52 protein-coding genes (1 of these 52 cut by a window edge) are annotated in these 57,214 nt (G+C 64.0%); 41 read left to right on the top strand and 11 right to left on the bottom strand.

Annotated features, from left to right (window positions below):
• The 8 genes from BG60_RS27865 to BG60_RS27830 all read left to right on the top strand — a co-directional run.
• Positions 1 to 758: the 3' portion of a carbon-phosphorus lyase complex subunit gene (locus BG60_RS27865; RefSeq protein ID WP_008354383.1), read on the top strand. Its footprint begins 343 nt before the window's first position; 758 of the gene's 1,101 nt are visible here — the last part of the coding sequence; its start codon lies off the left edge, out of view; its stop codon occupies positions 756 to 758.
• Positions 755 to 1,609 (top strand): alpha-D-ribose 1-methylphosphonate 5-phosphate C-P-lyase PhnJ, encoded by an 855-nt coding sequence (locus BG60_RS27860; protein WP_008354384.1) that lies wholly within the window; start codon positions 755 to 757, stop codon positions 1,607 to 1,609. The genes BG60_RS27865 and BG60_RS27860 overlap by 4 nt, the downstream gene beginning before the upstream one ends.
• Complete coding sequence (gene phnK, locus BG60_RS27855; RefSeq protein ID WP_008354386.1) at positions 1,606 to 2,376, top strand: phosphonate C-P lyase system protein PhnK; 771 nt, start codon at positions 1,606 to 1,608, stop codon at positions 2,374 to 2,376. Before BG60_RS27860 ends, phnK begins: the two co-directional genes overlap by 4 nt.
• Positions 2,377 to 2,386: 10 nt before the next feature.
• Positions 2,387 to 3,154: a phosphonate C-P lyase system protein PhnL gene (gene phnL, locus BG60_RS27850; RefSeq protein WP_008354388.1), complete on the top strand. Its 768-nt coding sequence runs from the start codon at positions 2,387 to 2,389 to the stop codon at positions 3,152 to 3,154.
• Complete coding sequence (locus tag BG60_RS27845) at positions 3,148 to 4,281, top strand: alpha-D-ribose 1-methylphosphonate 5-triphosphate diphosphatase (protein WP_008354389.1); 1,134 nt, start codon at positions 3,148 to 3,150, stop codon at positions 4,279 to 4,281. The genes phnL and BG60_RS27845 overlap by 7 nt, the downstream gene beginning before the upstream one ends.
• 275 nt (positions 4,282 to 4,556) lie before the next feature.
• Positions 4,557 to 5,921 carry an MFS transporter gene (locus tag BG60_RS27840; RefSeq protein ID WP_008354390.1) on the top strand — a complete coding sequence of 455 codons (1,365 nt, stop codon included), beginning with the start codon at positions 4,557 to 4,559 and terminating at the stop codon, positions 5,919 to 5,921.
• A gap of 226 nt (positions 5,922 to 6,147) precedes the next feature.
• Positions 6,148 to 7,686: a methyl-accepting chemotaxis protein gene (locus BG60_RS39985; protein WP_008354391.1), complete on the top strand. Its 1,539-nt coding sequence runs from the start codon at positions 6,148 to 6,150 to the stop codon at positions 7,684 to 7,686.
• 155 nt (positions 7,687 to 7,841) lie between these two features.
• Positions 7,842 to 8,126: a hypothetical protein gene (locus BG60_RS27830; RefSeq protein ID WP_008354392.1), complete on the top strand. Its 285-nt coding sequence runs from the start codon at positions 7,842 to 7,844 to the stop codon at positions 8,124 to 8,126.
• A gap of 45 nt (positions 8,127 to 8,171) precedes the next feature.
• Here the strand turns inward: BG60_RS27830 and BG60_RS27825 are convergent, their stop codons facing one another.
• Positions 8,172 to 8,606, bottom strand: a complete 435-nt coding sequence (locus tag BG60_RS27825) for a VOC family protein (protein WP_034473490.1) — start codon at positions 8,604 to 8,606, stop codon at positions 8,172 to 8,174.
• A gap of 117 nt (positions 8,607 to 8,723) precedes the next feature.
• Between BG60_RS27825 and BG60_RS27820 the strand changes: the two genes are divergently transcribed.
• The gene (locus BG60_RS27820; protein ID WP_008354394.1) at positions 8,724 to 9,650 is read left to right on the top strand and encodes a LysR family transcriptional regulator; all 927 of its coding nucleotides are present in this window, start codon (positions 8,724 to 8,726) and stop codon (positions 9,648 to 9,650) included.
• A 35-nt stretch (positions 9,651 to 9,685) separates the two neighbouring features.
• Positions 9,686 to 10,816 carry an FUSC family protein gene (locus BG60_RS27815; protein ID WP_008354395.1) on the top strand — a complete coding sequence of 377 codons (1,131 nt, stop codon included), beginning with the start codon at positions 9,686 to 9,688 and terminating at the stop codon, positions 10,814 to 10,816.
• 6 nt (positions 10,817 to 10,822) lie between these two features.
• Here the strand turns inward: BG60_RS27815 and BG60_RS27810 are convergent, their stop codons facing one another.
• Positions 10,823 to 12,706, bottom strand: a complete 1,884-nt coding sequence (locus tag BG60_RS27810; protein ID WP_008354396.1) for a PAS domain-containing hybrid sensor histidine kinase/response regulator — start codon at positions 12,704 to 12,706, stop codon at positions 10,823 to 10,825.
• A gap of 357 nt (positions 12,707 to 13,063) precedes the next feature.
• Here BG60_RS27810 and BG60_RS27805 point away from each other — a divergent pair, with 357 nt between their 5' ends.
• The gene (locus BG60_RS27805; protein WP_008354398.1) at positions 13,064 to 13,291 is read left to right on the top strand and encodes a hypothetical protein; all 228 of its coding nucleotides are present in this window, start codon (positions 13,064 to 13,066) and stop codon (positions 13,289 to 13,291) included.
• Positions 13,292 to 13,346: 55 nt separating this feature from the next.
• Here the strand turns inward: BG60_RS27805 and BG60_RS27800 are convergent, their stop codons facing one another.
• Positions 13,347 to 14,864 (bottom strand): MDR family MFS transporter, encoded by a 1,518-nt coding sequence (locus tag BG60_RS27800; protein WP_008354399.1) that lies wholly within the window; start codon positions 14,862 to 14,864, stop codon positions 13,347 to 13,349.
• Positions 14,865 to 15,319: 455 nt separating this feature from the next.
• Between BG60_RS27800 and BG60_RS27795 the strand changes: the two genes are divergently transcribed.
• Positions 15,320 to 16,669 (top strand): sensor histidine kinase, encoded by a 1,350-nt coding sequence (locus BG60_RS27795; protein WP_008354400.1) that lies wholly within the window; start codon positions 15,320 to 15,322, stop codon positions 16,667 to 16,669.
• 177 nt (positions 16,670 to 16,846) lie between these two features.
• On the top strand, positions 16,847 to 17,530 hold the full coding sequence (locus tag BG60_RS27790; protein WP_033536934.1) for a response regulator transcription factor: 684 nt from the start codon (positions 16,847 to 16,849) through the stop codon (positions 17,528 to 17,530).
• 24 nt (positions 17,531 to 17,554) lie between these two features.
• On the opposite strand, the gene BG60_RS27785 is transcribed toward BG60_RS27790, so the two are convergent.
• Positions 17,555 to 17,749 (bottom strand): DUF3563 family protein, encoded by a 195-nt coding sequence (locus BG60_RS27785; protein WP_008354402.1) that lies wholly within the window; start codon positions 17,747 to 17,749, stop codon positions 17,555 to 17,557.
• Positions 17,750 to 18,028: 279 nt separating this feature from the next.
• Here BG60_RS27785 and BG60_RS27780 point away from each other — a divergent pair, with 279 nt between their 5' ends.
• From BG60_RS27780 to BG60_RS27755, 6 genes are all read left to right on the top strand, one after another.
• Complete coding sequence (locus BG60_RS27780; RefSeq protein ID WP_008354403.1) at positions 18,029 to 18,394, top strand: hypothetical protein; 366 nt, start codon at positions 18,029 to 18,031, stop codon at positions 18,392 to 18,394.
• 82 nt (positions 18,395 to 18,476) lie between these two features.
• On the top strand, positions 18,477 to 19,655 hold the full coding sequence (dinB, locus tag BG60_RS27775) for a DNA polymerase IV (protein ID WP_008354404.1): 1,179 nt from the start codon (positions 18,477 to 18,479) through the stop codon (positions 19,653 to 19,655).
• A gap of 113 nt (positions 19,656 to 19,768) precedes the next feature.
• Positions 19,769 to 20,665 (top strand): TauD/TfdA dioxygenase family protein, encoded by an 897-nt coding sequence (locus BG60_RS27770; protein ID WP_008354406.1) that lies wholly within the window; start codon positions 19,769 to 19,771, stop codon positions 20,663 to 20,665.
• A gap of 29 nt (positions 20,666 to 20,694) precedes the next feature.
• Positions 20,695 to 21,717 carry an ABC transporter substrate-binding protein gene (locus BG60_RS27765; protein ID WP_008354407.1) on the top strand — a complete coding sequence of 341 codons (1,023 nt, stop codon included), beginning with the start codon at positions 20,695 to 20,697 and terminating at the stop codon, positions 21,715 to 21,717.
• A gap of 99 nt (positions 21,718 to 21,816) precedes the next feature.
• Entirely contained in the window at positions 21,817 to 22,641 is an 825-nt protein-coding gene (locus BG60_RS27760; RefSeq protein WP_008354408.1) for an ABC transporter ATP-binding protein, read from the top strand.
• Complete coding sequence (locus tag BG60_RS27755; protein WP_008354409.1) at positions 22,638 to 23,516, top strand: ABC transporter permease; 879 nt, start codon at positions 22,638 to 22,640, stop codon at positions 23,514 to 23,516. The genes BG60_RS27760 and BG60_RS27755 overlap by 4 nt, the downstream gene beginning before the upstream one ends.
• 6 nt (positions 23,517 to 23,522) lie before the next feature.
• Here the strand turns inward: BG60_RS27755 and BG60_RS27750 are convergent, their stop codons facing one another.
• Entirely contained in the window at positions 23,523 to 24,416 is an 894-nt protein-coding gene (locus BG60_RS27750; RefSeq protein ID WP_008354410.1) for a LysR family transcriptional regulator, read from the bottom strand.
• Positions 24,417 to 24,524: 108 nt separating this feature from the next.
• On the opposite strand from BG60_RS27750, the gene BG60_RS27745 reads away from it, so the two are divergent.
• Positions 24,525 to 25,529 (top strand): aldo/keto reductase, encoded by a 1,005-nt coding sequence (locus BG60_RS27745; protein ID WP_008354411.1) that lies wholly within the window; start codon positions 24,525 to 24,527, stop codon positions 25,527 to 25,529.
• Positions 25,530 to 25,597: 68 nt separating this feature from the next.
• Entirely contained in the window at positions 25,598 to 26,410 is an 813-nt protein-coding gene (locus tag BG60_RS27740; protein ID WP_033536902.1) for an exodeoxyribonuclease III, read from the top strand.
• Here the strand turns inward: BG60_RS27740 and BG60_RS27735 are convergent.
• Together BG60_RS27735 and BG60_RS27725 are read right to left on the bottom strand one after the other, a co-directional pair.
• Complete coding sequence (locus tag BG60_RS27735) at positions 26,407 to 27,231, bottom strand: alpha/beta hydrolase (protein WP_008354414.1); 825 nt, start codon at positions 27,229 to 27,231, stop codon at positions 26,407 to 26,409. The two genes, BG60_RS27740 and BG60_RS27735, sit on opposite strands and share 4 nt — an antisense overlap.
• Before the next feature lie 538 nt (positions 27,232 to 27,769).
• Positions 27,770 to 29,140 carry a nucleobase:cation symporter-2 family protein gene (locus tag BG60_RS27725; protein ID WP_008354415.1) on the bottom strand — a complete coding sequence of 457 codons (1,371 nt, stop codon included), beginning with the start codon at positions 29,138 to 29,140 and terminating at the stop codon, positions 27,770 to 27,772.
• A 383-nt stretch (positions 29,141 to 29,523) separates the two neighbouring features.
• Here BG60_RS27725 and BG60_RS27720 point away from each other — a divergent pair, with 383 nt between their 5' ends.
• The 17 genes from BG60_RS27720 to BG60_RS27640 all read left to right on the top strand — a co-directional run bounded on the left by BG60_RS27720 (position 29,524) and on the right by BG60_RS27640 (position 48,824).
• A complete protein-coding gene (locus BG60_RS27720) occupies positions 29,524 to 30,441 on the top strand; it encodes an STAS domain-containing protein (RefSeq protein ID WP_008354416.1) in 918 nt (305 codons plus the stop codon).
• A gap of 62 nt (positions 30,442 to 30,503) precedes the next feature.
• On the top strand, positions 30,504 to 30,863 hold the full coding sequence (locus BG60_RS27715; protein WP_008354417.1) for an STAS domain-containing protein: 360 nt from the start codon (positions 30,504 to 30,506) through the stop codon (positions 30,861 to 30,863).
• 21 nt (positions 30,864 to 30,884) lie between these two features.
• Positions 30,885 to 31,325 (top strand): anti-sigma regulatory factor, encoded by a 441-nt coding sequence (locus BG60_RS27710; protein ID WP_008354418.1) that lies wholly within the window; start codon positions 30,885 to 30,887, stop codon positions 31,323 to 31,325.
• A complete protein-coding gene (locus BG60_RS27705; RefSeq protein WP_008354419.1) occupies positions 31,310 to 32,377 on the top strand; it encodes an ATP-binding SpoIIE family protein phosphatase in 1,068 nt (355 codons plus the stop codon). Before BG60_RS27710 ends, BG60_RS27705 begins: the two co-directional genes overlap by 16 nt.
• The gene (locus tag BG60_RS27700) at positions 32,374 to 34,098 is read left to right on the top strand and encodes an ATP-binding response regulator (protein WP_008354420.1); all 1,725 of its coding nucleotides are present in this window, start codon (positions 32,374 to 32,376) and stop codon (positions 34,096 to 34,098) included. The genes BG60_RS27705 and BG60_RS27700 overlap by 4 nt, the downstream gene beginning before the upstream one ends.
• Positions 34,095 to 36,014 (top strand): hybrid sensor histidine kinase/response regulator, encoded by a 1,920-nt coding sequence (locus tag BG60_RS27695; RefSeq protein ID WP_008354421.1) that lies wholly within the window; start codon positions 34,095 to 34,097, stop codon positions 36,012 to 36,014. Before BG60_RS27700 ends, BG60_RS27695 begins: the two co-directional genes overlap by 4 nt.
• Before the next feature lie 101 nt (positions 36,015 to 36,115).
• The gene (locus tag BG60_RS27690; RefSeq protein WP_008354422.1) at positions 36,116 to 37,132 is read left to right on the top strand and encodes a glycosyltransferase family 2 protein; all 1,017 of its coding nucleotides are present in this window, start codon (positions 36,116 to 36,118) and stop codon (positions 37,130 to 37,132) included.
• 198 nt (positions 37,133 to 37,330) lie between these two features.
• A complete protein-coding gene (locus BG60_RS27685; RefSeq protein ID WP_008354423.1) occupies positions 37,331 to 37,984 on the top strand; it encodes a GntR family transcriptional regulator in 654 nt (217 codons plus the stop codon).
• Positions 37,985 to 38,010: 26 nt separating this feature from the next.
• The gene (locus BG60_RS27680) at positions 38,011 to 38,817 is read left to right on the top strand and encodes an SDR family oxidoreductase (protein ID WP_008354424.1); all 807 of its coding nucleotides are present in this window, start codon (positions 38,011 to 38,013) and stop codon (positions 38,815 to 38,817) included.
• A gap of 15 nt (positions 38,818 to 38,832) precedes the next feature.
• The gene (gene kce, locus BG60_RS27675; protein ID WP_008354425.1) at positions 38,833 to 39,765 is read left to right on the top strand and encodes a 3,5-dioxohexanoate:acetyl-CoA acetone transferase; all 933 of its coding nucleotides are present in this window, start codon (positions 38,833 to 38,835) and stop codon (positions 39,763 to 39,765) included.
• Between the two features lie 14 nt (positions 39,766 to 39,779).
• Positions 39,780 to 40,553, top strand: coding sequence for an N-acyl homoserine lactonase family protein (locus tag BG60_RS27670; protein ID WP_008354426.1), 774 nt, complete (start codon positions 39,780 to 39,782; stop codon positions 40,551 to 40,553).
• Between the two features lie 40 nt (positions 40,554 to 40,593).
• Positions 40,594 to 41,721: a sugar ABC transporter substrate-binding protein gene (locus BG60_RS27665; protein WP_034473488.1), complete on the top strand. Its 1,128-nt coding sequence runs from the start codon at positions 40,594 to 40,596 to the stop codon at positions 41,719 to 41,721.
• 9 nt (positions 41,722 to 41,730) lie between these two features.
• Positions 41,731 to 43,242, top strand: coding sequence for a sugar ABC transporter ATP-binding protein (locus tag BG60_RS27660; RefSeq protein ID WP_008354429.1), 1,512 nt, complete (start codon positions 41,731 to 41,733; stop codon positions 43,240 to 43,242).
• 10 nt (positions 43,243 to 43,252) lie between these two features.
• Positions 43,253 to 45,352, top strand: coding sequence for an ABC transporter permease subunit (locus tag BG60_RS27655; RefSeq protein ID WP_008354431.1), 2,100 nt, complete (start codon positions 43,253 to 43,255; stop codon positions 45,350 to 45,352).
• A gap of 27 nt (positions 45,353 to 45,379) precedes the next feature.
• A complete protein-coding gene (locus BG60_RS27650; RefSeq protein ID WP_033536935.1) occupies positions 45,380 to 46,324 on the top strand; it encodes a 3-hydroxyacyl-CoA dehydrogenase in 945 nt (314 codons plus the stop codon).
• A gap of 15 nt (positions 46,325 to 46,339) precedes the next feature.
• Positions 46,340 to 47,242 (top strand): SMP-30/gluconolactonase/LRE family protein, encoded by a 903-nt coding sequence (locus BG60_RS27645; RefSeq protein ID WP_008354435.1) that lies wholly within the window; start codon positions 46,340 to 46,342, stop codon positions 47,240 to 47,242.
• Positions 47,243 to 47,294: 52 nt separating this feature from the next.
• Positions 47,295 to 48,824: a class I adenylate-forming enzyme family protein gene (locus tag BG60_RS27640; protein WP_008354437.1), complete on the top strand. Its 1,530-nt coding sequence runs from the start codon at positions 47,295 to 47,297 to the stop codon at positions 48,822 to 48,824.
• Here the strand turns inward: BG60_RS27640 and BG60_RS27635 are convergent.
• From BG60_RS27635 to BG60_RS27620, 4 genes are read right to left on the bottom strand one after another with little or no spacing between them, the layout of a single operon-like run.
• Positions 48,817 to 50,256 (bottom strand): efflux transporter outer membrane subunit, encoded by a 1,440-nt coding sequence (locus BG60_RS27635; RefSeq protein WP_008354439.1) that lies wholly within the window; start codon positions 50,254 to 50,256, stop codon positions 48,817 to 48,819. The two genes, BG60_RS27640 and BG60_RS27635, sit on opposite strands and share 8 nt — an antisense overlap.
• Positions 50,257 to 50,266: 10 nt before the next feature.
• A complete protein-coding gene (locus tag BG60_RS27630) occupies positions 50,267 to 51,427 on the bottom strand; it encodes an ABC transporter permease (RefSeq protein ID WP_008354441.1) in 1,161 nt (386 codons plus the stop codon).
• Positions 51,424 to 52,377 (bottom strand): ABC transporter ATP-binding protein, encoded by a 954-nt coding sequence (locus BG60_RS27625; protein WP_404989950.1) that lies wholly within the window; start codon positions 52,375 to 52,377, stop codon positions 51,424 to 51,426. The genes BG60_RS27630 and BG60_RS27625 overlap by 4 nt, the downstream gene beginning before the upstream one ends.
• Positions 52,374 to 53,330, bottom strand: coding sequence for an HlyD family secretion protein (locus BG60_RS27620; protein WP_008354444.1), 957 nt, complete (start codon positions 53,328 to 53,330; stop codon positions 52,374 to 52,376). Before BG60_RS27620 ends, BG60_RS27625 begins: the two co-directional genes overlap by 4 nt.
• Before the next feature lie 248 nt (positions 53,331 to 53,578).
• Between BG60_RS27620 and BG60_RS39115 the strand changes: the two genes are divergently transcribed.
• The 3 genes from BG60_RS39115 (at position 53,579) to BG60_RS27610 (ending at position 57,032) form a co-directional block, all read left to right on the top strand.
• Positions 53,579 to 53,749 carry a hypothetical protein gene (locus tag BG60_RS39115; RefSeq protein WP_008354446.1) on the top strand — a complete coding sequence of 57 codons (171 nt, stop codon included), beginning with the start codon at positions 53,579 to 53,581 and terminating at the stop codon, positions 53,747 to 53,749.
• 169 nt (positions 53,750 to 53,918) lie between these two features.
• Positions 53,919 to 56,342, top strand: a complete 2,424-nt coding sequence (locus BG60_RS27615) for a penicillin acylase family protein (protein ID WP_034473487.1) — start codon at positions 53,919 to 53,921, stop codon at positions 56,340 to 56,342.
• Between the two features lie 309 nt (positions 56,343 to 56,651).
• Positions 56,652 to 57,032: a DUF4148 domain-containing protein gene (locus tag BG60_RS27610; RefSeq protein ID WP_051996662.1), complete on the top strand. Its 381-nt coding sequence runs from the start codon at positions 56,652 to 56,654 to the stop codon at positions 57,030 to 57,032.
• Positions 57,033 to 57,214: the final 182 nt, after the last annotated feature.

The following is a 57,214-nucleotide window of genomic DNA, read 5'->3' as shown; positions in this document are numbered from 1 at the left end:
GACAGATGCTGGGCGGCACGTACGACTACACGCAACGCCTGCTCGATTTCACTTTGCTCGCCGAAGGCCAACAAGTTGCGAATGCAACTATCTCGGCGAAAGAGACGGACGCGAGCGCGATGCCGCGCGTGTTGTCGATGCTGGACAAGGAAGGCCTGATCGAGCAGGAACGCGCGCACGAGAACGCGCCCGAGCCGGGCGATCTTTCGCGCGAACCGCTGTCGTTTCCCGCCGATCGCTCGACGCGCCTGCAGAACCTCGCACGCGGCGACGAAGGCTTTCTGCTCGCGGTCGGCTATGCGACGCAGCGCGGCTACGCGCACAGCCATCCGTTTGCGGGCGAGATCCGTCATGGCGAAGTCGCGGTGGAAATGATGGTCGATGAACTGGGCTTTGCGGTCGAGATCGGCGATATCGACATCACCGAATGTCAGATGATCAATCAGTTCGCGGGCAGCGGCGATGTGCCGCCGACGTTCACGCAAGGCTATGGTCTCGCGTTTGGCCACTCCGAGCGCAAGGCGATGGCGATGGCGCTCGTGGATCGCGCGTTGCGTGCCGAAGAACTCGGCGAATCCGTCGGTTCACCGACGCAGGATCCCGAGTTCGTGCTGTATCACAGCGATAACGTGGAAGCATCCGGTTTCGTGCAGCATCTGAAGTTGCCGCACTACGTCGATTTTCAATCCGAGCTCGAACTGCTGCGCCGTTTGCGCGCCGCGCACGGTTCGGACGACAACGAGGAGGATGCGGCATGAACGCACTCACCGAAGGCTATAACTTCGCGTACCTCGACGAGCAGACCAAGCGCATGATTCGCCGCGCGTTGCTCAAGGCGGTCGCGGTGCCGGGTTATCAGGTGCCGTTCGCATCGCGCGAAATGCCGCTGCCGTATGGATGGGGCACGGGCGGCCTGCAGGTCACGTCCGCGATCATCGGTGCAAGCGATACGCTGAAGGTCATCGATCAAGGCTCCGACGAAACGACGAACGCGGTGAACATTCGCCGCTTCTTCGCGCGCACCGCGGGCGTCGCGACCACCACGCGCACCGCCGATGCGAGCATCGTGCAGACGCGTCACCGCATTCCCGAGACGCCGCTCACGGACAAGCAGATCATCGTGTATCAGGTGCCGATGCCCGAGCCGCTGTTCCGCCTCGAACCGCGCGTGACCGAGTGCAAGAAGCTGCACGCGCTCGCGGACTATGGCCTCATCAACGTCAAATACTATGAGGATATCGTGCAGCACGGCAGCATCGCGACGACCTACGATTACCCGGTGCTCGTGAACGGCCGCTATCTGACGTCGCCTTCGCCGATCCCGAAGTTCGACAATCCGAAGATGCACATGAATCCCGCATTGCAGCTTTTCGGCGCGGGCCGCGAGCGGCGGATCTACGCCATTCCGCCATATACGAAAGTGAAGAGCCTCGATTTCGAGGATCATCCGTTCACCGTGCAGAAGTGGGAGCACGCGTGCGCGCTGTGCGGCTCGCGCGATAGCTTTCTCGACGAGATGATCGTCGACGATCAGGGCACGCGCATGTTCGTCTGCTCCGACAGCGATTACTGCCATAGCCGTCGCGACGACGAAGAGGTGACGCGATGAACGCACTCCTGAAAGCGACGCGCCTCACGAAGCGTTATGAAGGACGCGGCGGGTGCGTCGATGTCGATCTCGATGTTCATCCGGGCGAAGTGCTGTGCATCGTCGGCGAATCGGGATCGGGCAAATCGACGTTGCTGAATGCGCTCGCGTTGCGCAGCGACATCGACGGCGGTGCGCTCACCTACACGACGCGCGAAGGCGAAGCGCTCGATCTGCTGACGCTCGCCGAGCCGCGCAAGCGTCTTTTGTCGCGCACCGAATGGGGCTTCGTGCATCAGAACGCGCGCGACGGATTGCGTCGCAACGTATCGGCGGGCGCGAACATCGGCGAGCCGCTGATGGCGATCGGCGCGCGTCACTATGGCCGTCTGCGCGAGACGGCCGCCGACTGGATGAGCCGTGTCGAACTCGATGCCGCGCGCATCGACGAATTGCCTTCGGCATTTTCGGGCGGCATGCAACAACGTCTGCAGATCGCGCGTAATCTGGTGACGGGACCGCGCCTCGTGTTCATGGACGAACCCACCGCCGGCCTCGACGTATCGGTGCAGGCGCGTCTGCTCGACTTGCTGCGCACGCTCACGAGCAAGCTGCATCTCGCGGCCGTGATCGTCACGCACGATATCGGCGTTGCGCGTCTGCTCGCGCATCGGCTGATGGTGATGAAGGACGGGCGCGTCGTCGAAAGCGGGCTGACGGATCAGGTGCTCGACGATCCGCAACATCCTTATACGCAGACGCTCGTCGCGTCCGTGCTGCCTGTTTGAGGTTCGACCGATGACACACGATTCCTTCATCACCAACGACAAGCTGATGCTGCGCGCAATCGGCATCGAAAAGACTTTCACACTGCATCAGCAGGGCGGCGCGCGTATCGCCGCGCTGTCGGGCGTATCGCTCGATGTGGAACGCGGCGAATGCGTCGTGCTCGCGGGCGCGTCGGGCGCGGGCAAGAGCACGTTCCTGCGCTGCATGTACGGCAACTATCTCGCGACGCGCGGCACGATCGCGATTCGCGACGACAGCAAGCCCTCGCGTCATACGATGCTGACCGACGCCGCGCCGCACGAGATCATCCGGCTGCGCAACACGACGATGGGTTACGTGAGCCAGTTCCTGCGCGCGATTCCGCGTGTGTCGTCGCTCGATCTCGTCGCGGAGCCGCTCGTGTCGCGCGGCGTCGATGAAGACGAAGCACGTAAGCGTGCGAGCGCGTTGCTCGAACGCCTCAACGTGCCGCGCCGTTTGTGGACGCTCGCGCCCGCGACGTTCTCGGGCGGCGAGCAGCAGCGCGTGAACATCGCGCGCGGACTGATCGCGGCGCATCCGCTGCTGTTGCTCGATGAACCCACTGCGTCGCTCGATGCCGAAAACCGCGACGTGGTCGCCAATCTGATCGTCGAGGCGCGCGAGCAGGGCGCGGCGATCGTCGGCATCTTTCACGACGAAGACACGCGCGAGCGCGTCGCGACCCGCATCGTGCGGCTCGCATCGAGCGCGGCCATCGCTCATCAAACCGATTCCGGAGTGTTGCAGACATGCTGATAACAAATGCGCGCATCGTGACGCGCGACGAGGATTTCGTGGGCACCTTGCGCGTCGAGGACGGATGCATCGCCGACATTGCGCCGGGCAATACGGCGGCGCGCGAGGCGCACGACTGGGACGGGGATTATCTGTTGCCCGGCTTCGTCGAGCTGCATACGGACAACATCGAGAAGCATCTCGCGCCGCGCCCCGGCGTGCTGTGGAATCACGAAGCGGCGATCATCGTGCATGACGCGCAAGTGGCGTCGGCGGGCATCACGACCGTGTTCGATGCGCTCGGCGTCGGTTCGCGTCCCGAAGACGGCGTGCGCGGCCGCGAGCTTCAGGTGCAATGCGCGAAGTCGATCGGCAAGTTCGTCGCGCGCGATCTCTTGCGCGCCGATCACTTCCTGCATCTGCGATGCGAAGTCGGCACGACGGATGTCGTCGAAGTGTTCGACCTGCTTTCGTCCGATCCGCTTTTCCGGCTTGCATCCGTGATGGATCACACGCCCGGCCAGCGTCAGTGGCAGGATCACGAGAAGTGGCGCAAGTATCAGGAACGTCATGGCAAATGGAGCGACGAGCACGCGAAGAAAATCCTCGCCGAACTCGCGGATCATCAGGCGCGTTACGCGGCGAAACATCGCGCGGAAATCGTCGCGCGCTGCAAGAGCCTGAACATCTCGCTTGCGAGCCACGACGACACGCTCGTCGAGCATGTCGAGGAAGCGGCGCGCGACGGCATCGCGCTCGCCGAATTCCCGACGACGCTCGAAGCCGCGCGCGCCGCGCGCGAACACGGCATCGCGACGATCATGGGCGCGCCGAACGTCGTGCGCGGCGGCTCGCATTCGGGCAACGTGTCGGCGCTCGAACTGGCGCACGAAGGGCTGCTCGATATCCTGTCGTCGGATTACGTGCCGTCGAGTCTGCTGATCGCGGTGTTCGATCTCGTCGCCAAGGCGGGCTGGTCGCTGCCGCGCGCCGTCGCGACCGTTTCGTGGGCGCCCGCGCACGCGGCGGGTCTCGCGGACCGCGGCGCGATCGCCACGGGCCTGCGCGCGGACTTCGTGCGCGTCGCCTCGGTGGACGGCCTGCAGGTGCCGCGCGAAACGTATCGCGCGGGGCGGCGCGTCTCCTGACTGTCCGCAGATTCGCTGCCTTTTGACAGCCACACGTCAGCGCTTCGTCATACGCGGGAAAGCCCGCGTTGACGAAGCGCAAACTTCTTCAGTACCCTCACTCGCGAGTTCGCTATGTGAATCGGTGTTCGTCTAACGAACTTTTCTCCGATTTCCATGCGGTTTGACCGGGGTTCGCTGCTCGCACGACAACAACAAGAACGGCGGCGGGAAGCGGTTTCAGTTCCGGGACGCGGCCTTGCGAGGCGCGCGCCCATCACCGAAAAGGGAATGAAGTGAGTAGAAGTCCTGCCGTGAACGTACAGACGTTCATCAACGAGCATCCGTTCTCGCCGTTTCAGTGGCTCATCTTCGTGATGTGCTTCGTGATCGTGCTGCTGGACGGTTTCGATACCGCCGCGATCGGCTTTATCGCGCCGTCGCTCGTCGCCGAATGGCATATCAGCCGTCCGGCGCTCGCGCCCGTCTTGAGCGCCGCGCTGTTCGGCCTCGCCGCGGGCGCGCTGTTGTCCGGGCCGCTGTCCGACAAGCTCGGCCGCCGCGCGATGTTGCTTTCGTCGGTGCTGATCTTCGGCGTCGCGTGTCTCGCGTCGGCGTTCTCGGCCGACCTCACGCAATTGACGACGCTGCGCTTCATCACCGGCCTGGGGCTGGGCGCCGCGATGCCGAACGCCGTCACGATGATGAGCGAGTTCTGTCCGGACAGCCGCCGCGCGACGCTCATCAATCTGATGTTCTGCGGCTTTCCGCTCGGCGCGGCGTTCGGCGGCTTTCTCGCCGCGTGGATGATTCCGCAGTTCGGCTGGCGCAGCGTGCTGATGCTCGGCGGCATCGCGCCGCTCGTGCTGTCGGTGCTGTTGATCGTCACGTTGCCGGAATCGGTGCGCTACATGGTGGCGAAGTCGAAGCCCGTCGAGAAGATTCGCGCGACGCTCGCCCGCATTTCGTCCGACGCGATGAACGCCGGCTCGTTCTTCATGACCGAGGCCGCGCCCGCCGCGACGGGACAGAGCGGCATCAGCGTGGTGCTGTCGCGCTCGTATCTCGTCGGCTCGATCATGCTGTGGCTCACGTATTTCATGGGCCTCGTGATCTTCTACGCGTCGATCAACTGGATGCCGATTCTGCTGAAGGAGTCGGGCCTGCCGCCGCAAAAGGCGACGCTCATTTCCGCATTGTTCCCGCTCGGCGGCGTCGGCGCGGTGCTGTGCGGCGTGCTGATGGACAAGTTCAACGCGAACCGCATCATCGCGGCGTGCTACGCGCTGACCGCCGTGAGCGTGTATCTGATCGGCCAGGCGGCGGGCAATGTCGGCATGCTCGTGCTCGTCGTGTTTGTCGCGGGCGTGCTGATGAACACCGCGCAATCGTCGATGCCCGCGCTCGCCGCGGCGTTCTATCCGACGCAAGGGCGCGGAACGGGCGTCGCGTGGATGCTCGGCATCGGGCGCTTCGGCGGCATCGCGGGATCGTTCCTCGTCGCCGAGCTGACGCGTCTGCATTTCACGTTCGGCGGCATCTTCGCGACGATCGCGGTGGCGGGCATCGTTTCGGCGGTCGCGCTGCTCATCAAGCAGGCCGCGCATCCGCAAACGGCGATGGCGAGCGACCTGAAATCGACAGGGCCGGTCGGGCACTGAAGCAGCATGGACCGACGCCCCGCATGACTTCGGTCATGCGGGGCGTTTTGCTTTGTGCGCCGCGTTCCGCGCCTCAAGATTCGACGCGCCTTGCCGTTAAATTGCACGCAGCTTTCGATAACGACGCGGCGTCGCACCCGCTTACGCAAACGTAAAATCGCCCGCGATCGGAAGCCGCAAAGCGAGCGCCTGCCCCGGCGCGTCCATCGGCTATTACAACCAGATCGTGAAAAAACTTTCTTTCAAGACCAAGCTCATGAGCATCGTGGGCTTCGTATGGCTCAGTCTGATTCTTCTGTGCGCGCTCAACGCGATCTCCACGAAACATTCGCTGATGAACAACCGCGAAGGCGCGCTCGCCGAACAGGTTCAGTCGGCGGCGAGCGTCGTCAGGTTCTATGTGAAGCAGGCGCAAAGCGGCGCGCTGCCCGAAGACGAAGCGAAGAAACGCGCGATCGCGAGCGTGCGCGCGATCCGCTACGGCACGAGCGGCTATGTCGGCATCATCGATTCGAAGATGTGGCAGGTGCTCGATCCGCCGCGTCCGCACTCCGAGGGCAAGATCAACGATTTCGTCGATAGCACGGGCAAGCACTTCACCGCTGAGATCGTCAAGCACGGTCTCGACGGCTCGCATATCACGACGTATTCGTATCCGAAACCGGGCGAGCAGGAACCGCTGCCCAAGGTCACGTACGGTGATTACGTGCAGGAATGGGACTGGCACGTCTACACGGGCGCGTGGATCGACGACATCGATCGCGCCTTCCATGCCATCGTGCTCAAGTCGCTCCTGCTGATCGGCGTGATCGGCGTGGCGCTGACGTTCGCGATGACGCTCATCATCCGCGGCGTGCTGAAGAGCATCGGCGGCGACCCGCGCGATGCGGCCGTCGTCTGCCAGCGCATCGCGGCCGGCGATCTCGCGCAGACCGTGCAAGTGCAGCGCGGCGACGATTCGAGCCTCATGCATTCGATGCACACGATGCAATCGCGCCTCACGCAGACGATCGCGCAGATCAAGCTCGTCGCGGACGGCATCACGGCGGCGTCGCGCGAAATCGCGGACGGCCATCACGATCTTTCGTCGCGCACGGAAGAGCAGGCCGCGTCGCTCGCGCAAACGGCGTCGAGCATGGAAGAGCTCACGTCGACCGTGCGTCTGAACTCCGATAACGCCGGCGAAGCGTGCCAGCTCGCGGCGAGCGCATCGTCGACGGTGGAAAGCGGCAGCGGCGTCGTGCTCGGCGTCGTCGCGACGATGGACAAGATCGCGGGCAGCTCGGAGAAGATCGTCGACATCATCGGCGTGATCGAAGGCATCGCGTTTCAGACCAACATCCTCGCGTTGAACGCGGCCGTCGAAGCGGCGCGTGCGGGCGAGCACGGGCGCGGCTTCGCGGTGGTCGCATCGGAAGTGCGGGCGCTCGCGCAGCGCTGCGCGGCGGCCGCGAAGGATGTGAAGACGCTCATCGACGAATCGGTGACGAACGTCACGGCGGGGCAAGACCTCGCGCAGCAATCCGGCGACACGATGAAGCAGATTCTCACGTCCGTTTCGCGCGTGACCGACATCATGAACGAGATCTCGTCGGCGTCGACGCAGCAGACGCAGGGCATCGAGCAGGTCGGCGTCGCGATCGTGCAGATGGACGCGGTCACGCAGCAGAACGCCGCGCTCGTCGAACAGGCGACGGCCGCCGCCGCCGCGCTCGCGACGCAGGCCGAAGAGCTGAAGCGCGCCATCGCGGTCTTCAAAACCTGACACGAAGACGCGAAGACGTTGGCGAATCGTCAGACCGTGGCATGTCGCGTGCTGACTCCTGACGTGCGAACGGCCGCTCGCGTGAAGCGCGGCGGCCAGCAGGCAGAACAAGCCGTGAGCATCGCATTTCGCAACCGCCAACAGGAGTCTTCGATATGAAACGTTTCGCCCTTTCCGCCGCTGCCGGCGCTTTCGCGCTGGTGTGCGCGTCCGCTTTCGCGCAGGACAATCCGCCGAGCTCGAACACGGGCCTGCAGGCCGGCGACAACGCGCAGACCACGACGCAGCCCGCGCAGCCGAACGCGCACGCGCACAAATCGACGCATTCGAAGAAGACGCACAAGAGCACGATGAACTCGGGTCCGTCCACGCAACCGGGCGGCACCGCGACGCCGAGCGGTCCGGGCGCGCCGGTCAGCGCGAGCGGCTCCGGCCAGTAAAGCGCGCTGCAATGACGAACGGGACGCCGCGCGGCGTCCCGTTTTTTATTTCGCGAAGAGCGACGACATATCGGCGAACGCTTTGATCTCGACGGCATTGCCCGACGGATCGAGGAAGAACATCGTCGCCTGTTCGCCGACTTCGCCCTTGAAGCGCACATGCGGCTCGATGATGAAGCGCGTGCCCGCCGCGCGCAGCTTGTCGGCGAGCTCGTTCCACTGCGGTATGGGCAGCACCACGCCGAAGTGGCGCACCGGCACGGCGTCGCCATCGACCGCGCTCGTCGTGCGATGTCCGCATTCCTCCGGCGCGAGATGCGCGACGATCTGATGGCCGTAGAAATCGAAATCCACCCATGCGTCGGAGCTGCGGCCTTCCGGGCAGCCGAGCAGTTCGCCGTAGAACTCGCGCGCGGCCGCGAGGCTATGAACGGGAAACGCGAGATGGAACGGCGGCATGGCGTGCTGGGTCGTGCTCATGGAGTTGAGTCCTTCAATCGACGTTCATGGGAACTGGAACCAAAGTTTATTAATAAATATTTGTGTTGAAAAACGATATATTTCTGGAGTCAGCCCAAATATTTTCGATGAATCGACATGCTGCGCGAACTCCGGACTTTCATCGCGGTGGCGCGCCACGGCACTTTCGCGGGCGCAGGCGCGCAGATCGGCCTCACGCAATCGGCCGTGAGCGCGCAGATGCAGCGCCTCGAAGCGCATCTCGGCGCGAAGCTGTTCGACAGGACGGGCCGCTCCGCGACGCTCAACAAGGCCGGCAAGCGCACGCTCGAACTCGCCGATGAACTGATCGCGCTGTACGCGCGCCTCGCTGAGCCGGAAGGCGAGGACGGGCGCGGCGGCTCGCTTTCGGTGGGCGCGATCGCGTCGGCGCATGCGGCGCTTTTGCCCGATGCCATCGGCGCGTTCCGGCGCATGCTGCCGGCGTGGCGCATCCGGCTCGTGCCGGGCGTGTCGCTCAATCTGCTCGCAAGCGTCGATGCAGGCGAGATGGACATGGCCGTGATGATCCGCCCGCCGTTTTCGCTGCCCGCGGAACTGCAATGGCGCACGCTCGCCGTCGAGCCGTTCGTGCTGCTCGTGCCTGCCGCGAAGAAGGGCGCCGACTGGCGCGCGCTGATCGAATCGGAGCCGTTCATCCGATACGACCGGCGCTCGTTCGGCGGCCGGCAAGTCGACATGTTTCTGACGAAGCGCCGCATCGCCGTGCGCGATTCGATCGAGGTCGACGAGCTGCCGGGCATCGCGCAACTGGTGGCGCGCGGGCTGGGCGTGGCGCTCGTGCCGGTATCGGACGGCATCGGCGCGTGGCCGCGCGGCGCGGTCGCGCTCGATCTCGGCGGCGACACGTTTCATCGCGAGATCGGGCTTGTGGAGCGCGCGCGGCGCGTGCGCGCGGACGAGCCGGATGCGGCGGCGCGCCTCGCGGGCTGCATCGTCGAAGCGGCGCAGCGCGGCGGGCCGATTGCGGCCGTCAAACGCGCGCGCAGGCGCAACGCGTCCTAGAATGCGTGGCAGGTGCGTTACCTGTGGGGAAGCCAATGGATGACGAGCAGCCCATCGGCGACGCGAAAGCGCGTCTCGCGGATTCGTCGCTGACGATCGTGCAAGCGCTCGTGCAGCGCGTGCAGGCCGTGCTCGCGTGGCTCGATCGCGTCGATCCGGGCACGCATCGGCGCATCAAGGGATTGCGGCTCGTGACCGCGTACGGGCTGGCGGCGGCGCTCGGCGCGCTGCAGGACGTGACGCAAAGCGTGCCGGCGGGTGTGTCGGTGGGCGCGCTCGCGGGCGGCTTCGCGCTGTGGGCGAGCGTGTCCGAGGCGCGCACGACGCGTTTCGAGTCGAGCCGCGATCTCGTCACTCTGTGCGTCGCGGCTGCGTTCGGCGCGTTCACCTTCACGTTTTTTGCGCCGATGCTTCGTGAAACCGGACGCGGCGGCGCCGAGCTGATTCTCGTGACGGGCGCGTTCCTCGCGGGCTATCTGAAGCGCTTCGGGATGACGGGCGCGGGCGTCGGCTCGCAGCTCTATATCGGCCAGCTCCTCGCTTACGGGATGGATCTGCGCCCCGGCGATTCCTGGGCGATCCTGCTCGCGTTACTGATCGGCATGCTCGCGGCGATCGTGCCGCGCGTGCTGAGCGGACCGGCCGAGCATCCGGTCGTGCTGCCCGCGCTGGCGTCGGAGCCCGCTTACGGCCGGGACGCGATCTCGCCCGCCTTCGCGATGGGTCTGCAGGCGGCGTGCGGCGCGCTCGTCGTCGTGGCGTTGAATCGCCTGTTCGGGCTCGCGGAATCGGCGTGGGCGATCACGGCTTGCGTGTATGTCGTCGCGACGTCGGCGGTCGGGACGGCGGAGCGCGTACGGCGGCGCATCTACGGGACGCTTGTCGGCGTGCCGATCGGCATCGTGTGTCTGCCGCTCGCGGAACATTGGCCGCTCGTCGTGTGGATTCTGTCCGCGTTCGCGATGATCGCCTATGCGATGGCGCTGCCGGAGCGATACGACATCGCGTGCGGCGCGTTCGCGTTCGTGCTCATCGTGACGCTCGCGGCGAGCGGCGTGCATTCGCTCGAACTGCTGACGGCGCGCGCGTGGGAAACGCTGCTCGGCGGCGCGCTGGGGCTGATCGCGTCGCGGGTGATTTTTCCGTTGCGGGTGGTGAGGGCGTGATCGCCCTCACCGCTTCGCCACCTCCTCCAGCAACCGGTCCAGCACGTCGAAATCCACCGGCTTCACCAGATGCGCGTCGAAGCCCGCCTGCGCGGAGCGTTCCTTGTCGCTGTCCTGTCCGAAGCCCGTCATCGCGACCACCGTCGCACGCCCGATGAGCCGCTGCGAGCGCAGCGCGCGCAGCACCGCGTGACCGTCCATGTCGGGCAAGGCGAGATCGAGCAGAATCAGTTGCGGCGGGAAATGGCGGATCACGTCGAGTCCTTCCTTGCCGTGATACGCGGTACGCACGTCGTGGCCTTTCATCTGCAAGAGCAGCGCGAGGCTGTCGGCGGAATCCTGGTTGTCGTCGATCACGACGATGCGCAGGCCGCCGCCCGTGCCTAGCGTCGCAGTCTGCGCGAGCACGCGATGCGGCCGCGGCGCATCGTGGTCGGACGCGTAAGGCAGGCGCACGACGAACGTGCTGCCCTGATTCGGTCCGGCGCTCGCCGCGCTGATCGACCCCCCGTGCATCTCGACGATCGACCGGCACAGCGTCAGCCCGATGCCGAGGCCCGCCTCGCCGGGATTGAGATAGTGATCCTCCTGCACGAACAGATCGAAGATGGACGTGAGACCCTTCTGCGAGATGCCGCGCCCCTTGTCGATCACTTTCAGCAGCAGCGCTGTCGCCTCGCGCTCGACTTCGACGCGGATCGTGCTGGCGCGCGGCGAGAACTTCGACGCGTTGTTCAACAGGTTCTGCACGACCTGCACGAGCCGCGTGATGTCGCCCATCACATGAACGGGCTCGGACGGCAGCTTGGTGACGACGTTCTGCGCGCGTTCGTCGGTGAACGGATGCACGAGCTCGATGCTGCGCGCGACGATCTCGCTCACGTCCACGCGCGTCATGCGCAGATCGATCTTGCCGGTCGTGATGCGGCCCATGTCGAGCAGATCGTCGACGAGCCGGCCGAGATGCGAAGTCTGTCTGTCGATGATGTCGCGGCATGCGGCGATGCGTTCCGGCACGTCGCTTTCCATCTGCATCACGCCGATCGCATTGCGCACCGGCGCGAGCGGATTGCGCAACTCGTGCGCGAGCGTTGCGAGAAACTCGCTGATGCGCCGCGACGACACTTCGAGCTGATCGAGGCGCTTTCTGTCGCTCATGTCGCGCGTGACCTTCGCGAAGCCGCGCAGCACGCGATGCTCGTCGTACACCGCGTTGATCACCACGTTCGCCCAGAAGAGCGAGCCGTCCTTGCGCACGCGCCAGCCTTCGCTCTCCACGCGGCCCGTGCGGATCGCGGTCTGCAGTTCGATCTCGGGGAGGTTGGCTTCGAGATCCTCGGGGCAATAGAACATCGAAAAGTGCTTGCCCAGGATCTCCGACGGCTGATAACCCTTGATTCGCATCGCGCCCGTATTCCAGCTTGCGATATGGCCGGCCGGATCGAGCATGAAGATCGCGTAATCGCTGACGCTTTCCACGAGCAGACGAAAGCGCTCTTCCGAGAGCCGCAGCTTCTCTTCCTCGGCGCGCTTCGCGGTGAGATCGCGCGTGTACTTCGCGTAGCCGATGATCTCGCCCTGCGTATTGCGCGCCGCCGTGATGACGACATTGGCCCAGAACAGCGTGCCGTCCTTGCGCACGCGCCAGCCTTCGTCCTCGAAGCGCCCGGTCGCGTAGGCCTGCTTCAGCTCGTACTCGGGCCAGCCGCGCGCCACCGATTCCGCCGTGTAAAAGCGCGACAGATGCTGTCCGATGATTTCGTGCGCCTCATAGCCCTTGATCTTGCGCGCGCCCTTGTTCCAGCTCGTGATGCGGCCGCTCAGGTCGAGCATGAAGATCGCGCAGTCTTCGATCGCATCGACGAGCGCGTGATACTGCGGCTCGCTCATGGCGGGCTCGGATGGCGCGTGGCGGGCGAGGTCGAGGGGCGAGTCGGCTTTAGGTCTGGTCATGGTTCGGGTGGTCGGCGCAGCGGCGGACGTTTCCTGGACAAAAGGTCCGCCGACGCCACAGTCTACCCGGAGCCCCGGCATCGCTGCCATGCCTTTAGTGAGCGTAGCTATCGGCGTGCCGGGCCGCGAAACGGCGCGCGGCGATCGCACCACCCGCTTTCAGCCGTGCTTCTGGAGGGATTTCAACGCCGATGCGCGCACGTAGACTGCGTTCACATTTCAGAAGGTCGGTGCTGGGCAGGCAGTGCGACGAGGCCGATGAAGTGGATTCGTGAAACCCTCAGGAGCACTACCATGACCGGCAATCTCAAAGGCATCATCTTCGTCGCGGCGCTCGCATGCGCTTCCTACGCGCTCGCAAGCGGATACGGCCCCGCGCCGCACTATTCGCCGATGGAAGGCGCGCCCGTCTCGCAGCAAGGCATGAACATGCAGACGATCGCGCAGGACGCTCAGCCAGGCAACGATGCAGGCGCCGGGAAGGCGAAGCAGGACAGCCCGCTCATTCAGGCGCAGGATTGAGCGCTTTTTGCATGAGACCGCGTTCCGCCGGTCGTCTCGGCGGGACGCGGCGCGTTCAATGAAACGCCTGATTTGCGGCGTTTTTCGCATCGGCCGCGCCGACCGTCTCGACCGTGCCCTTCGCGCGCCCGATGTCGATCTTCGGCATGAACAGCATCGAAATCACGGTGCCTAGCGCGATCACGAACATCGCCGTGAAGGTCAGATGCAGCGAATGGTGCAGCACGAGGCGAATCTCGTTGTTCATCGCGAAGTCGCCGGGCACGGACGACAGCAGTTGCTTCAGCTGATCCGCATGAACGGGCGGCAGGCCGGCCGTGTGCGTGAGGCCGTAGTTCTGCACCGCGCCGAACACGGCTGCACCGAGCGTATTGCCGAGGTTGCGCGAAAAGAGGTTCGATGCCGTCGCGCTGCCGCGTTCCATCGGCTGCACGATTTCCTGTATCAGGATGAGGCAGGACACGCTTGTGATGCCCATGCCAAAGCCCAGCACCGCCGAACCGACGCCCGCCCAGACCGGGCTCGATTGCGGACCGAGCAGCACGAACGGCAACGCGCCCAGCGGAATGAAGACCGGGCCGATCATCAACAGACGCCTCAGGCCGATGCGGCTGAACGCGCGCGACGTGAAAGTGGCGCCGCTCGGCCAGCCGATCATCATCATCGTGAGCGCGAGGCCCGCTTCCACCGGCGTGCGATGCATCACGCCCTGCACGTACATCGGCAGGAAAGTGGTGAGGCCCATCATCGCCATGCCGGCGAGGACCGTCGCGACGTTGCTCGCGGCAATCGGCCGATGCGACCACAGCCTGAACGAGATCATCGGATCGGCGGCGCGGCGCTCCTGAATCACGAAGCACACGATCGCGAGCACGAACACGCCGATCTCCACGCCGACGCGCGCATTGCTCGCGTGGCCGGCGTCGGTGAGCGCCATCATCAGCGCGGCGACGGCGGCGGTGAAGAAGAACGCGCCCGCGAGATCGATCGCCGGACGGTCGTGGCGCTTTTCCTCGTGCAGAAAGAGCGTGAAAAGCAGCGCGGCCAGTATGCCGATCGGCACGTTGATCCAGAAGATCCACGCCCACGAGAACTGGCGAATCAGCAGGCCGCCCACCATCGGCCCGAGCACGGCGGACACGGCCCACACGCTCGCGAGATAGCCCTGCACCTTGCCGCGCTCGCGCGCCGGATAGAGATCGCCGACGACCGTCAGCGCGACCGGCAGGATCGCGCCCGCGCCGACGCCCTGAATCAGCCGGAAGACGATCATCGCGGGCATCGACCACGCGAAGCCCGCGAGCACCGAGCCGATCAGAAAGATCGCGATGCCCGCGAGGATCGCCGGCTTGCGGCCGTAGAGATCGGCGAGCTTGCCGAACACGACCGTGAGCGCCGTCTGCGTGAGCAGGAACGACGAGAACACCCAGCTATACAGATTGAGGCCCCCGAGCTGCGTCGCGATTTGCGGCATCGCGGTGGAGACGATGGTGGCTTCGATCGCGACCATGGCCATCGAGGCCATCACCGCGCCGATGACGAGGGGACGGACGGTTTTGCTGTTCTGTGACATGCGGGCAGGAAGGCATATCGCCCGCCGCGCGTACGAGACAACCATGCGCGCGAACGGGCCATGCTCGAAAAATGAAGATGCGGCGGCGACGCCCCGGCTTGCGGATTCCTTGCAGCCGAAGCAATGTCGCCGATGAGAAAGCGCCGGATGCAATGTTATCCCGCCGCGCGAATCGCTGCTCGATGCGCATTTGCGCGCTCATTCAACGCTAATTCTTCGGGCCTACCTTCTGTACGTGGACGGGCAGCATGCTTCCCCGAGCAATCCGGCGGCCCGTTTCACGTATTCTCCTCAGCCCTTGGCGCCGGCCGTGATTCGGACCGGCGCATTTTTTTCCGCGCTTACGCGCATCTGCCACGCACATGTCGTCTTTCAGACCTAAATCCCCGGGAATGTCGCCTAAAATCGAACGGGCTGCAGCTTTGCCCCGTTCCCTTCCGAAGCGGCGGACTCGCATGATCAAATCACTGAAGAATCAGCTGGTGCTCGCGCTCGGGCTGCTCGTCAGCGTGATCGGCGTCGTGCAGGGCGTGAGTTCGTATCAGTTGAGCAAGACCGGCATGAGCGCGCTGCTCGACATGCGGCTCGAACAAGTGGCGGCGCGTCTGCGCGACGGACTCGCCGACAGCCTGCCGAAAAATCCCGCACGCGGCACCCAGGACGAGCGCGACGTCGTCGCCGTGGTGTGGAAGCCGGGCGAGGCGCTGCCTTTCCGCACGACCGACCCGTCGCTGCACTTTCCGCGCGACGCGCAGCCGGGTTTTTCCGGCGTCGACGTCAACGGCGAGCATTGGCGCATGTTCACGCGCCAGGAGCCGACGATGACGATCCAGGTCGCGCAGCGCTCGTCGATCCGGCGCGAAATCACGCAGGAAGCCGCGACGCAAACGCTCTGGCCGATCGCGGTGCTTTTGCCGCTCGTGTGGATCGCGGTCGCGCTCGTCGTGCGGCGCTCGCTGCGTCAGTTGAACGAGCTGGGCGAGGAAGTCCGCGCCATCGACATGGGTCATCTGCAGCCGCTGCCGACCGTCGGCGTGCCCACGGAAATCGCGCCCTTCATCCATTCGATCAACACGATGATCGAGCGCCTCGCGACATCGATCGAGAAGGAGCGCAAGTTCATCGCCGATGCCGCGCACGAATTGCGCACGCCGCTCACCGCGCTGCAGCTTCAGGCCGACAATCTCGCGCCGCATATCTATCCCGGCAATCAGGAGCGCTTTCAGGAGTTGCGCAAGGGCATCGCGCGCAGCGGCAAGCTGATTACGCAACTCTTGCGGATGGCGCGCGCCGATGCGCCGATGAACGGCGCGCCGCTCGCGCGCGTGAACATCGCGGACGTGGTGACGGCCGCCGTCGCCGACGTGCTGCCGATCGCCTTGTCGCGCGGCATGGATATCGGCGCGGAGGAAATGGTGAACGCGCACGTGCGCGCGGTGGAAACCGACATCGGCATGGCGGTGAAGAATCTCGTGTCGAACGCGGTGCGCTATACGCCCGATGGCGGCACCATCGACCTGCGCACGCGGCGCGATGGCGACATGGTCTGGATCGATGTCGTCGACACGGGGCCGGGCATCGACGAAGCGTTGCTGCCGCGCGTGTTCGACCGCTTTTTCCGCGCGAATCCGGACATCGAGGGCAGCGGGCTGGGGCTGTCGATCGTGAAGGCGATTGCCGCGCGTTACGGCGGCGACGTGACGCTCAAAAATCGCAGCGACGGGCGCTCGGGCATCGTCGCTTCGATCGGTTTTCCGGTCGAGGAGGCGAGCGAAAGCGTGCCATCGCCCGCGTTGAACCTTTAGTGTTTTGCGCGCTGTTTTCCGCCGATTACAATGCATTCGCTGCGTGGCGCGAAGCGATCGTCGCCGGTCAGTAGAACACTCAAAATGACCGGTCGTGCGTTTTCCGTTTTCCCAGATCCTTCGGGCCGCATTCCGGGCGCGTGGCGCGCGCCATTCTCGCGGGACGCGGGGTGGAACATGCGAATTCTTCTGATCGAAGACGACGTGCAGATCGGCACGAGCCTGATGCGTGCGCTCAAGGACGCCGATTACGCCGTCGACTGGGTCCGCGACGGCAACGCGGGCCGCGAGGCGATCAACGCGGCCGAGTACACCGTCGTGCTGCTCGATCTCGGCTTGCCGGGCATGACGGGCATCGAACTCTTGCGGCAGGCGCGCACGTCCGGCAACGCGACGCCGGTGCTGATCCTCACCGCGCGCGACGATCTCGACACACGCGTCCAGGGCCTCGATCTCGGCGCCGACGACTATCTGCTCAAGCCCTTCGACATGCCCGAACTGCTGGCGCGCATCCGCGCGGTGCTGCGCCGCAAGGCGGGCTACGCGGTCTCGCGCCTCGGCGACGATTCGCTCTGCCTCAATCTCGATCAGCGTACGCTTACGTGCGGAGAGACGTCGGGCGTGCTGTCCGCGCGTGAATTCGCGCTGATGCACGCGCTGCTCGAACGTCCCGGCACGATCTTCTCGCGCGATCAACTCGAAGACCGTCTCTACGGCTGGGGCAAGGAAGTGGAGAGCAACGCGGTCGACGTGCTGATCCATTCGGTGCGCAAGAAATTCGGCGCGGGCGTGATCCGCAACGTGCGCGGCCTCGGCTGGACGGTGATGCTCGGCCAGGCCGGCCGCGAGGAAACGAAATAGCGCGCGCGACATCGGCGGCGCGGGTCAATGCTCGTCGTATCGACGGCCGAGCGCGCCGCAAAAATACATGCTGTAGTCGTGATCCTGCGTTTCGATCTGACGCATGCGCCGTTCGAGATCCGCGAGATCGCTCGACGATGCGAGATAGTCGTCGCGGGCTTCCTGCGCGGTGCGGATCGAAAAGAGATGGTCGATGGAGTGAGTGAGACGTTCAAACATGATGTGCTCCCGTCGTTGAATGCAGGCCGATGAGTGGGGCCGACGAAAGCAGGTTATGCGCGCTGAATTAGCAGCGAATGAGAGCGCGAAGCAGCGACTCGCGGCATGCGCGATGCTGCTCTTCGCATGACGAAGCGTTCGCCAACGCACCGTGACGCGGATCACGCTGCGGGAAGGCACTGCCGCGCCGCACCATCCCGTGCTATCTTGTTTTAATAGGGGTTTCATACGGAACTGTGCGCTGTTCGCATTCGTCGATCGTCTCTCGTGAAGGCCGCCATGAACGATGTGTCTCGTACCCTCAGTGCCCGCGACCGCGTCGAGTTGCTGTGCTGGCTCACATGCGGCAGTCTCGGCGCGTATTACCTCAATGGCGACTGGCCGGCGGCCTCGTTTCACGTACAGGCCGCGCACAAGTGGCTCGACCGTCATCAGCGGCTCGCGGACTGGCTGACGGTCGCGAAGCTCGCGGCCATCGCCCGCGACATCGCCACGCAGCATTGCGCGATGCTCGAAGCCGACTGGGCCCGCGACGCCGTCGAGGAAATTCTCGATAGCGAAGACCTCAACTATCAATCGGATGTCGTGCGGCAGGTTTTCGACGATTGCCGCCGCGCACTCGCGGAAAAGCGCACGCCGGAATGAGCCGGCCATCGCGACGGGCGGCCTCTAGCGCGAACACCTGTATGGATGTACAGTAAGCCATTTTTCTGCTCTCGTCGCCGCGATGGACGCGCTGTCCTCCACATCCGCACCGCGCCGCATCGCGCATCTCGACATGGACGCCTTCTTCGCGTCGGTCGAACTTCTGCGTTATCCGGAATTGCGCGGCATGCCCGTCGTGGTCGGCGGCGGGCGCAGCGCCACGCCTGAAACGTTGCCCGACGGCACGCGCCGCTTCAAGCGTCTGCGCGATTACGCGGGTCGCGGCGTCGTCACCACGTCTACCTACGAGGCGCGCAAGTTCGGCGTCTTTTCCGCGATGGGCATGATGAAAGCCGCCCAGCTCGCGCCCGACGCAATTCTTCTGCCGACCGATTTCGAGTCCTATCGCCATTATTCGCGGCTTTTCAAGGCGGCCGTCGCGACGTTCACCACGCAGATCGAGAATCGCGGCATCGACGAAATTTATATCGATGTCAGCGATCTACCCGGCGAATCCGCGGAGATCGGCCAGCGCATGAAGGACGCCGTGCACGACGCGACGGGCCTCACCTGCTCGATCTGCATCGCGCCGAACAAGCTGCTCGCGAAGATCGGCTCCGAGCTCGACAAGCCCGACGGTCTCACCATCCTCACGATGGACGATCTGCCAACGCGCATCTGGCCGCTCGCCGCGCGCAAGGTGAACGGCATCGGACCGAAGGCGAACGAGAAGCTCGCGGCGCTCGGCATCGTGACCGTGGGCGATATCGCCGCCGCCGATCCCGGTTTCCTGCAGACGCATTTCGGCCACACGTACGCCGCGTGGCTCGCGCGCATCGCGCAGGGGCAGGACGAGCGGCCTGTCGTCGTCACTTCGACGCCCAAGTCGATGAGCCGCGAGACGACCTTCGAGCGGGACTTTCATCCGAAGCAGGATCGCGCGACGCTTTCCGCCGAGTTCACGGGGCTGTGCACGCGCGTCGCCGAAGACTTGCAGCGCAAGGGCTACGTCGGGCGCACGGTCGGCATCAAGCTGCGCTTCGACGACTTCCGCACCGTGACGCGCGATCTGACCGTGCCCGTCGCGACCGCCGATCCCGTCGAGATTCGCCGCGCCGCGACCGAATGCCTGAAGCGCATCGTGCTCGATCGCCGCATCCGTCTGCTCGGCGTACGCGTCAGCGCGCTCGCCGGGCGCGACGAAAGCGGCTTCGTCGAGCCGGTGCAGGTCGAATTGCCGTTCGATATCGCCGGCGACTGAAGCGCGCCTTATTTCATAGGCGCATAACGTAATCGCAGATGCTTCGTTGCCGCGCGAATCGCCGCGCGTTAGATTGATCGCTTCCCCAAGCTATCGATTGCCATTAGTCCGACGTGACGATTCTCACTGCCTCCATTGCCGAGCACGCTGCCGCCGATCAATCCATCGAGATTCGCCCGTTCGATGCGCCGCTCGGCGCGGAAGTCATCGGGCTCGATCTGTCGAAGCCATTGTCACAAGCCGATTTCGCGCGCATCCATCGCGCGCATCTGGATCATCACGTTCTCGTGTTTCGCGATCAGCGCATCACGCCCGACGAACAGGTCGCGTTCAGCAAGCGCTTCGGTCCGCTGCAGATTCACGTGCTGCATCAGTTCGGGCTCGGGGGGCATCCGGAAGTGCTGATCGTGTCGAACATCGTCGAGAACGGCAAGCCGATCGGTCTCGGCGATGCGGGTCATTTCTGGCATTCCGATCTTTCGTACAAGGACAAGCCGAGTCTCGGCTCGATGCTGCACGCGCAGGAATTGCCCGCGACCGGCGGCGACACGCTGTTCGCGAATCAGCATCTCGCGTGGGACACGCTGCCCGCGCATCTGCGCGATGCAGTCGAAGGCCGCGTCGCCGAACACACCTATCTCGCCAAATACGGCGAGCTGCAAAAGCGCAGTCCGTGGCGTCCGAATCTGTCGGCGGAGCAGATCGCGCAAGTCAAGCCGGTGACGCATCCGATCGTGCGGACGCATCCGGAAACCAAGCGTCGCGCGCTCTTCGTGAGCGAGCATTTCACGACGCGCATCATCGGTCTGCCGGAAGACGAAAGCCGCGCCTTGCTCGCGGAACTCTTCGCGCATAGCACGCAAAGCGAGTTCGTCTATCGCCATCAATGGCGCGAACGCGACATGGTCTTCTGGGACAACCGCTCGGTGATGCATCTCGCCGCCGGCACGCCCGACGATCAGCGCCGCAAGCTCTATCGCACGACCATCGAAGGCGACGCGCCTTTCTAAAAAGCCACTATTTTTACGGGGTTTCATCGATGCATTCTCGAACCGGGAAGGGCGGCGCACGCGCGCTCGTCGCGGCGCTTTCGCTCGCGATCGGCGTCACGTCGGCGAGCGCGCATGCCGAAGGCACGTTGCGCATCGCCGAGCAATTCGGCGTCGTGTATCTGCTGCTCAATGTCGCGCGCGATCAGAAGTTCATCGAGCAGGAAGGCAAGAAGGAAGGGCTCGATATCAAGGTCGACTGGGCGAAGCTGTCGGGCGGATCGAGCGTCAACGATGCGCTGTTGTCCGGCTCGGTCGATATCGCCGCGGCGGGCGTCGGCCCGTTGCTGACGATCTGGGACCGCACGCACGGACGGCAAAACGTGAAGGGCGTCGCGTCGCTCGGCAACTTCCCGTATTACCTCGTATCGAACGATCCGCGCGTAAAAACCATCGCCGATTTCACCGACAAGGATCGCATCGCGGTGCCGGCAGTCGGCGTGTCGGTGCAATCGCGCGTCCTGCAATACGCGGCGGCGAAGCAATGGGGCGACAAGGAATACAACCGCCTCGACAAGCTCACGCAAGCGGTGCCGCATCCGGACGCAGCCGCGGCGCTCATCGCGGGCGGCACGGAGATCAACGCGCACTTCGGCAATCCGCCGTTCCAGCAGCAGGAACTCGCGGGCAATCCAAAAGCGCATATCGTGCTCAATTCATACGATGTGCTCGGCGGCCCCAGTTCCGCGACGGTGCTCTACGCGACCGAGAAATTCCGCAACGAGAATCCGAAGACGTATCGCGCGTTTGTCGCCGGTCTTGCCGATGCCGCGCGCTATATCACGCAACATCCGGAACAAGCCGCCGATATTTATCTGCGCGTGAACAACGCGAAGATCGACCGCGATTTGCTTATCAAGGTGATCAAGGATCCGTCGGTGCAATTCAAGGTCGCGCCGCAAAACACGTTCGGGCTCGCGCAGTTCATGCATCGCGTCGGCGTCATCAAGAACGAGCCGAAGTCGTGGCAGGATTACTTCTTTACCGATCCCGCGACGAAAGACGGAAGCTGACGCCGCTTATCGGCGATTGCGGATTCGATATGCGCAATGATTGGTTCGCTCGAGCGCAGCGCGCCGGTATCGTGATCGTTTGCAATCGGGCAGATGAACATGGCCGCCAATCCCCAAGCGCTTTATTCGCACGAAGCCGATCGTGAGGCTGCGACGAGCGGCAAGCTTCTCAGCGCGAAGAACGTCACGCTCGAATACCGCACGCCGGAGCGGCTCGTTCGCGCGACGCACGATGTCAGCTTCGATGTCTACGGCGCCGACCGCTTCGTGCTGCTCGGGCCTTCGGGCTGCGGCAAGTCGACCTTGCTCAAGGCCGTTGCGGGCTTCATCGAGCCGGTTGGAGGCAGCATCGAAATCGGCGGTGAACGTGTGCGCGGGCCGGGCGCGGATCGCATCGTCGTGTTTCAGGAGTTCGATCAGTTGCCGCCGTGGAAGACCGTCGTGCAGAACGTCGCCTTTCCGCTGCGCGTCGCGCGCAAGCTCGGCCGCGCCGAAGCTCGCGAACGCGCGCTGCATTATCTCGACAAGGTCGGTCTCGCCAAATTCGCCGATGCGTATCCGCATACGCTGTCGGGCGGCATGAAGCAGCGCGTCGCCATTGCACGCGCCCTCGCGATGCAGCCGCGCGTGCTGCTGATGGACGAGCCCTTCGCCGCACTCGATGCGCTCACGCGACGCCGCATGCAGGAAGAGCTCTTGCGCCTCTGGAGCGACGAGCGATTCACGCTGTTGTTCGTCACGCACTCGATCGAGGAAGCGCTGATCGTCGGCAATCGCATTCTGCTGCTGACGCCGCATCCGGGACGCGTGCGCGCCGAGCTCAACAGTCATCAATACACGCAGGACAGCCTGGGTCGCGGCGAGTTTCAGCAGAGCGTCGCGCGCATTCATCGTCTGTTGTTCGAAGAGGAGCGCGCGCAATGAGCACGCCGCATCCGATCGTGCCGCCCGTGCGGCCCGAGTATGAAATCGCGCCTGCCGCGAGCGTCGCCGTCGAACATGAAGCGCCGTTGCCGCTGTCGAAGCGGCTAGCGGATCGTGCGTGGCTGCGCAAGTCGATCATCGCGCTCGTGCTGATCGCGTTGTGGGAAATCGCCGCACGCGCCGTCGATAACGATCTGCTGTTGCCCACTTTCAGCGCGACCTTCGTCGCATTCGTGCAGGGCATCGCGTCGGGCGAACTCATCGAGAAGATCGGCATTTCGATGTCGGTACTGCTGCGCGGCTATGCGCTCGGCGCGGCGCTCGCGTTCGCGCTGACATCGCTTGCGGTCTCGACGCGCATCGGCCGCGACATCCTTTCGATGCTCACCGCGATGTTCAATCCGCTGCCTTCCATCGCGCTGTTGCCGCTCGCGTTGCTGTGGTTCGGCCTCGGCACCGGAAGCCTGCTTTTCGTGCTCGTGCATTCGGTGTTGTGGCCGCTCGCGCTCAACACGTATGCGGGCTTTCAGGCCGTGCCGACGACCTTGCGCATGACGGGCCGCAACTACGGTCTCAACGGCATGCGCCATGTGATGCTGATTCTGGTGCCCGCCGCGTTGCCTTCGATTCTCGCGGGCTTGCGCGTGGGCTGGGCCTTCGCGTGGCGCACGCTGATCGCGGCGGAGCTCGTGTTCGGCGCGAGCTCGGGCAAGGGCGGGCTCGGCTGGTACATCTTCCAGAACCGCAACGAGCTTTACACGGACCGCGTGTTCGCGGGACTGGCTGCGGTCATCGTGATCGGCCTTGCTGTGGAGCATCTCGTCTTCGATACGATCGAGCGCGTGACCGTGCGCCGCTGGGGCGTGCAGCAATGAGCGCGCTCAATTCCCCGCGCGAATGAAGTCGATGAACGCGCGCAACGGCCCCGGCATGTGCGCGCGGCTCGGATAATAGAGACGCGGCCCGGTGAAACTCTGCCACCACGGTTTGAGCACGGGCACGAGCGCGCCATCGTCGATGGCCGCGCGCACGAACTCGTCGAACGTATAGACGAGGCCCAATCCCGCGATGGCCGCGCTTCGGCTGATCTCGATCGACGACGTGACGAGCGGTCCTTCCGGCGCGATGCGTATCGTTTCCTTGCCGCGCATGAATTCCCACACGGCCAGCACGCCGCTATCGAAACGATGCCCGATGCACGCGTGATTCACGAGTTCGCGCGGATGCTTCGGCTCGCCGTGCGCCGCGAGATAAGCCGGCGACGCCACCGCGACGAAGCGTTGCGTGCGCGGCCCGATCGGCACGGCGATCATGTCGCGCTCGATGCGCTCGTCATAACGGATGCCCGCATCGAAACCGGCGGCGAGCACGTCGATGAAGGTATCGGTTGCGCTGATCTCCAGCTTGATGCCCGGATGCGCCGTCAGAAAACGCGCGACGATTGGCGGCAGGATCTCGCGTGACACGATGCGCGGGACGTTCAGGCGCAACGTGCCGGTCGGGCTGTCGCGAAAGCCGTTGACGGCATCGAGCGCGCCCGCGATTTCCGCGAACGCGGGCCCGAGGCGTTCGATGAGCCGCTCGCCCGCTTCGGTCGGCGTGACGCTGCGCGTCGTGCGATTCAAAAGCCGCACGCCCAGACGCGTTTCGAGCCTGCGTATGGCCTCGCTCAGCGACGACGCCGACACGCCGCGCAACAGCGCCGCCTGCCTGAAGCCACGCGACCGCGCGACGGCCAGAAACGCGTGAAGATCCGACAAATCCGGTTCGCTCATCTCTCACCCATTGTTCGCTGGGGCGCACAGCCCATTCGGATTGAGGCGGATTATCGCACGCGAGGTTTGCTCCCATAATCGTCTCCATTCTTCAAGGAGAGAACGAACATGGAACAACGCAAGCTCGGAAAGAACGGACCGCAATCGTCGGCGATCGGCCTCGGATGCATGGGCATGTCGGGCATGTACGGGCCGTCGGATCGCGCGGAGAGCATCGCGACGATACACGCGGCCCTCGAAGCGGGCGTGACGCTGCTCGACACCGGCGACTTCTACGGCATGGGGCACAACGAAATGCTGATCGGCGAAGCGTTGAGAAGCGCGCCGCCTTCACGCCGCGATGCGGCGATTCTCAGCGTGAAATTCGGCGGCATGCGCGATCCGGCCGGCCGGTTCATCGCGTTCGATGGACGGCCCGTCGCCGTGAAGAATTCGCTCGCGTATACATTGCAGCGGCTCGGCGTCGAACATATCGACATTTATCGGCCCGCGCGCCTCGATGCGAACGTGCCGGTCGAAGACACCGTCGGCGCGATCGCCGAGATGATCGACGCGGGCTATGTGCGCCACGTCGGATTGTCGGAAGTCGGCGCGGACACGATTCGCCGTGCCGCCGCCGTGCATGCGGTGTGCGATCTGCAGATCGAATACTCGCTGATTTCGCGCGGCCTCGAGGAATCGATTCTTCCGGCATGCCGCGAACTCGGCATCGGCATCACGGCGTACGGCGTGCTGTCGCGCGGACTCATCAGCGGACACTGGAGCCGCGACGCCGCGCAATCCGGCGACTGGCGCGCGAACAGTCCGCGCTTTCAGCAAGGCAACGTCGAACGCAATCTCGCGCTCGTCGATGCGTTGCGCAAGATCGCCGATGCAAAGGGCGTGAGCGTCGCGCAGATCGCGATCGCGTGGGTGCTCGCGCAGGGCGATGACATCGTGCCTGTCGTCGGCGCGCGCCGTCGCGACCGGCTGACGGAATCGCTCGGGGCGCTCGATGTCGCGCTCACGAAGGATGACCTCGCCGCGATCGAAGCGGCGGTGCCGAAGGGCGCGGCGGCGGGCGATCGCTACGAGGCCGTGCAGATGGCGCATCTCGACAGCGAGAAGCGCTGAATCTCCCGGCGTGGTTCGCGACGCGGCACGCAAACTGCGACGCGTGTAGCATCGATCCCGATCCACCGATGGAGAGACGCCGAGTGAAAATCGCGACCTTCAACATCAACGGCATCCGTCCGCGGCTCGACGCCTTGCTGACATGGCTCGAACGCGAATCGCCCGATATCGTCTGCCTGCAGGAACTGAAAGCGACCGACGCGCAGTTTCCCGCCGACGCGATCGCGAACGCGGGCTACGGCGCGCTATGGCATGGGCAGCAATCGTGGAACGGCGTGGCGATTCTCGCGAAAGACGCGGAGCCGGTGCTGAGCCGGCGCGGGCTGCCGGGTTACGAAGACGATACGCATAGCCGTTATATCGAGGCGGCCGTGGGCGGCTTGCTGATCGGCTGTCTTTATCTTCCGAACGGCAATCCGCAGCCCGGCCCGAAGTTCGATTACAAGCTCGAATGGTTCGCGCGCTTCAACGCGCATGCGAAGATGTTGCTCGATAGCGGACATCCCGTCGTGCTCGCGGGCGATTACAACGTCGTGCCGACCGATGACGACATCTACAACACGCGCTCGTGGCTGAAGGACGCGCTGTTGCAGCCGGAGAGCCGCGCGGCCTACGCGGATTTGCTCGCGCAAGGCTGGACCGATGCGCTGAAGCAGAAGTTTCCCGATGAGCGCATCTATACGTTCTGGGATTACTTCCGCAATCATTGGCAGACGAATTCCGGCTTGCGCATCGATCACATCCTTCTTAGCAAGGATCTCGCGAAGAAGCTGGAGGCGGCGGGCGTCGACAAATGGGTGCGCGGCGAGCCGCATGCGAGCGATCATGCGCCGGCGTGGGTCACGCTCAAGCTCGGGCGCACGCGCAAGAAATCGGCTTAGGCTTGCAGCGTGTCGCGCGTCGGTTGCAGCGACGCGAGGAATTGCATCGCGTGTTCGCGGCCGCCCATCGTCCAAACGTCGAGATGATCGGCGTCTTCGATGAGCGCGAGACGCTTGTCGCCGCGTGCTGCATCGAAGAGACGCTGGAAGTGTTCGGGCGGAATCACGCCGTCTTTCGTGCCGCCGTAGATCAAGAGCGGCGCATCGATCGATGCGATTTTCGCGAGGCTTTCGTAGCGATCGCGTGCGAGCAGCCGCACGGGAAAGAGCCGGAAGCGTTTCGCGGCGACATCGACGATGCTCGTGAACGGCGCTTCGAGCATCAGCGCATGGATCTTCGCGACGCTTGCAAGCTGCACGGCGACACCCGAGCCGAGCGAATAACCGTGCAGCACGATGTTGCGTGAACGCGCCGCGGCGTAGGCGTAGGCGGCGCGCGCATCGGCGTAAAGGCCGGCTTCGTGCGGCCTGCCGGGATTGCCGCCGTAGCCGCGATATTCGGCGACCAGCACGCCATAGCCCGCTTCGATCATCTCCAATGCAACATGACCGCGCTGGAAAAGGTCTTCGCCATTGCCGTGAAAGAGGATGACCGTGGGCGCGTCGTCGTCGGGCGGCGCTTTGTAGCGCATGGTCAGGTCGAGGCCGTCATCGGTTCTGATGACGACTGCTTCGGTGCGCGCTTCCACATCGGCGTTCTTGAAGGCTTCGATCTGTTCGAGCGGATAGACGAGCCTTCCTTGCAGCCAATACAGGCCCGCGAGCGCGATCGTGTAGACCAGCGCTATGGCGAGCAGGGCGATCCAGAGGACTTCGCGCATCGGTGTCGGCGGCGGGTTGGCGTTCCTCGTATGGTAGTGGAGTTGCGGCGTGTGGATGCGTGCGCTTGCGCCTGCATTTCATGTACGGGCGGTGAATCGTTACCGACAGAAAAATGACCCAGATGAATTCCGCGGGATCCAATCGATCAAATTCGACGCGGACAACTTGTCGGTGTCAAATCGCCATCGAGTTGATCTGGCGCGCACGCTCGTCGACGCTAACAACAGCGTCGCGCGGACTGACATTGTTGTTCTCTATGGCTATTTTGAAAAGGGCGACGAGACGGAACGGCGGTCACAAAAAAGCGCGTTGAATCCGTCGTTAGCTATCTTCGTGCGCTCGGCGTCGAAGAGAGGCGTATCGAGGTCGACTATGAGATTTGGCCTACCGTTCCAAATGTCCCCGATTCGGAGCGCTTCCAGGTTCTGGTCGAATTCATCCCGGCCCAAAGCCCTTGCGGTTAGGTAAGGCGCGGTTGCGCGCGAGCGATTGCAAGCCGCTTGCGTGGCGCCAGCGGCCGGATCTCCGGCAACTCGCTCACTCCCGCACATCCACATCCCCCTGCCGCAAGCTCAAAGGCATCTCCGCAGCGATCTCCTTCTCCACGTCCTCCGCTTCCCGCTCGCGATTGAACAGCGCGTTGAGCAGAATCGCGAACACCGCGGCGAGCGTGATTCCGCTATGCGTCAGCGGTCCCGCCCACGCCGGCATGTGCGCGAAGAACGCCGGCGCGGCAAGCGGAATCACGCCCACGCCGAGACTGATCGCGATGATGAGCAAGTTGTTCTTGCTATCGAAATCGACCTTGCTCAGGATCTTCACGCCGGTCGCCGCGACCATGCCGAACATCGCGATGCCCGCGCCGCCGAGCACGACCACCGGTATCGAAGCAATCAGATTCGAGAGCTTCGGCAGCAGCCCGAGCAGGATCAGGATCACGCCCGACACCGCGACCACCCAGCGGCTTTTGACGCCCGTAATGCCCACGAGCCCGATGTTCTGCGAAAACGACGAATGCGGAAACGTATTGAAGATGCCGCCGATCACCGTGCCGAGACCATCGGTGCGCAGTCCGCGCGTCGCATCGATGCGCGAAACGGGGCGCATCGCGAGATCGCCGAGCGCGAGGAACATACCGAGCGATTCCACCATGATGACGACCATCACGAGACACAGCGAGGCGATCGCCGCGACATCGAAGACCGGCATACCGAACGCGAACGGCCGCACCGGCGCGAACCACGCGGCTTGACCGACGCCCGCGAAATCGACGAAGCCGAGCGGCAACGCGATCACGAAGCCGATCGCCATGCCGAGCAACACCGAAATATTCGCGACGAAGCCCTTCAGATACTTGTTGATGAGCAGAATCGCGAGCAGCACGATGCCCGCGATCATCAGATTGCGCGGCTCGCCGAAATTCGGTGCGCCGCGTCCGCCGCCCGCCCAGTTGATCGCGACGGGAAAGAGCGTCATGCCGATCGTCAGAATGATCGTGCCCGTGACGATCGGCGGAAAGAAGCGCATCAGCCGTCCGAAGAACGGCGCGATCAGGACCGCGAACACGCCCGCCGCGATGGTCGCGCCGAAGATCGCCGGCAGGCCCGCACCGGATGATGCCATCGCGACCATCGGCCCGACCGGCGCGAAGCTCACGCCCATGATGACCGGCAGGCGGATGCCGAATTTCCATACGCCGATGCACTGCACCAGCGTGACGACTCCGCACGCGAAGAGGTCCGAGCTGATCAGAAACGCGACCTGCTCCTTCGGCAGCTTGAGCGCTGCGCCGATGATGAGCGGCACCGCGATCGCGCCCGCGTACATCACGAGTACGTGCTGAATGCCGACCGCGAGCATCTGACCGATGGGCAGCACTTCGTCGACGGGATGAATCGTTTGGGCCATGTGCGCTCCGGCAAGCTCGAATGTCTATGACGTTGAGTGGGTCGCCCGAGTATTGCACCGCGCGACGGCCGAAAAAATATTCGGGCCGCTATACATGGCATCGGACGCGCGCTTGACTTTGTTCAGGATATTTGACCGATATTGTCCATGCGATCGCGCGCACACGGCAGCATTTGCCGATTCGGCGCAGCGCACATCGCGACAAACGGAAGAAATCCTCGAATCGCTTGTGCCGCAAGGCTTGTCGCACTGTCGATTTTTGGGATGGCGTGCTACATTCCGAGCGCTTCGCGTTGCTTTATTTCGATAGCTTTCGCGGCGATGCAACAATCCAGCTTCCAGGGCTTGGCGCCCAATAACATCATTCGCACGGGGATCTCGGCATGGAAATGGTCGGCGGAACGCGGCTTGCCCAACTGTTCACCAGCAACCAGGAGCAATTGCTCGCGGAATGGTTCGCGCAGCAGCACGCCATCGCGGCGCGGCGCGGCCTCGTCGGCGAGGCGGAACTGCGCAATCAGTTCAGCCAGTTCACGTCGCTTCTCGTGACGGCGCTCGGCGCCTCCGAACGCGTCGATTTCAAATCGTCCGCATGGCAGGAAGTGCGCGCGTTTCTCGCGGAAATGTCGGCGCAGCGTGCGCGTCAGGGCTTCACGCCCGTCGAGACCGCGATGTTCGTGTTCTCGCTCAAGCAGCCGCTCTTCGCGCGTTTGCGCGACACGCTCGTCAACGATGCCCCCGCGCTCGCCGATCTCACCTGGACGATCAGCACGCTCTTCGACGAGCTCGGGCTCTTCACGACCGAAGTGTTCCAGGCGAGCCGCGAGCAGGTCATCGTGCGCCAGCAGCAGGAACTGCTCGAACTGTCGACGCCCGTCGTGCAGTTGTGGGACGGCATTCTCGCGCTGCCTCTCATCGGCACGCTCGATTCGGCGCGCACGCAAGTCGTGATGGAAAACCTGCTGCAGAAGATCGTCGAGACGGGCGCGGCCATTTCGATCATCGACATCACCGGCGTGCCGACCGTCGATACGCTCGTCGCGCAGCACTTGCTGAAGACGGTCGCGGCGGCGCGTCTGATGGGCGCGGACTGCATCATCAGCGGTATTCGTCCGCAGATCGCGCAGACCATCGTTCATCTCGGCGTGAATCTCACGAACGTCACGACCAAGGCGACGCTCGCGTCGGCGTTCGTCGTCGCGCTGCAGCGCACGGGCAAGTCGGTGACGGCCGGATCCGCGCAGGACGCCTCGCGCGGCAGCCGCGCAAGCGACGGCTTCGATTCGCTGCAAGCGGAATGACGCAGCCTTTCGCCATTCGAAGCACGCATCGAACGCAACGCGACTGAACGGGGTTTCAAGCGATGGAACGCATTCCGATTCTCACGATGGGCAGGCTCCTGCTCGTCACCATTCAGGTCGACATGCACGACCGGCTCGCGCTCGCGCTGCAGGACGATCTGACGAGCCGCATCGTGAAAGACGGCGCGCGCGGCGTCCTGATCGACATTTCCTCGCTCGACGTGGTCGATTCGTTCATCGGACGCATGATCGGCAACACGGCCGCCATGGCGCGCGTGCTCGATGCCGAGACGGTCGTCGTCGGCATGCAGCCTTCGGTCGCGATCACGCTCGTCGAACTCGGCCTCACGCTTTCGGGCGTACGCACGGCGCTGAACGTGGAGAAGGGCATGGCGCTCCTTTCGAAGGGCGGCACGGCCTGACGGCCGCATGCACACGACTCCATGACGATCTTCAATTCCACAGCCGCGCCGACGTCCTCGTCGCCGCCCGACACGCTGCCGATCCGCAACGACGAGCAGATCGTGCGGCTGCGCCAGTTCGTGCGCGAGAAGGCGGTCTCGCAGGGCCTGTCTCTCATCGACCAGACGAAGTTCGTGACGGCGGCGAGCGAGCTGGCACGCAACACGCTCATCTACGGCGGCGGCGGCGACGTGCATTGCTATCTCGTCGAGCGTAACGGCCGCCGTGGCCTCAAGCTCGAATTCGTCGACAATGGTCCGGGCATTCCGGATATTCCGCGCGCGCTCTCCGACGGATTCACGTCGGGCAGCGGCCTCGGGCTCGGGCTTGGCGGCGCCAAACGTCTGTGCGACGAATTCGACATCCGCTCCGCGCCGGGCGAAGGCACGCACGTCTCGATCACGAAATGGAAACCGTTCTGAAGGAATCGATGGCCGCGCAGCAGCGCTACGAGATCGCCGAGGCGAGCCAGATCGCCTATGCGCGGCGTTCTATCGGCGAACTCGCGCGCGGGCTCGGTTTCAACGAGACGGCCGCGGGCGAGCTCGCGATCGTCGTCACCGAATGCGGCACGAATCTGCTGAAGCATGCACAGCGCGGCGAACTGCTCGTGCGTCCGCTCGTCGACAGGGGCGCCGGCGCGACTTTGCGCTACGGCATCGAAGTGCTGTGCATCGACAACGGGCCGGGCATTTACGATCTGCATCGCTGTTTCGAGGACGGCTACACGACGGCGGGCAGTCCCGGCAACGGCATGGGCGCGATCGAGCGTCTTTCCGACGAACTCGACATCTGGAGCGCGCCGCAACGCGGCACGGTGTTGCGCGCCGTGTTCTGGAACGCGCCGGGCGCGGCGAACACGCGTGCGCCGCAACTGACATACGGCGTCGTGAACCTGCCGCTGCAAACCGAAACCGTATCCGGCGATGCATGGTCCGTCTACGCGCATGACGGCGAATTCACCGTGCTCGTCGCCGATGGCCTCGGTCACGGACCGCTCGCCAATGTCGCGGCGATCGAGGCGGCCAAAGCGCTCGCCGCGAACGGCGACCAGGCGCTCGATCGCATCATGGAGGCCGCCAACGAGGCGCTGCGCCCGACGCGCGGCGCGGCGGTCGGCATCGCGCGCATGCCGGCGTTCGCGTCGATGCCGGGCATGGCGGTGAGCTTCGCGGGCATCGGCAATATTTCGGCGAGCGTGTGGACCGAAGGCACGCACAAGCATCTCGTCTCGCACAGCGGCATCGTCGGGCATGCGGCGCGGCGCGCGCAGATCTTCGACGTGCCGTATCCGCCGAACGCGCTCGTCGTGCTGCATTCGGACGGGCTCACGTCGCGCTGGGATCTCGCGCGCTATCCGGGCCTCGCGATGCGGCACCCGGCGCTCGTCGCGGCGGTGCTGTATCGCGACTTCGCGCGCGGCCGCGACGACATCACCGTGTTCGTGGCCCGCGCGGCCGGGAGCGCAGGATGACGCAACCGCTCTACTCGATGCGGATCGATCACGAGCGCGACATCGTCGCGGTCCGCGTGAAGGCGCGCGATGCGAGCGCGGCGCTCGGCTTCTCGCCGCAGGATCAGACGCGCATTTCCACGTCCGTGCTCGAAGCCGCGCGCACCGTGCTGATCGCGGGGCAGGCGGCGCGCGCGGAATTTCTCGTCGATAACGCCGCGCGCCCGCCGCGCTTCGTCGTGCGTTTTCTGGCGGGCGGCGGTGCGGGCCAGCGTCTGCGCGCCATGCGCCACGACGACTCGCAAGCCGCGCTGGGCCTGCTCGCGGCGCAACGTCTGATGGATCAATGCGCGATCGCCGACGAAGCCGATGGCGACACCTCGATCTCGCTCGCGAAGGCTTTACCCGATGGCGTGCCGTGCGATGCGCAGGCGGTGAAGAACGCACTCGAGCGTCAGCCGAGCGAAGACACGGCCGCGGAATTGCAGCGCCAGAATCGCGAGCTGATCGCCGCGCTCGCGGATCTGCGCGAACGTCAGGAGGAGCTCACGCGTCTTACGCGCGAACTCGAGGACACCAATCGCGGCGTCGTCGCGCTTTATGCGGAGCTGGATGCGCGCGCCGATCATCTGCGCCGCGCGGACGAATCGAAATCGCGCTTTCTGTCGAACATGAGCCACGAGTTCCGCACGCCGCTGTCGTCGATCCGCGCGCTCTCGAAACTCTTGCTCGAACGTATCGACGGCGATCTGACGGAAGAGCAGGAAAAGCAGGTGCGCTTCATCCGCAAGGCAGCGGAGGATTTGTCGGAAACGGTCGACGATCTGCTCGATCTCGCGAAGATCGAAGCGGGCAAGATCGAAGTGCGTCCCGCCGAATTCGAAGTCGATACCCTGTTTTCGGCGCTGCGCGGCATGTTGCGGCCGCTGTCGCCGGGCGGCGCGGTGGAACTCGTGTTCGAATCGTGCGAAGGCCTGCCGCCCATTCATACCGATGAAGCCAAGGTCGCGCAGGTGCTGCGCAACTTCGTATCGAATGCGCTCAAGTTCACCGAGCGCGGCGAAGTGCGCGTCGCGGCGAGCTATGACGACGCGCGCCGGCTCATCACGTTTTCCGTCAGCGATACGGGCATCGGCATCGCGCCGGAGCATCAGCAGGTCGTCTTCGAAGAGTTCGGGCAAGTTGAAAACCGCCTTCAGCAATACGTGAAGGGTACGGGCCTCGGCCTGCCGCTGTGCCGCAAGCTGTGCAAGCTGCTCGGCGGCGATGTGTCGCTCGCGAGCGAACCCGGGCGCGGCTCGACTTTCAGCGCGACGATTCCCGCGCATTACGGCGCGGACGTCGACGCCGCGCATCACGCCGCGAGCGATACGCGGCCCGCCGTGCTGATCGTCGCGAGCAATCCGATCGAGCGGCTCGACTGCGAGGCCGCGCTGCGCGCTTCGCCGTATCGCCCGATGAGCGCCGCGACGCTCGACGAAGCGAGCCGCCTGCTCGCGCGCACGCAGCCCGCCGCGTTGCTGCTCGCCGTGCGGCCCGCGCCGTCGGAAGCGTGGATCTGGCTCGCCGCGTTGCGCGCGCAGGCCGCGACGCGCAGCATTCCGATCGTCGTGCTCGGCGAGGACGAGGATCGCAATGAAGCGCGGGCGCTGGGCGCGACCGCGTTCGTTGAAAAGCCGGCGGGCGGTGGCGAGCTGCCGGGCGTGCTGGATGCGGTGACGGGCGAGGGACGAGCATCATGAGAAGCGACTGGAACGAGGTGCTGATCCTCAACGTCGACGACAACGACGGCGCGCGCTATGCGAAAACGCGCATCCTGTCGCGCGCGGGCTTCAACGTGATCGAAGCGCCGACGGGCACGGCCGCGCTCGAACGGGTGCGCGCCGAAGCGCCCGATCTCGTGCTGCTCGACGTGAAGCTGCCCGACATCAACGGGCTCGAAGTGTGCAGGCAGATCAAGGCATCGCCGGAGACGTCGGGCACGCTCGTGCTGCAGACATCGGCGGCGGCCGTGCATAGCCTCGATCGCATTCGCGGTCTCGAAGGCGGCGCGGATAGCTATTTGACCGAGCCTGTCGAACCCGCGGAACTGATCGCGCATGTGCGCGCGTTGCTGCGCGTGCGGCTCGCGGAAAATGCGCTGCGCGAGAGCGAGGAGCGCTTTCGCCAGCTTGCCGGGAATATCGACGACGTGTTCTGGATGCTCGATCCGGCATCCAACGAACTGCTCTATGTGAGCCCCGCTTACGCGCATCTCTTCGATACCGGCGGCGGCGCGCCCGCGCCCCTGCCTGGCCCCGATCACTGGTCCGGCGACATTCTTCCCCTCGATCGCGATCATGTCGCCGAGGCGTATCGGCAACTGCTCGCGAACGGCACGCCGTATCAGGTCGAATATCGCATCGTGCGCGCGAGCGGCGGGCCGCGCTGGGTCGCGGAGCGCGCGTTTCCGGTTCACGGCGCGGCGGGTCATCCGGCGCGGCCGTATCGCATCGCGGGCATCGTCAACGATATCTCCGAGCGCAAGGCCGCCGAACTGCTGTTGCGCGAAGCGGACCGCCGCAAGGACGAGTTTCTCGCGATGCTCGCGCATGAATTGCGCAATCCGCTCGCGCCGATCCGCAATGCGGTCGATCTGCTCGATCCGGATCGCGAGCCGTCCGTGCAGCACTTCGCGACGGTGCGCGCGATCATCGACAGACAGGTGCGGCATTTGAGCCGGCTCGTCGACGATCTGCTCGACGTTGCGCGCATCACGCAGGGCAAGATCACGCTGCGCCAGGAAACGGTCGATCTCGCGGCGGCGCTCGCGGCGGCCATCGAGACCGTGCAGCCCGCGCTCGAACGAAAGCGGCACGCGTTGACGGTGAAGCTGCCGGATGCGCCGCTCTACATCGTCGGCGACAGCGTGCGGCTCGCGCAGGTGTTCGGCAATCTGCTGTCGAATGCGTCGAAGTACAGCGTCGAGGAAGGCGAGATCGCCATCGAAACGGAACAGTTCGGCGATGAGGTGCGTATCGTCGTGCGCGACAAGGGCATCGGCATCGCGTCCGACATGCTGCCGCACATCTTCGATCTGTTCGTGCAATCGGAGACATCGCTCGAACGATCGGAGGGCGGGCTCGGCATCGGCTTGCCGCTGGCGAAGACGCTCGTCGAGTTGCAGGGCGGACGCATCGAAGCATTCTCGGCGGGGGCGCAGGCGGGCAGCGAGTTCGTCGTGTGGCTGCCGCTCGCGAAGGATGCGCAAGTGGCCACGCAAGGCGCGCCGGCAACGCCCGCGACCGTCAACGCGGGCAAGCGCGTGCTGCTCGTCGATGACAGCGTCGACGCGGCCACCGCGATGGCGCTGCTGCTCGAAGCCGACGGCTTCGACGTTCGCACGGCGCACGATGCAACCGAAGCGCTCGCGGTCTCCGACACCTTCATGCCGCAGATCGTGCTGCTCGATATCGGCTTGCCGGGCATGGACGGATACCGGCTCGCGGCCGAGATGCGCGCGCGTCCCGCAACCGCCGATGCCTTGCTGATCGCCGTGACGGGATACGGGCAGGCGCATGATCGTCAGCGCTCGAAGGAAGCGGGCTTCGATCATCATCTCGTGAAGCCGGTGGCGTTCGCGGAGATTCAAAGGGCGGTGTCGGGAAAGTTCGCCTGAGGGCGGAGCCGAAAAATCTGAATTGCCGATGGAAATGGCGTAATCGCGCGCCGATTGCGGCACACTCCGCCGGGAACAAATCAGAACGGATTCCGGTTCCCATGACATCCTCACCGCTCGTCACCGTCGTCATGCCCGCGTTCAACGCGCAGGCCTTCATCGGCGAAGCAATCGCTTCGATTCGCGCTCAAACGCTCGAAGACTGGGAGCTCATCGTCGTGGACGATGGCTCGATCGATCAGACGTTCGCCGTCGCGCAGCAGGCAGCGGGCGACGACAGCCGCGTGCGCCTCATACGCTTCGGCCGGAACGAGGGCATCAGCGCCGCTTCGAATGCGGGTTTCGACGCGGCGCGCGGCGAGTTCATCGCGCGCATCGACTCGGACGACCGGGCGCTGCCGACGAGGCTCGCCGCGCAAGTCGCCGCTTTCCGCGAGTGCGCGCGCCTTGCCGCTTGCGGCGGCCATGCGCGCTTGTTCGGCGATGGTATTGCGAACGACACTTATGGGCTTTGCACGCTCGGCGACGGCGCTCTGAAGGCCCGGCTTTTCGAAGGCTTCAACACCATCGGCGGCGCAATGCTCATGGTGCGCCGTTCGTTCGTCCGCGAGCATCGCATCCGGTTCGACATGCAGATGGCGAGCGCCGAAGACCTGAACTATCTCGTCGCGATCATGGTGGCCGGCGGCGAGATCGGCAATGTCGATGAAGTCCTCGTCGAGGTCAGGTCGCACCGAACCAGTTTCACCAGAAGCCGGGAAGATCTGGCGGGCCCGGCGATGAAAGGCCTCCGCAAACGTCTTTTGGCGCTCTGGTACCCGAGCCTCGGTCCGCGCGACATCGATCTCATCGTTGGCATGTGGTTCGGCCTGGAAGTCGGCACCGACGAATTGCTCGCCGTCGTGCGCGCGGTCGACAGACTCATTGCTGCCGACGCGAAGGACTTCGGGCAAGACGTGTCCGTGCTTCATGATCTCATCGTCAGGCGCTTGGTCGCGGTGGTCGACTTCTTTCGAGGCGCATTCGATGCGTCCCATTTTCAGGCAATCCGCGTGTTGGCCGCTCCGGCCATCGGCGTCGCGCTCGATGCGGCCCGTCTTTCGCACGAGGCGGTCTGAGGCGTCGCTCCGCGTTTTCACCTAGCAATTCAAGGTTGACTCGCGTGCTCGCGCGTCCGACACTTTAGCCATGCAGGTGTGATCACAGGTCACACCAATCGAAAGCATCGCAGCAGCCGAACGAAAGAACGGAGGCAAAAGTTGGCGACACGCTCGACGACGGACTTACCCGCGCTCGAATTAGTTGCACGCGAAACCATGGCCGGTCGCGTTCATGCGCAATTGAGGCAGGCGATCATGACGGGCCGCTTCGCGCCTGGGCAGTTGCTCAGCTTGCGCAGCGTCGCGGAAGCGGTCGGCTCGTCGACCATGCCCGTGCGCGCCGCGCTCACGCGCTTGCAGGCGGAAGGCGCATTGATCGACGGTCCCGGCCGCGCGCTGATGGTTCCGCCGATGACGCTCGAACTCCTCGATGAGTTGCGGGACGTTCGCATCGCACTGGAAGGCGCGGTCGCCAAACGCGCGGCGTCGCGCATGACACGCGCGCATCTCGACGCGCTGCAGGCCATCTTCGACACGATGGACGCACACGTCGAAGCGGGCGACGTGCCCGCGTATCTGCGCAGCAACTTCGAATTTCATATCGCCATTTACACGCACGGCGCGAGCGATCTCACGCTCGCGACCATCCAGAACCTCTGGATGCGCATCGGCCCGTTCCTGAATCTCGTCGCGCCCGACATTCCGCATATGCGCCGTTCGATGGCGGCGCATCGTCATATCGTCGAAGCGCTCTGGCGCGGCGATGGCGAAGGCGCGCGCGCCGGCATCGAGGAAGACATCGGCGATGCGGCCGCCGATCTGCAAGAGCGTTTGCAAAGCGGCGAACTGAGCAACAAGGCAAGCGCCTGACACGCATAACAACAACGGAGACATGGATGACGGTTCTTCAGATGCTGAAACCGCACGCGGGATTGCGCGTGCTCATCACGGGCGGCGCATCGGGCATCGGGCTCGTGATAGCGCGCGCGTTCATCGATGCAGGCGCGCGCGTGCACGTCTGCGATGCGAGTCCCGAAGCAATCGACGCATTGGCGAAAGCCGAAGCGAGCGCGGAGTGCAATGCGATCACGTCGACGCTCGCGGACGTAGCTGACAAGGAAGCGGTCGAGCGCGTATTCGTCGATGTGGAACGCGAGCTCGGCGGACTCGATGTGCTCGTGAACAACGCGGGCATCGCGGGGCCGACGGGCGGCATCGACGAGCTCGATGCGAACGAATGGGAACAGACCGTCGATGTGAATCTGAACGCGCAGTTCTACTTCGCGCGCCGCGCGGTGCCGCTCTTGCGCAACGCGAATGGCGGCGGGGCGATCATCGCGCTGTCGTCGGTGGCGGGACGGCTCGGCTACGCGTTTCGCACGCCTTATGCCGCGACGAAGTGGGCCGTCGTCGGCATGACGAAGAGCCTGGCTATCGAGCTCGGGCCGTCGAACATTCGCGTCAATGCGATCCAGCCGGGCATCGTGAAAGGGCCGCGCATCGAGCGCGTGATCGCGGCGCGCGCGAAACAACTGAACGTCTCCTATGAAGAGATGGAGAAGCAATATCTCGCGAAGATTTCGCTGCGCCGCATGACGACGCCCGAGGAAGTCGCGGCCACGGCGCTCTTCCTGTGCTCGCCCGCGGGCAGCGGCATCTCGGGACAGGCGATCTCCGTCTGCGGCAACGTCGAAGTCCTTTAATAGAGCGAGGAGCACATGGCAACGAAACGCAAGGTCATCATCACCTGCGCGCCGACGGGCGCGATCCATACGCCTTCGATGTCGCCGTATCTTCCGCTCACGCCGCAGCAGATCGGCGATGCCGCGCTCGCGGCTGCAAAGGAAGGCGCCGCCATTCTGCACCTGCATGCACGCGACCCGAACGATGGTCATCCGACGCAGGATCCCGCCGTGTTTCAGGAGTTTCTGCCGCGCATCAAGGCGGAAACCGATGCGGTCATCAACATCACGACGGGCGGCAGCCCGCACATGACCGTCGCGGAGCGATTGAAGCCCGCGCATCACTTCAAGCCGGAAGTGGCGTCGCTCAACATGGGATCGATGAACTTCGGCCTGTATCCGATGCTCGATCGCTTCAAGGAATTCAAGTACGAGTGGGAGCGCAAGCATCTGGAAAACAGCCGCGATCTCGTGTTCAAGAACACGTTCGCGGATATCGAATACATCCTCACGTCGTGCAGCGATAACGGTACGCGCTTCGAGCATGAGTGCTACGACATCTCGCACCTGTACAACCTCGCGCACTTCGTCGATCGCGGGCTCGTCAAGCCGCCGTTCTTCGTGCAGAGCGTTTTTGGCTTGCTCGGTGGCATCGGGCCGCATCCCGAAGATCTGGCGCATATGAAGCGCACGGCGGATCGTCTCTTCGGCGACGACTATGTATGGTCGATTCTCGGCGCGGGACGTCATCAGATTCCGCTCGGCTCGATGGGCGTCGCGCAGGGATCGAACGTGCGTGTCGGCCTCGAAGACTCGTTGTGGATCGAGCCGGGCAAGCTCGCCGAATCGAGCGCGGCGCAGGTGAAGAAGATTCGCCAGGTGATCGAAGGACTGTCCCTCGATATCGCGACGCCCGCCGAAGCACGCGAGATGCTCAAGCTCAAAGGCGCGAGCGATACCAACTTCTGATAGCGGAGGGCATCGTGAGCACGAAGCTGAAGGTAGTCGCGATGCCGACGGGCTGGCTCACCGTCGATCGCTCATCGCAAGTGTATGGCCGCTACTTCGGCCAGCAGATGAAGGTGCCCGTATGGTCGACGGCGATTGTCGGCGCGCAGAAGAAGATCGTCGTCGATACGGGCATACACGATCCAGGCTGGGTGTCGAACTTCGTGTGCCCATGCGATCAGGCGCCGGAGGAAAAGCTCGAACGCGCGTTGAAGGAGTATGTCGGCTGGAGCGCGGACGAGGTCGATATCGTCATCAACACGCATCTGCATTACGACCATTCCGGCGGCAACACGCTTTTCAAGAATGCGCGCTTCATCGTGCAGGCGGCCGAGTGGGAATACGCGGGTCATCCGCTGCCGACGCAGGCCACGTATTACCAGGAGTTTCTGATCGGCCGCGAGCCGCTCGCGTATTTTCGCTGGCAGTTCGTGAACGGCGTGACCGATATCGTGCCCGGCGTGCGCGTCGTGCCGACGCCGGGTCATACGCCGGGGCATCAGTCCGTCGCGGTCGACACGGAAGAAGGTGTCGTGCTGATCGCCGGCGATTGCGCGAACTGTATGGAGAACATCGTCGATCTCGTTCCAGTGGGCATCGTGCATGAAACGCTGGCGGAGATCGGCTCGTTGTCGCGCATCCGTCAGATCGCCGATTTCGTCATACCCGGACACGACCCGAATGTCGTGCCCGGCAGCGCGGGCATCGCTCTGCCCGCGAGCGCTCGTCTGCCGCACATCCGAAGTTAGAAGCGCCCGCTTCATAACCATACGAATACCGGAGGAAGACATGAAAGCATTGACGCAGTCGATTCGTCATGCGGGACGGGCAGCGCTCGGCCTCGCGTTCGCGGCGGCGCTCGCCGTATCGGGCACGGCGCACGCGGCCGGCAAATACAAGATCTTTTTGTCGATGAGCTATGTCGGCAACGACTGGCAAACCGAAGCCGCGAACATGGTCAAGGCGATGGCCAATACGCCGGGGCTGAAAGACAAGGTCGATCTCGAAGTGCAGGTCGCGGGCACCGATGCGCAGAAGCAGATTCAGCAGATCAACTCGATGGTGCAGGCAGGCGCGAAGGCCATCGTCATCTATCCGATCTCGCCGACGGCGCTCAATCGCGCGATCAAGAACGCGTGCTCGAAGGGCGTCGTCGTCGCGGCGTATGACGGAGAAGTCACCGAGCCGTGCGCGCATAACGTGACGATCGATCAGCATCAGGCGGGCACCGTCACCGCGGAATGGCTCGCGAAGACCATCAACGGCAAGGGCAATGTCGTGATGATCACGGGCGTGCCGGGCACGTCGGTCGATCGCGCACGCACCGAGGCGGCGAAGGCCGTGTTCGCGAAGTATCCGGACATCAAGATCGTCGCGGAAGGAACGGGCATGTGGAGTCAGGCGACCGCGAAGACCGAGCTTTCGAAGATTCTCGCGACGAACAGCTGGGACAAGATCGACGGCCTGTGGATGCAGGTCGGCTGCTTCACGGCGGCGTCGATGCAGCTCCAAGCGGGCATTGCCGACGACAAGATCAAGCCGTGCGCGGGCGAATCGTCTAACGGGCATCGCGTGCAGATGCTGCCGCCGGGCGAAGTGAAGGGACAGGGCGGTTATCGCTCGATCGGCTATCGCTCGATCTCTTACGGCGCGCCTCCGTACTCGGGCGCGATGGCGCTCAAGATGGCCGTGAAGAAGCTCGACGGCGGCGACTTTCCGGCGCGCGTGACGCTCAAGCTGCCGCTCGTGCTGACCTCGGAATCGAAGCTGTGCAAGACGGGCAGCATCGACGAACTGAAGGCGGGCTGCACCGCGTTCCCGCCGGACAAGGTACCGCCGGGCTGGTTCGCGGACATCTACTCTGAAGAGACGAAGGAAGTCGGCTTCAATGCGGCCTTGACGGGCAATCAGGACTGAGGCGGCGCGATGAACGACGCATCATTGGCGATCGATCTGTCGAAGGTGACGAAGCGCTTCGGCGCGACCGTCGCGCTCGATGGCGCGTCGTTCTCGGTGAAGCGCGGCGCGGTGCATGCGCTGCTCGGCGAGAACGGCGCCGGAAAGTCCACCACGGTCAAGCTGCTGTCCGGATTGATGCAGCCGGATGCGGGCAGCATCCGCGTAATGGGCAGCGACGTGACGATGAAGAGCCCGAAGGACGCGCATCGCGCGGGCGTGCAGACGGCGTTTCAGGAGATGACGCTCGTGCGCGATCTCACGGTCGCGCAGAACCTATTGATGTCGTACGAGCCGACGGGTTTTCTCGGGCGCATCAGAAAGCGCGACGCGCAGCGGCAAGCAGCGGAATGGCTCGACAGGCTCGAACTGTCCGATGTGCGTCCCGGCGCTTATATTCGCGATCTTTCGTTGCCGGTGCGGCAGAAGATCGAGATTGCGAAGGCCATCGTGCGCAAGCCGAAAGTGCTGTTGCTCGACGAACCGACGTCCGCGCTGTCGGGACGCGATGTCGCGTGGCTCTCACGGCGCATCGACGAACTGAAGGCGAGCGGCGTGACTTTCGTGTTCATCTCGCATCGCATGCAGGAAGTGCGCGAGTTCTGCGACAGCCTCACGGTGTATCGCAATGGCCGAGATGTGGGCGCGTTCGACGCTGCGGATATATCGGATGACGAAGTAATTAGACTCGTCATCGGGCGTTCGATGGAGGCGAAGTATCCGCCTAAGATCACGACGGTACGAAGCGACGCGACGCCGGCGATCGAGACGCGCAACGTTCGCGTCGATGGCGTCGTCGCCGATTTCGATCTCGCCGTGAAGCCGGGCGAAGTGCACGGCATCGCAGCGCTGCAGGGCATGGGGCAACGCGAGCTGTTCGAGGCGCTGTTCGGTGCCACTTACATCGACGATGGCGAGATTCGCATCGACGGTAAACCGGTGACGCTGACATCGACGGCGGATTCGCTGAAGGCCGGCGTATCGACGAGCTTTCTGCCCGAAGACCGCAAGACCGAAGGCCTGTTCCTGCGCTTGCCCGGCGGCGAGAATGTGTCGCTTCCCGTGATCGGCCGCTATGCGCGCTTCGGCCTCATCGATCGCAAGCGCGAGCAGGCCGCGATTCGTCGCTCGCTTGCGCAGATGGAGGTGAATCCGCGCGCGCTGTACAAGCCGTGTCTGTCGTTCTCCGGCGGCAATCAGCAGAAGATCGCGATGGCCAAGTGGCTGCTCACGCAAAGCCGCGTGTGGCTCATGTTCGATCCGACGCGCGGCATCGACGTCGGCACCAAGCATCAGATCTTCGTGCTGATGCGTGCATTCGCCGCGGCGGGTGGCTCCGTGCTCTTCTATTCGACGGACGTGCCCGAGCTCGTCAACGTGTGCGACCGCGTGTCGGTGATGTATCGCGGACGCAACGCCGGCGAGTTGAGCGGCGACGCGCTGACCGAAGAAAACGTGATGCGCAAGATGCTTTCCAGTTGAGAGGTTGCTCATGAAGATAGCCGTTGCGTCGCCCGAAAGCGAGGTCGTGCGGCCGGGCGCGCGCGTGGGATTTGGCGCGCGCATCGATCATCATCGCGGGCTCATCATCGCGATCAGTGCGTTGCTTGCGATGCTCGCCGGATGGGTTTCGCTGTCCGCGACACCTGTCGGGCTCTACGACATCGGATCGGTAATTTCGAGCGCAACTACACTCGCGCTCGCGGCGATCGGGCAGACCATCGTCGTGCTGTCGGGCGGATTCGATCTGTCGGCCTCGGCGGTCGTGTCGCTCGCGAACGTGCTTGCCGTGCGCTTCGTGCAAGGATCGCCCGTCGAACAATGGGGCGGCGCCGCGCTGATTCTGGCGATCGGCGGCGGCATCGGCCTCGTCAACGGCGCGCTGATCGCATGGTTTCGCTTGCAATCGATCGTCGTCACGCTGGCGACGATGTTCATGGTGCAAGGCTTGACGCTGCTGATTCAGAACAAGCCGGGCGGCAGCGTCGGCGATCAGTTCGGCGCGGTGCTCACCGCCGATCTCATCCCCGACAAGATGCCGATGTCGGCGGGCTTGCTGATTCTTGCGCTGTTGATCTGGTCGTTCATCAAGCGCACGCGTTACGGCGTGGGTCTGTACGCGTTAGGCAGCGATGCCGACGGCGCGTATGCGAACGGCATGCCGGTCACGCGCTACCGCATCGCGACGTATGCGCTCGCTGGCATGTTCTACGCGGCGGCGGGTCTGTATGTATCGGCACAGACGGGCTCGGCCGATCCGCTCGTCGGCCGTCCGCTGCTGCTCTCGATGTTCACGGCCGTCGTGCTCGGCGGCACGTTGCTCGGCGGCGGACGTGGCGGCTGCGTCGGCACCGTGTTCGCAGCAATGACGCTGATGATCACCGTGAACATTCTGCTCGTGCTGAACGTATCGGCGTTCTTCACGACGATAGCCGAGGCGGTGATTCTGATTCTCGCGGTGCTCGGTTCGTCGATCGGCAAGCAATCGGCGGCGCATGAATGCGCGCGTCACGCGGCGCAGTGGCTCAAGGCGGTGCGAACGGGCACGCGCGCACGCGACGACAAGCATGCGCGGCGCGTTGCGTTCGAAGTCGACGATTATCGTCCGGTTGAAAACACGGAGCTGAAGGGACGACCGATCGCCGACTGGATCGAGCGCAATCGCGAATGGGTCAAGTATGTGGTGCCGGCTTATCTGCTGTTCTTCGCGGTGGTCGTCATCACGGGCTTTGTCTATGGGCCGGGCGTGCTCGTCAGCGCGAACTTCTATAGCAGCCTGCTCACGCTGACCTTGTTTCTCGCGATACTCGGCCTCGGCCAGGGCGCGGTGATCCTGACGGGCGGACTCGACTTGTCGATGCCCTGGCTCATCACGCTGTCGGGCGTGTTGCTGACCGGACTCACGCACGGCGTGAACGGCGCGGCCGCGTGGGCGGTGCCGATGGTGCTGCTGGTCGGCCTGCTCGTCGGCGTGTTCAATGGCGTGGGCGTCGTGATGCTCGGCTTGCCGCCGATCGTCGTCACGCTTGCGGCGAACGGTTTGCTGCAAGGCCTCACGCTGATCTATTGCAATGGCTCGCCACAAGGATGGTCGCCGTCGACGATCAGCGAATTCACCAACGGACGCTTCGGTCCGCTGTCGATCGCGGCGTGGAGCGTGCCGGTGTTTCTCGTCATCGCGTTGCTGCTCCTGCATCGCACGCCGTTTGGGCGGCGCGTGTATGCGGTCGGCAATTCGCCGGTCGCGGCGAAGCTGTCGGGCGTGCGCGTGGGCACGACGCTCATCGCCGTGTATTGCCTGTCGGGTCTGTGCTCCGCGATCGTCGGCCTGTTGCTCGCGGGGTTCAGCTCGCAAGCTTTTCTCGGCATGGGCGATCCGTATCTGCTGCCGTCGATTGCAGTGGTTGTCGTCGGCGGCGCATTGATTACCGGTGGACGCGGGCACTATCTCGGCGTGTTCGGCGGCGCGCTGCTGCTTACGGCGCTCGGGACGTTGCTTGCGGGAACCACGGTGCCGCCCGCGGTGCGCGACATCATCAACGGACTCGTCGTGCTGGCGGCTGTCATCACGCTGCGGGACAAGAAGGGCTAAACCAACTCGAACGAGGACCAGATGCAGATGCAAGCGAACAACATTGCGGTGATCGGTTCGGGCCGTATCGGCCGCGCGTGGGCGATCGTCTTTGCGAAGAGCGGCTTCAACGTCACGATCCACGATGCATCGAAGGACATGCTCGGCGGCGCGATTCCCGCGATCCGCGAAAGCGTCGAGGATCTGGCGTCGTTCGATCTGATCGATGAAGCCGTCGATGCGATCGTGGCCCGCATCACCGCATGCGAACATCTCGCCGATGCTGTCGCCGACGCCGATCTCGTGCAGGAGAACATCGCGGAAGTGGTGGAAGCGAAGCGTGCGTTGTTCATCGAACTGGACCGCCTCACGAAGCCTGACGCGATTCTGGCGAGTTCGACATCGGGATTGCCTGCATCGACCTTCACGGAAGGCATGGCAGGCCGCGCACGCTGTCTCGTCGCGCATCCGGTGAATCCGCCGTCGCTGGTGCCGCTCGTCGAGTTGTGCGGCGCGCCGTGGACCTCGCAGGACACGATGGAACGCGCACGCGCCATCTACGAAGGAGCGAAGCAAAAGCCCGTCACCGTGAATCGCGAGATCTCGGGCTTTCTGCTCAATCGTCTGCAAGGCGCGTTGCTCGACGAAGCGTTGAGTCTCTATGAACAAGGTTATGCGAGCGCCGCCGATCTCGACACCGTGATACGCGATGGACTCGCGATGCGCTGGTCGTTCATGGGCCCGTTCGAAACGATCGACCTCAACGCGCCCGGTGGCGTGGCCGATTACGCTGCGCGCTACGGCGGCACATACAAGAGCATCGCTGCGGGACGCAAGCCGTTCGACTGGTCGGCCGAGACGCTCGGCAAGCTCGATGCCGAACGGCGCGCGGTGCTGCCCCGCGAGAAGATCGAAGAACGCAGCCGCTGGCGCGATCGGCGTTTGATGGCGCTGCTCGCGCATCGGCGCGATATCGAGGACGGTGAAGCCTGAACAAAGGAGACGACGATGCCCGAAGTACGCTTGCTGGTCGATGCGAACAATCATCTCGGCGAAGGACCGCTATGGGATGTGAAGGAGGAACGGCTCTACTGGATCGACAGCACGGCCGCGGAAATCTATAGCTGCCGTGCTGACGGCGGCGACGTGAAGCGCTATTTCGTGCCGCGTCACATCGGTTCGATGGCGTTGCGCGAGCAGGGCGGCGCGGTGGTCGCGCTCGCGAACGGCCTGCATTTCTACGACTTCGATGCGCAGACCGTGCAGTTCATCGCCGATCCCGAAAGCGACGATCCCGAGACGCGGTTCAATGACGGAAAGGTGGATCGCCGTGGACGCTTCATCGCGGGCACCATGTCCTACGACTTCGACCGCTACGATGCCGATCGCGGCCAGCGCTCGACGCGCAGCGGCGGGCTGTACCGGCTCGATACGAATGGCCAGGTCACGCGGCTCGACAGCGGCATCAGTTGTTCGAACGGCCCATGCTGGGGCCCCGACAACAAGACCTTCTACTTCACCGACACATACAGCAAGGAGATGTACGCCTACGACTACGACATCGAAACGGGCGCGGCGACGAACAAGCGCCTGTTCGCATCGGCGCACGACATGGCCGGCACGTTCGATGGCGCAACCGTCGATGAAGAAGGCTATGTCTGGTCGGCTCTCGTCTTCGGCGGACGCATTCTGCGCTTCGCTCCCGATGGCAAACTCGATCGCGTCGTGCCGTTTCCCGTGCGCAATCTGACGAGCGTGATGTTCGGCGGACCGAGTCTCGACATCCTCTACGTATCGACGATGGGCCGCCCGATGTGGGGCATTCCGCAGAAAGAGCGCGACAAGGGCGGCCTTTTCGCGGTGACGGGCCTCGGCGTGCGCGGCATTCCCGAGCCGCGTTTCGCGGGATAGAGCATGAGCGTTTATCATTCGGGCCTCAGGGTCTCGAACGATATCGCTCGACATGGATACGAACAAGCTCATTGCGTCGCTGCCCGCGCGCATCGACGCGATCATCTCGCGCGGTGCGAAGGCGCATCCCGATCACATCGCGTTGCATGAGGACGCGCGCACGTTGACTTATGCGCAACTCGACGATGCAATCGATGCGCTGGCCGCGCGTCTCGGTGCGGCGGGCGTGCGCGCCGGCGATCGCGTCATGCTGATCGGCGAGAACAGCGTCCTGCTCGTCGCATCGCTTTTTGCCGTGAGCCGTCTCGATGCGTGGGCGCTGATCGTGAATGCGCGATTGTCCGCAGTCGAGCTCGATGCGATCCGCGCGCATGCGAAGCCACGCATCGCGCTCTATACCGTCGATGTTTCCGACGACGCCGCGCATCACGCGCAACGTGACGGCGCTTCGGTCGAATCGCTCGATGCGACGCCGATCGGCGCGTTTGCGTTAAGCGATATCGATGCCGCGTCTCAGCAGGAGCCGCACGGACTGTCATCGGACAGGCAATGCGCGGCGCTCATCTACACGACGGGAACGACCGGCGCGCCGAAGGGCGTGATGCTGTCGCATCGCAATCTGCTGTTCGTCGCGGCAGTATCCAGCACGCTGCGTCGTGTCGGTACCAGCGATCGCGTCTATGCCGTACTGCCGGTATCGCATGTGTTCGGTCTTGCGTCCATGTGCCTCGGTTCGCTGTATGCGGGCGCGACGTTGCGTCTTGCGGCGCGTTTCGATCCCGCGCGCGCGGGACGCGTTCTCAGCGATGAACGCATGACGATCTTTCAAGGCGTTCCCGCGATGCATGCGAAGCTGATCGATCATTTCACGCCGCGCGGCGGCCTGAATGCGCCATCGTTGCGCTTCGTCTATTGCGGCGGCTCGCCTCTCGACATGACGCTCAAGGCCGCTGCCGAAGCGTTCTACGGTGTGCCCTTGCATAACGGCTATGGCATGACGGAGAGCAGTCCGACCGTATCGAACACGCTGCTCGATGCACCGGCGCCCGATTCGTCCGTCGGGCCGCTGATTCCAGGCGTCGAGGCGCGCATCGTGCCGCTCGCGCATCAAAGCGACGCCGACGATACCGGCGAGCTATGGGTGCGCGGGCCGAACGTGATGCTCGGCTATTACCGCGATGCGGCGCAGACGGCGGCCACGGTGACGGAGGACGGCTGGCTCAAGACGGGCGATCTCGCGCGCTTCGAGAGGGGCAACCTGTATATCGTCGGGCGCAGCAAGGAGTTGATCATCCGCTCGGGTTTCAACGTGTATCCCGCGGAAGTAGAGCAGGCGTTCAACAGTCATCCCGCCGTGCTGCATTCCGCCGTGATCGGACGGAGCGTGCAGGGCAATGAAGACGTGCTTGCGTTCGTCGAATTGAGGCCCGGCTGCACGGCGAGCGAAAGCGAACTCGCGGAGTGGGTCGGCGAGCGGCTCGCGCCCTACAAGCGGCCTTCTTCTATCCGCATACTCGATGCATTGCCCGTGTCCACGAGCGGCAAGGTGCTCAAGCATCGGCTCGGAAAGCTCGCTAATTAGTTGCGGATGCAACCGGTTTGCTCGCTGCATTCGTGTCTTCGCCTGCGCCGCCCAGCGACTGGAAAAGTGCTGCGGTGTCCGAGAGACGATTGGCGTGCGCGAGCGCGTAATCGAGTTGCGTCTGAAGCGCCTGGCGTTGTGTGTCGAGCAGATCGAAGCGGCTCACGCCGCCCGCCGTAAAGCGCGCGCTGGCTGTGTCGAGATTGGCTTGCGCTTCGTTCGCCGCGATCTCGCGCGCGTGCAGGGCATCGGCATCGTTTTGAAGCGCGGTCAGGCTATCGGCGACTTGTTGCAGCGCGTCCAGCACGGTCTGTCGATAGGCTTGCATGGCTGCTTCGTAGGCCGCTTCGGACGATCGCTTCCTCGCGCGCAGCTCGCCGCCATGAAATAGCGGCTGCGTGAGATTCAGGCCGACGTTCCACACGTTGAGGCTATTGAGCATGTCGTGGATGTTCGTGCGCTGGCTTCCCACGCCCGCAGAGAGCGAGAACTTCGGATAGAGGTCGGCAGTCGCCACGCCGACGTTCGCGCTCGCCCGATGCAGCAACGCTTCCGATGCGCGGATGTCGGGTCGTTCGCGTGCGAGCGTCGAGGGCAAGGTCAGCGGAACGTTGCCCGGAACATGAAGCGAGTCGAGCGTGATGGCATCGAAGTCGGCCTTGGATGGCTCGACGCCCAGCAACACTGCAAGCCGGTGATCGGCCTGATCGCGTTGCGTGACGAGCGACGGAAGGTTTGCGCGCGTCTGCTCGACGAGCGTGCGCTGGCTGCGCACGTCGAACGGCGCGACGCCGCCCGCCTTCAGGCGGCCTTCCATGATGGACAGTTGACGCATCTGTGCATCGACGAGACCTTCGGTGAGCGTGATCTGATGCTGCAACGAAGCGCGCCGGATCGCGGTGGCAACGACATTGCCCGCGATCGAAAGCCGCGCCGCATCGAGCTCGAACGACTGATAGTCCACTTGCGCACGCAAGGCTTCGAGTGCGCGCCGCTCGCCGCCGAAGAAGTCGAGCGTGTAAGACACGCTCACCGAGGCATCATAAAGCGTGAACGGACCCGGACTCGGAATCGGCACGCCGAAGGCAGCAGGATCGACCTTTTGACGCGAGCCGGAGAGCGAGGCATCGAAGACGGGAAAGTATGTCGCGCCCGCCTGCGTGCGATAGTCCTCGCGCGCCTGCACGAGCTTCGCCCGCGCCTCGTCGAGCGTGGGACTGTCGCTCAATGCGCGATCGACGAGACGGTTCAGCGTATCGGAGCCGAACTGCGTCCACCAGCGCGGCAGCGCATGATCGGCCGCGGGAAAGTCCTTTACCGCAACCGGCGTTTTGACATAGGTCTGCGTGTCCGGCGGCGCAGGCGCATGAAAATCGGGGCCGACAGTGCAGCCGCACAACATGAGCGCGCAGAGGGGAAGAATCTTTTTCATCGATGTTTCCCTAGTCGAGCGTGCGCCGATAGAAGCGCAACGCAATGCCCATCACGATGACGGTGAAGAGCGCCATCGGCCACACCGAGGGCCACAGGTCCGCCCAGCCGTTGCCCTTGAGAAGAATGCCGCGAATCAGGCGATTGAAGTACGTGAGCGGCAGCAAATTGCCGATGAACTGCGCCCACGCCGGCATGCCCGCGAACGGAAACATGAAGCCGGAGAGAAGGATGTTCGGCAGGAAATAGAACATGGTGAGCTGCATCGCCTGAAGTTGGTTCTGCGCGAGCGACGACAGCGTGATGCCCACTGTCAGATTCGCGGCGATGAAAAGCAGCGCGGCGAGATAGATCGCGAGCGGATTGCCGACGAGCGGCACATGGAAGACGAAACGCGTGGCCGCGAGAATGATCGACGCCTGAATGAGACCGATGAACACGTAAGGCACGATCTTGCCCGTCATCACTTCGACGGGACGCACGGGCGTGGCAAGGAGGTTTTCCATCGTGCCGCGCTCGCGTTCGCGCGTCATCGCGAGGCCGGTCATCATGACGAGCGTCATCGTGAGAATCACGCCCATCAAGCCGGGCACGACGTTGTATTGCGTGATGCCTTCGGGGTTGTAGAGGTTGTGGACCTGCACGTCGAATGGGGCGGGCGTTGCGTTCAAACGAGCAAGCGGGCCGGTGATGTCCTTGTCGGCAACGGACTGCACGAGCATGGTCAGCGCGTTGCTCGCCTTGCTCACCGCATTCGGATCGGTCGCGTCGGCCTCGACGAGCAGCGCGGGCCGCTCGCCGCGCAACAGCTTGCGCGAGAAGTCGACGGGTATGTTCAGCACGAAAAGCACGCGGCCTTGCGCAAGTGCGCGACGGCCAGCTTCGTCGTCGGGCAGCGTCTCGACGATGTCGAAATAACCGGAGTGCTCCATTGCCGCGATGAAGCTGCGCGAAAACGGACTCTGATCGCCTACGATCACGGCCGTCGGCAGATGCTTCGGGTCGGTGTTGATTGCGTAGCCGAAGAGGGCGAGCTGCACGATAGGCAAGCCGACGATCATGCCGAACGTGATGCGGTCGCGCCGCAATTGCAGGAACTCCTTGATGACGATGCTCCACCAGCGCGTCACGGAGAAGCGCGCGAATATCGCGAGCGGGCCGCGTGCCTTCATGACGTCACCTTGAAGTTGTCGGTCGACCGGCTCATCAGATAGATGAAGACATCTTCGAGTCCGGTTTCGATCGGCTCGGCGCGCGTTGCGCCGTCTTTTGTCGCATCGCGCACGGCCGCCTCGAGCGCAGCGTGATCGCTGCCGCTCACATGCAGCGCAGAGCCGAATACGACGGTCTGATCGATGCCGGGCGTCTTGCGCAAGCGTTCGGAAAGTTCGCTCAAATGCTCGCCGTGAATGCTCCATGTCGCGAGGTTTTGCGATGCGATCACTTCGTTCGCGGTGCCTTGCGCAAGCAGCTTGCCATACGCGATATACGCGAGCTTGTGGCATCGCTCGGCTTCATCCATGTAGTGCGTGCTCACCAGCACCGAAATGCCTTTCGCGGCGAGACGATGCAACTCCTCCCAGAAGTCGCGGCGCGCGGTGGGATCCACGCCTGCGGTCGGCTCATCGAGCAGGAGCAGCTTCGGCTCGTGCAGCATGCATGCGGCGAGCGCGAGGCGTTGCTTCCATCCGCCCGAGAGCGAGCCCGTCAGCTGACTCGCGCGGCTCTGCAGACCGAGCGCTTCGAGCGCGCGATCCACGGTTTCGCGGCGATTGCTCATCTGATAGATGCGCGCGACGAAGTCGAGATTCTCGCGAATCGTCAGGTCTTCCCAGTACGAGAAGCGCTGCGTCATATAGCCGACGTTGCGCTTGATCTCTTCGCTTTCGCGCACGATGTCGTAGCCGAGGCACGTACCGCTGCCCGAATCGGGTGTGAGCAGGCCGCACATCAGGCGGATGGATGTTGTCTTGCCGCTGCCGTTCGGGCCGAGAAAGCCGAAGATCTCGCCGCGCGCGACTTGCAGCGATACATCGTTGACGACGTGTTTGTCGCCGAAGTGCTTGTTGAGATTCTGGACGTCGATGACGTATTGCGTGTCCTGCATGCTCGTTACACTCATTGCAACCTCACGCCGACGGGTTGGCCCGGATGAAGCTTCGATGCATCGGCCGGTTGAGGATGCGCTTCGACCATGAACACGAGCTTCGAGCGGTTCTCGTTGCTATAAATGACCGGCGGCGTGTATTCGGCCTGATTCGAGATGTAGGTGATTTTCGCGGGCACGTCTTCCGTGCAGCCGTCGCAATGAATCGATATCGCGCGCCCCGTTGCGAGGCTGCCCACCATGTTTTCCGCAACGAAGAAGCGCACTTTCACGTTCTGCGGCGGCAACATCTGCACGACCGGACTGCCCGCCTGTACCCATTCGCCGACACGATAAAGCGTGTCGTACACGAGCCCGTCCGCGGGCGCCGCAACGCGCTTTTGGTCGACCTTCCATTGCGCCTGAGCGACAAAGGCTTGCGCGGCTGCGACTTGCGCGCGTTGCGCCGCGATCTGTTGAGGACGGCCCGGCAGGCGTGCGATATCGACCTGTTCGGCGAGGTCGCGTACTTGCGCGGCGGCGGCATCCGCATTCGCGCGCGAATCGTCGAGCTGCCCTTTGGCGATGCCGCCCGCGCTGAACTGCGCTTCATCGCGGCTCAGTTGCAGCGCGGCCTTGCGAGCGTTCGCGCGTGCCTGCGCGAGTTGCGCGCGCACCGATGCGACCTCCGGTGCGCGCTTTCCCGTGAGGATGTCCTCGAGTTGCGACTGCGCGGCCGTGAGTTGACGCTGTGCCTGATCGAGGGCGGCGGTTTCATCGGCCGATTCGAGCATGAAGGCGCTCGTTCCCGCCTTCAACGTTTGCCCCCGCGCGACGGACAGCGCTGTGAGCTTGCCCGATTGCGACGAGCCGAGGTAGACGAATTCACCTTCCACGTAGCCCTGATAGATATCGCGGTCCTGATGCGAGCACGCCGCGAGCGCCGTGGCGAAAAGCAAGCAGGTCGGGATGGCGGTGATGCGGCTCATGGCGCGCTCCGTGGAAGTATTCGTTACTTGGTTGGTCTACCAAACAATACGCGAGGCGGCTCGTCGGTGTCAAGCAGAGCGGCGGTGGGTCGCACGCGGGTGTGCCAAATCAAGGATAGACGGCGCGAGTAAAAATTACAGGCGGGGCGGATGCGCCGGCGTAAAACGACGCCACGAGCGAAAGTAAGACGAAAGCGCGAGCAGGCATTACGTGTGCTTCGCTGATAGCGACACGAGGCGACTACGACATGGACAATCTTTTGAAGATCGCGCAGGACTGCGGCTTTTCCGTGGTGCTGGAAGGCCGGATCGGCACGCAGGAATACAACAGCGTGAGTGGTCCGCTGCAGGCGTTGGAGAAGTTCGCGGAAGTCATCCGCGATACGGCTTTGCAGGAGCAGCCGCGGCAGGACGAGTGAGCTCGAGTCGCTGTTCGAGAATGGCGTCATTCGGGTGAAAGCGTTTCGCGAATAGATTCGGCTTCCGAATTAAATAACCGCCGACAACCTTTGCGTGTCTCCTGCATTCGAATTACAGTGCGATATTCGTGTGACTGGAATCGACACTGATAAGAACGGAGACGCCAAGATGAATCGAAGAAAGGGACAACGCCTGATTGCGCTGACGATCGGCGCATCTCTAATCGCACCGCTCGACGCGCGAATCGCATTCGCCGATACACCGGGCGATGAAACGATTGCCGTTGCGGGTCTTTCGCAACCGTCGGACATCCTGATCGACCGTTGGGGCGTACCGCACATCTTCGCCGTCAACGATAGCGACGCCTTCTTCGTGCAAGGCTTCAACGCCGCGCGTGACCGCATGTTTCAGATCGATCTGTGGCGCAGACGCGGCCTCGGCGAGCTTTCGGAGGTCTTCGGTCCCGCTTATGTGGAACAGGACAAGGCCACGCGGCTCTTTCTTTATCGCGGCGACATGGCGACCGAATGGCAGCGCTATGGTCCCGATGCGAAGCCTGCCGCGACACGCTACGCAGCCGGCGTGAATGCGTATATCGACTGGCTTGCCGCGCATCCGGACCGCATGCCTTATGAGTTTCGCAAGATCGGCTATTGGCCGGCGAAATGGAGCGCCGACGATATCGTGCGTATTCGCAGCCACGGTCTCACGCGAAATCTCACGAGCGAAGTCGCGCGTGCACGCGTGACGTGCAAGAGCTCGCTCGACGCGGACACCGTGCGTTTCGGACTGCAGCCGCAGTGGAAAGCGCAGATGCCCGCGGGCCTCGATCCCTGCCTTCCCGATGATGTCCTCAAAGTCTTTACGCTCGCAACACAAGGCGTGCGCGTGACGAAGGAGTCGATGAAGAGCACGGATGCATCGACGACGATGATCGCCGCAGCCGAGAATCCCGAGGAAGTGACCGAAGGCAGCAACAACTGGGTGATCGCGCCATCGAAGTCGGCGACGGGCCGCGCGATCATGGCGAACGATCCGCATCGTGCTTATGCCGCGCCGAGCCTTCGCTACATTCAGCAGATCAGCACGCCGACGCTCAATATCATCGGCGCGGGCGAACCTTCGGCGCCAGGCATTTCGATCGGGCATAACGGCTCGATCGCTTATGGGCTCACGATCTTCAACATCGATCAGGAAGATCTCTATGTATACGAGTTGAATCCCGCGAATTCGCGGCAGTATCGTTATAAGGGCAAGTGGGAGCCGATGCGCGTCGTGCGTGAACAGATCGCCGTGCGTAATGGCGCTCCCGTCACCGCCGATCTGCTTTACACGCGACACGGTCCTGTGATCTATACGGAAGAACGCAAGCATCGCGCCTTCGCCGTGCGCACGGCGTGGCTGTCGCCCGGCATGTCGCCGTATTTCGATTCGATGCGCTATATGCGCGCGAAGAATTACGCGCAGTTCAAGGCATCGCTTGCGACATGGGGCGCGCCGACTGTGAATCAGCTCTATGCGGACAAGGATGGAAACATCGGCTGGGTGCCGAGCGGCCTCGCGCCGAAACGCCCGAATTGGGACGGCCTCATGCCCGTGCCCGGCGATGGCCGCTATGAATGGGCGGGCTTCTGGCCGCGCGATGCAATGCCTTCGGTCTATAACCCGGCGCAAGCTTATTTCACCACGTCGAATGAAATGAATCTGCCCGCGGGTTATCCGTATGCGGAGCGCAAGCTCGGCTTCGAATGGACCAACGGGTCGCGGCATCAGCGTATCGACGAAGTGTTGAAATCGCTGCCGAGGGTGTCGATCGAAGACTCCGAGCGCTTGCAGAACGATGACGTTTCGATTCCGGCGCGCAGGCTCGTCGCATTACTCGCGCCGCTTTCGAGCGATGATGAAGACACACGCGCCGCGCTCGCGATGCTCAAGGACTGGGACGCGCACACGAGCGCGAGTTCGCCGCAGGCCGCGCTCGAAGAAGTATGGTTCTCGCGTCATCTCGGACGCACGTTCAAGGAAGCGGTGTTGCCGAAGGACGCGGCGGCGTCGTTCGGCGCACCCGATACCTCGGTGATGCTCGATTCGCTCGAACATCCCGAGACGCGCTTCGGCGACGAGGCGCCGGCCAAACGCGATGCCGTTCTGCTTTCGAGTCTGCGCGATGCCTATGCGGAGATGCGTCATCTGCAAGGCGCCGATGCAACCCAGTGGCGTTGGGGCAAGCTGCAAACGAACCTCAACGCGCATCCTCTGGCCGATGTCGTCGATGCGGACATGCGTGCGAAGCTGAACGTCGGGCCGATCGGAAAGGGCGGCAGCGCTTACACGCCGAATCAGTCGACCTATCGCGCGAGCGACTTCCGCGAGACGAACGGACCGTCGTTTCGTGTGGTCGTCGATGTCGGCAACTGGGACAACTCGCGTGCGGTGAATCTGCCTGGCGAATCGGGCGATCCGGATAGCCCGCATTATCGGGATCTCGCGCAGATGTGGCTCGACGGGCAGTACTTCCCGTTGCTGTATTCGCGCTCGGCCGTCGAAGCCGCAACGGAGAAACGCGTGCATCTCGTGCCGGACGCGCATTGAGCACGGGCTGCGTGAGCGCCGATGATCTTCACGGCGCTTTGCATCACAATTACGATCGCGGTGGACGGGTGCTGGCTGGCGCCTTGCCGGACTCCTCATCCGGTTCATCCTCCGCGCTTCCTTCTTTTTTCTTCTTATAGAGTCTGCTTCGACGGGGGAATAGATCGCTGCGTACCCGGGTTAACCAATCGAAGCCTCTACGCTTGAAACCTAGGTCGAGTGAGTCGAAGCCGCGCAAGGGCCCTGTGCGTTCGATGAGGTCGTGGATCGCGTGCGATCCGGTCAACCTTTTCTGTCGGAGTGAACATCATGAACGCCATCGCCAAAATCGTCGTGTCCGTCGCCGTGGTCGCTGCACCCACGTTCGTTTTCGCGCAGAGCCAGAACGCCCCTCTGACGCGCGAACAAGTCAAGGCCGAGCTTGTTCAGCTCGAACAGGCGGGGTATTCGCCGGCCACGGGCGAGCAAGCCAACTATCCCTCGGATATTCAGGCGGCGGAAGCGAAGGTCGCCGCGCGGCGGAACACGAACGAAGCGAATGAAGCGTACGGCGGCACCCATGCCGGCGGCGCGGCGTCGGGTTCAGGCGCGATGCGCAAGCCGATGTCGATGAAGCATGGTTCGATGTGGATGTCTACGTCGGATTGCGTCGGGCCCGCGAGTTATTGCACGCTGTTTTTCGGAGGCTGAGTCGTCGGGCTGTTGGTGAGCGCGGGGAGTCGGTCGGGACTTCCCGCGTTTGCATGTCTGGCTATTTGTACGTCCAGCGGCGTTTGGCGGGCGCAGAAAAATAATTTGCGAAAGGGGCTTGCGGAGATGTCATCGGCTCTTCATAATCTCGTTTCTCTGCTGCTGATGCAGCGACGCAAGGC

The sequence above is a fragment of the Caballeronia zhejiangensis genome, assembly GCF_000698575.1.
GTDB lineage: Bacteria > Pseudomonadota > Gammaproteobacteria > Burkholderiales > Burkholderiaceae > Caballeronia > Caballeronia zhejiangensis.
The sequence above is the reverse complement of the archived record's forward strand: the minus strand, read 5'-3'. Positions and strand labels throughout refer to the sequence as shown.

Bases quoted from the DNA above. Each gene is read 5' to 3' on its own strand.
- BG60_RS27860 (WP_008354384.1), top strand. From the start codon at position 755: ATGAACGCACTCACCGAAGGCTATAACTTCGCGTACCTCGACGAGCAG.
- phnK (WP_008354386.1), top strand. From the start codon at position 1,606: ATGAACGCACTCCTGAAAGCGACGCGCCTCACGAAGCGTTATGAAGGA.
- phnL (WP_008354388.1), top strand. From the start codon at position 2,387: ATGACACACGATTCCTTCATCACCAACGACAAGCTGATGCTGCGCGCA.
- BG60_RS27845 (WP_008354389.1), top strand. From the start codon at position 3,148: ATGCTGATAACAAATGCGCGCATCGTGACGCGCGACGAGGATTTCGTG.
- BG60_RS27830 (WP_008354392.1), top strand. From the start codon at position 7,842: ATGAAACGTTTCGCCCTTTCCGCCGCTGCCGGCGCTTTCGCGCTGGTG.
- BG60_RS27825 (WP_034473490.1), bottom strand. From the start codon at position 8,606: ATGAGCACGACCCAGCACGCCATGCCGCCGTTCCATCTCGCGTTTCCC.
- BG60_RS27820 (WP_008354394.1), top strand. From the start codon at position 8,724: ATGCTGCGCGAACTCCGGACTTTCATCGCGGTGGCGCGCCACGGCACT.
- BG60_RS27815 (WP_008354395.1), top strand. From the start codon at position 9,686: ATGGATGACGAGCAGCCCATCGGCGACGCGAAAGCGCGTCTCGCGGAT.
- BG60_RS27810 (WP_008354396.1), bottom strand. From the start codon at position 12,706: ATGAGCGAGCCGCAGTATCACGCGCTCGTCGATGCGATCGAAGACTGC.
- BG60_RS27805 (WP_008354398.1), top strand. From the start codon at position 13,064: ATGACCGGCAATCTCAAAGGCATCATCTTCGTCGCGGCGCTCGCATGC.
- BG60_RS27800 (WP_008354399.1), bottom strand. From the start codon at position 14,864: ATGTCACAGAACAGCAAAACCGTCCGTCCCCTCGTCATCGGCGCGGTG.
- BG60_RS27795 (WP_008354400.1), top strand. From the start codon at position 15,320: ATGATCAAATCACTGAAGAATCAGCTGGTGCTCGCGCTCGGGCTGCTC.
- BG60_RS27790 (WP_033536934.1), top strand. From the start codon at position 16,847: ATGCGAATTCTTCTGATCGAAGACGACGTGCAGATCGGCACGAGCCTG.
- BG60_RS27785 (WP_008354402.1), bottom strand. From the start codon at position 17,749: ATGTTTGAACGTCTCACTCACTCCATCGACCATCTCTTTTCGATCCGC.
- BG60_RS27780 (WP_008354403.1), top strand. From the start codon at position 18,029: ATGAACGATGTGTCTCGTACCCTCAGTGCCCGCGACCGCGTCGAGTTG.
- dinB (WP_008354404.1), top strand. From the start codon at position 18,477: ATGGACGCGCTGTCCTCCACATCCGCACCGCGCCGCATCGCGCATCTC.
- BG60_RS27765 (WP_008354407.1), top strand. From the start codon at position 20,695: ATGCATTCTCGAACCGGGAAGGGCGGCGCACGCGCGCTCGTCGCGGCG.
- BG60_RS27760 (WP_008354408.1), top strand. From the start codon at position 21,817: ATGGCCGCCAATCCCCAAGCGCTTTATTCGCACGAAGCCGATCGTGAG.
- BG60_RS27755 (WP_008354409.1), top strand. From the start codon at position 22,638: ATGAGCACGCCGCATCCGATCGTGCCGCCCGTGCGGCCCGAGTATGAA.
- BG60_RS27750 (WP_008354410.1), bottom strand. From the start codon at position 24,416: ATGAGCGAACCGGATTTGTCGGATCTTCACGCGTTTCTGGCCGTCGCG.
- BG60_RS27745 (WP_008354411.1), top strand. From the start codon at position 24,525: ATGGAACAACGCAAGCTCGGAAAGAACGGACCGCAATCGTCGGCGATC.
- BG60_RS27740 (WP_033536902.1), top strand. From the start codon at position 25,598: ATGGAGAGACGCCGAGTGAAAATCGCGACCTTCAACATCAACGGCATC.
- BG60_RS27735 (WP_008354414.1), bottom strand. From the start codon at position 27,231: ATGCGCGAAGTCCTCTGGATCGCCCTGCTCGCCATAGCGCTGGTCTAC.
- BG60_RS27725 (WP_008354415.1), bottom strand. From the start codon at position 29,140: ATGGCCCAAACGATTCATCCCGTCGACGAAGTGCTGCCCATCGGTCAG.
- BG60_RS27720 (WP_008354416.1), top strand. From the start codon at position 29,524: ATGGAAATGGTCGGCGGAACGCGGCTTGCCCAACTGTTCACCAGCAAC.
- BG60_RS27715 (WP_008354417.1), top strand. From the start codon at position 30,504: ATGGAACGCATTCCGATTCTCACGATGGGCAGGCTCCTGCTCGTCACC.
- BG60_RS27710 (WP_008354418.1), top strand. From the start codon at position 30,885: ATGACGATCTTCAATTCCACAGCCGCGCCGACGTCCTCGTCGCCGCCC.
- BG60_RS27705 (WP_008354419.1), top strand. From the start codon at position 31,310: ATGGAAACCGTTCTGAAGGAATCGATGGCCGCGCAGCAGCGCTACGAG.
- BG60_RS27700 (WP_008354420.1), top strand. From the start codon at position 32,374: ATGACGCAACCGCTCTACTCGATGCGGATCGATCACGAGCGCGACATC.
- BG60_RS27695 (WP_008354421.1), top strand. From the start codon at position 34,095: ATGAGAAGCGACTGGAACGAGGTGCTGATCCTCAACGTCGACGACAAC.
- BG60_RS27690 (WP_008354422.1), top strand. From the start codon at position 36,116: ATGACATCCTCACCGCTCGTCACCGTCGTCATGCCCGCGTTCAACGCG.
- BG60_RS27685 (WP_008354423.1), top strand. From the start codon at position 37,331: ATGGCCGGTCGCGTTCATGCGCAATTGAGGCAGGCGATCATGACGGGC.
- BG60_RS27680 (WP_008354424.1), top strand. From the start codon at position 38,011: ATGACGGTTCTTCAGATGCTGAAACCGCACGCGGGATTGCGCGTGCTC.
- kce (WP_008354425.1), top strand. From the start codon at position 38,833: ATGGCAACGAAACGCAAGGTCATCATCACCTGCGCGCCGACGGGCGCG.
- BG60_RS27665 (WP_034473488.1), top strand. From the start codon at position 40,594: ATGAAAGCATTGACGCAGTCGATTCGTCATGCGGGACGGGCAGCGCTC.
- BG60_RS27660 (WP_008354429.1), top strand. From the start codon at position 41,731: ATGAACGACGCATCATTGGCGATCGATCTGTCGAAGGTGACGAAGCGC.
- BG60_RS27655 (WP_008354431.1), top strand. From the start codon at position 43,253: ATGAAGATAGCCGTTGCGTCGCCCGAAAGCGAGGTCGTGCGGCCGGGC.
- BG60_RS27650 (WP_033536935.1), top strand. From the start codon at position 45,380: ATGCAAGCGAACAACATTGCGGTGATCGGTTCGGGCCGTATCGGCCGC.
- BG60_RS27645 (WP_008354435.1), top strand. From the start codon at position 46,340: ATGCCCGAAGTACGCTTGCTGGTCGATGCGAACAATCATCTCGGCGAA.
- BG60_RS27640 (WP_008354437.1), top strand. From the start codon at position 47,295: ATGGATACGAACAAGCTCATTGCGTCGCTGCCCGCGCGCATCGACGCG.
- BG60_RS27635 (WP_008354439.1), bottom strand. From the start codon at position 50,256: ATGAAAAAGATTCTTCCCCTCTGCGCGCTCATGTTGTGCGGCTGCACT.
- BG60_RS27630 (WP_008354441.1), bottom strand. From the start codon at position 51,427: ATGAAGGCACGCGGCCCGCTCGCGATATTCGCGCGCTTCTCCGTGACG.
- BG60_RS27625 (WP_404989950.1), bottom strand. From the start codon at position 52,377: ATGAGTGTAACGAGCATGCAGGACACGCAATACGTCATCGACGTCCAG.
- BG60_RS27620 (WP_008354444.1), bottom strand. From the start codon at position 53,330: ATGAGCCGCATCACCGCCATCCCGACCTGCTTGCTTTTCGCCACGGCG.
- BG60_RS39115 (WP_008354446.1), top strand. From the start codon at position 53,579: ATGGACAATCTTTTGAAGATCGCGCAGGACTGCGGCTTTTCCGTGGTG.
- BG60_RS27615 (WP_034473487.1), top strand. From the start codon at position 53,919: ATGAATCGAAGAAAGGGACAACGCCTGATTGCGCTGACGATCGGCGCA.
- BG60_RS27610 (WP_051996662.1), top strand. From the start codon at position 56,652: ATGAACGCCATCGCCAAAATCGTCGTGTCCGTCGCCGTGGTCGCTGCA.